Source organism: Nonlabens ponticola (genome assembly GCF_003966335.1).
Classification (GTDB): Bacteria; Bacteroidota; Bacteroidia; order Flavobacteriales; family Flavobacteriaceae; genus Nonlabens; species Nonlabens ponticola.
The window spans coordinates 2,341,690-2,399,360 of record NZ_CP034549.1; the positions used below are offsets into that span (position 1 = coordinate 2,341,690).

Annotated in this window: 45 protein-coding genes (1 of these 45 running past the window's edge); 5 read left to right on the top strand and 40 right to left on the bottom strand. The window is 39.1% G+C overall.

Annotated features, from left to right (window positions below):
- The 24 genes from EJ995_RS10685 to wecC all read right to left on the bottom strand — a co-directional run.
- Positions 1-410: the 5' portion of a polysaccharide biosynthesis/export family protein gene (locus tag EJ995_RS10685; RefSeq protein WP_164549905.1), read on the bottom strand. Its footprint begins 364 nt before the window's first position; the window shows 410 of its 774 coding nt (coding positions 1-410); the start codon lies at positions 408-410; its stop codon lies off the left edge, out of view.
- A 37-nt stretch (positions 411-447) separates the two neighbouring features.
- Positions 448-2,316, bottom strand: a complete 1,869-nt coding sequence (locus EJ995_RS10690; RefSeq protein WP_241234633.1) for a polysaccharide biosynthesis protein — start codon at positions 2,314-2,316, stop codon at positions 448-450.
- Positions 2,317-2,477: 161 nt separating this feature from the next.
- Entirely contained in the window at positions 2,478-2,657 is a 180-nt protein-coding gene (locus EJ995_RS10695) for a hypothetical protein (RefSeq protein WP_126448363.1), read from the bottom strand.
- Positions 2,658-2,662: 5 nt separating this feature from the next.
- The gene (locus tag EJ995_RS10700; RefSeq protein ID WP_126448365.1) at positions 2,663-5,980 is read right to left on the bottom strand and encodes a T9SS type A sorting domain-containing protein; all 3,318 of its coding nucleotides are present in this window, start codon (positions 5,978-5,980) and stop codon (positions 2,663-2,665) included.
- A gap of 143 nt (positions 5,981-6,123) precedes the next feature.
- Positions 6,124-7,233 carry a DegT/DnrJ/EryC1/StrS family aminotransferase gene (locus tag EJ995_RS10705; protein ID WP_126448367.1) on the bottom strand — a complete coding sequence of 370 codons (1,110 nt, stop codon included), beginning with the start codon at positions 7,231-7,233 and terminating at the stop codon, positions 6,124-6,126.
- 61 nt (positions 7,234-7,294) lie between these two features.
- A complete protein-coding gene (locus EJ995_RS10710; protein WP_126448369.1) occupies positions 7,295-7,843 on the bottom strand; it encodes a sugar transferase in 549 nt (182 codons plus the stop codon).
- Positions 7,836-8,486, bottom strand: a complete 651-nt coding sequence (locus EJ995_RS10715) for an acetyltransferase (protein ID WP_317126802.1) — start codon at positions 8,484-8,486, stop codon at positions 7,836-7,838. The genes EJ995_RS10710 and EJ995_RS10715 overlap by 8 nt, the downstream gene beginning before the upstream one ends.
- Complete coding sequence (locus EJ995_RS10720; protein ID WP_126448371.1) at positions 8,431-9,036, bottom strand: sugar transferase; 606 nt, start codon at positions 9,034-9,036, stop codon at positions 8,431-8,433. Before EJ995_RS10720 ends, EJ995_RS10715 begins: the two co-directional genes overlap by 56 nt.
- Positions 9,029-10,273, bottom strand: coding sequence for a glycosyltransferase family 4 protein (locus EJ995_RS10725; RefSeq protein WP_126448373.1), 1,245 nt, complete (start codon positions 10,271-10,273; stop codon positions 9,029-9,031). The genes EJ995_RS10720 and EJ995_RS10725 overlap by 8 nt, the downstream gene beginning before the upstream one ends.
- A complete protein-coding gene (locus EJ995_RS10730; RefSeq protein ID WP_126448375.1) occupies positions 10,270-12,153 on the bottom strand; it encodes an alginate lyase family protein in 1,884 nt (627 codons plus the stop codon). The genes EJ995_RS10725 and EJ995_RS10730 overlap by 4 nt, the downstream gene beginning before the upstream one ends.
- The gene (locus tag EJ995_RS10735; RefSeq protein ID WP_126448377.1) at positions 12,143-14,260 is read right to left on the bottom strand and encodes a bi-domain-containing oxidoreductase; all 2,118 of its coding nucleotides are present in this window, start codon (positions 14,258-14,260) and stop codon (positions 12,143-12,145) included. Before EJ995_RS10735 ends, EJ995_RS10730 begins: the two co-directional genes overlap by 11 nt.
- Entirely contained in the window at positions 14,257-15,306 is a 1,050-nt protein-coding gene (locus EJ995_RS10740; RefSeq protein ID WP_126448379.1) for a glycosyltransferase family protein, read from the bottom strand. Before EJ995_RS10740 ends, EJ995_RS10735 begins: the two co-directional genes overlap by 4 nt.
- Entirely contained in the window at positions 15,303-16,448 is a 1,146-nt protein-coding gene (locus EJ995_RS10745) for a glycosyltransferase family 4 protein (protein ID WP_164549906.1), read from the bottom strand. Before EJ995_RS10745 ends, EJ995_RS10740 begins: the two co-directional genes overlap by 4 nt.
- Before the next feature lie 9 nt (positions 16,449-16,457).
- Positions 16,458-17,681, bottom strand: a complete 1,224-nt coding sequence (locus tag EJ995_RS10750; protein WP_126448383.1) for an O-antigen ligase family protein — start codon at positions 17,679-17,681, stop codon at positions 16,458-16,460.
- Between the two features lie 180 nt (positions 17,682-17,861).
- On the bottom strand, positions 17,862-18,962 hold the full coding sequence (locus tag EJ995_RS10755) for a glycosyltransferase family protein (protein WP_126448385.1): 1,101 nt from the start codon (positions 18,960-18,962) through the stop codon (positions 17,862-17,864).
- Positions 18,959-19,897, bottom strand: a complete 939-nt coding sequence (locus tag EJ995_RS10760) for an SGNH/GDSL hydrolase family protein (RefSeq protein ID WP_126448387.1) — start codon at positions 19,895-19,897, stop codon at positions 18,959-18,961. The genes EJ995_RS10755 and EJ995_RS10760 overlap by 4 nt, the downstream gene beginning before the upstream one ends.
- Positions 19,897-21,342 carry an MBOAT family O-acyltransferase gene (locus EJ995_RS10765; protein ID WP_126448389.1) on the bottom strand — a complete coding sequence of 482 codons (1,446 nt, stop codon included), beginning with the start codon at positions 21,340-21,342 and terminating at the stop codon, positions 19,897-19,899. Before EJ995_RS10765 ends, EJ995_RS10760 begins: the two co-directional genes overlap by 1 nt.
- Positions 21,343-21,350: 8 nt before the next feature.
- On the bottom strand, positions 21,351-22,823 hold the full coding sequence (locus tag EJ995_RS10770; RefSeq protein WP_126448391.1) for a lipid II flippase MurJ: 1,473 nt from the start codon (positions 22,821-22,823) through the stop codon (positions 21,351-21,353).
- Between the two features lie 3 nt (positions 22,824-22,826).
- Entirely contained in the window at positions 22,827-23,900 is a 1,074-nt protein-coding gene (locus EJ995_RS10775; protein ID WP_126448392.1) for a polysaccharide pyruvyl transferase family protein, read from the bottom strand.
- A 17-nt stretch (positions 23,901-23,917) separates the two neighbouring features.
- Positions 23,918-25,198, bottom strand: coding sequence for a hypothetical protein (locus EJ995_RS10780; RefSeq protein ID WP_126448394.1), 1,281 nt, complete (start codon positions 25,196-25,198; stop codon positions 23,918-23,920).
- A complete protein-coding gene (locus EJ995_RS10785; protein ID WP_126448396.1) occupies positions 25,165-25,854 on the bottom strand; it encodes an acylneuraminate cytidylyltransferase family protein in 690 nt (229 codons plus the stop codon). The genes EJ995_RS10780 and EJ995_RS10785 overlap by 34 nt, the downstream gene beginning before the upstream one ends.
- Positions 25,854-27,011, bottom strand: coding sequence for a UDP-N-acetylglucosamine 2-epimerase (gene neuC, locus EJ995_RS10790; RefSeq protein WP_206482294.1), 1,158 nt, complete (start codon positions 27,009-27,011; stop codon positions 25,854-25,856). The genes EJ995_RS10785 and neuC overlap by 1 nt, the downstream gene beginning before the upstream one ends.
- Positions 27,005-28,009 (bottom strand): N-acetylneuraminate synthase family protein, encoded by a 1,005-nt coding sequence (locus EJ995_RS10795; RefSeq protein WP_126448400.1) that lies wholly within the window; start codon positions 28,007-28,009, stop codon positions 27,005-27,007. Before EJ995_RS10795 ends, neuC begins: the two co-directional genes overlap by 7 nt.
- A 96-nt stretch (positions 28,010-28,105) precedes the next feature.
- Positions 28,106-29,296, bottom strand: a complete 1,191-nt coding sequence (gene wecC / locus EJ995_RS10800) for a UDP-N-acetyl-D-mannosamine dehydrogenase (protein WP_126448930.1) — start codon at positions 29,294-29,296, stop codon at positions 28,106-28,108.
- A 125-nt stretch (positions 29,297-29,421) separates the two neighbouring features.
- On the opposite strand from wecC, the gene EJ995_RS10805 reads away from it, so the two are divergent.
- Entirely contained in the window at positions 29,422-30,108 is a 687-nt protein-coding gene (locus EJ995_RS10805) for a hypothetical protein (protein ID WP_126448402.1), read from the top strand.
- A gap of 18 nt (positions 30,109-30,126) precedes the next feature.
- Here the strand turns inward: EJ995_RS10805 and wecB are convergent, their stop codons facing one another.
- The 7 genes from wecB to EJ995_RS10840 form a co-directional block, all read right to left on the bottom strand.
- The gene (gene wecB / locus EJ995_RS10810; protein WP_126448405.1) at positions 30,127-31,242 is read right to left on the bottom strand and encodes a non-hydrolyzing UDP-N-acetylglucosamine 2-epimerase; all 1,116 of its coding nucleotides are present in this window, start codon (positions 31,240-31,242) and stop codon (positions 30,127-30,129) included.
- Between the two features lie 168 nt (positions 31,243-31,410).
- Entirely contained in the window at positions 31,411-32,685 is a 1,275-nt protein-coding gene (locus EJ995_RS10815) for a nucleotide sugar dehydrogenase (protein ID WP_126448407.1), read from the bottom strand.
- 89 nt (positions 32,686-32,774) lie between these two features.
- A complete protein-coding gene (locus EJ995_RS10820; protein WP_126448409.1) occupies positions 32,775-33,740 on the bottom strand; it encodes an SDR family oxidoreductase in 966 nt (321 codons plus the stop codon).
- 79 nt (positions 33,741-33,819) lie between these two features.
- The gene (gene rfbC / locus EJ995_RS10825) at positions 33,820-34,341 is read right to left on the bottom strand and encodes a dTDP-4-dehydrorhamnose 3,5-epimerase (RefSeq protein WP_126448411.1); all 522 of its coding nucleotides are present in this window, start codon (positions 34,339-34,341) and stop codon (positions 33,820-33,822) included.
- Positions 34,341-35,195 carry a glucose-1-phosphate thymidylyltransferase RfbA gene (rfbA, locus tag EJ995_RS10830; RefSeq protein ID WP_126448413.1) on the bottom strand — a complete coding sequence of 285 codons (855 nt, stop codon included), beginning with the start codon at positions 35,193-35,195 and terminating at the stop codon, positions 34,341-34,343. Before rfbA ends, rfbC begins: the two co-directional genes overlap by 1 nt.
- A gap of 51 nt (positions 35,196-35,246) precedes the next feature.
- On the bottom strand, positions 35,247-36,263 hold the full coding sequence (gene rfbB, locus EJ995_RS10835) for a dTDP-glucose 4,6-dehydratase (RefSeq protein WP_126448415.1): 1,017 nt from the start codon (positions 36,261-36,263) through the stop codon (positions 35,247-35,249).
- Positions 36,264-36,275: 12 nt separating this feature from the next.
- The gene (locus tag EJ995_RS10840; RefSeq protein WP_126448931.1) at positions 36,276-37,616 is read right to left on the bottom strand and encodes a nucleotide sugar dehydrogenase; all 1,341 of its coding nucleotides are present in this window, start codon (positions 37,614-37,616) and stop codon (positions 36,276-36,278) included.
- Positions 37,617-37,898: 282 nt separating this feature from the next.
- Here EJ995_RS10840 and EJ995_RS10845 point away from each other — a divergent pair, with 282 nt between their 5' ends.
- Complete coding sequence (locus tag EJ995_RS10845) at positions 37,899-39,200, top strand: OmpA family protein (RefSeq protein WP_126448417.1); 1,302 nt, start codon at positions 37,899-37,901, stop codon at positions 39,198-39,200.
- Between the two features lie 533 nt (positions 39,201-39,733).
- On the opposite strand, the gene EJ995_RS10850 is transcribed toward EJ995_RS10845, so the two are convergent.
- From EJ995_RS10850 to EJ995_RS10875, 6 genes are all read right to left on the bottom strand, one after another.
- Positions 39,734-41,767 carry a protein-disulfide reductase DsbD family protein gene (locus EJ995_RS10850; protein ID WP_126448419.1) on the bottom strand — a complete coding sequence of 678 codons (2,034 nt, stop codon included), beginning with the start codon at positions 41,765-41,767 and terminating at the stop codon, positions 39,734-39,736.
- On the bottom strand, positions 41,760-43,094 hold the full coding sequence (gene tilS / locus EJ995_RS10855; RefSeq protein ID WP_126448421.1) for a tRNA lysidine(34) synthetase TilS: 1,335 nt from the start codon (positions 43,092-43,094) through the stop codon (positions 41,760-41,762). Before tilS ends, EJ995_RS10850 begins: the two co-directional genes overlap by 8 nt.
- 6 nt (positions 43,095-43,100) lie before the next feature.
- Positions 43,101-44,414 (bottom strand): anthranilate synthase component I family protein, encoded by a 1,314-nt coding sequence (locus EJ995_RS10860; RefSeq protein WP_241234635.1) that lies wholly within the window; start codon positions 44,412-44,414, stop codon positions 43,101-43,103.
- Between the two features lie 107 nt (positions 44,415-44,521).
- Positions 44,522-46,771: a TonB-dependent receptor gene (locus EJ995_RS10865; protein WP_126448423.1), complete on the bottom strand. Its 2,250-nt coding sequence runs from the start codon at positions 46,769-46,771 to the stop codon at positions 44,522-44,524.
- Between the two features lie 136 nt (positions 46,772-46,907).
- Complete coding sequence (gene lpdA, locus EJ995_RS10870) at positions 46,908-48,308, bottom strand: dihydrolipoyl dehydrogenase (protein ID WP_126448425.1); 1,401 nt, start codon at positions 48,306-48,308, stop codon at positions 46,908-46,910.
- 67 nt (positions 48,309-48,375) lie between these two features.
- Positions 48,376-49,683, bottom strand: coding sequence for an NAD(P)/FAD-dependent oxidoreductase (locus tag EJ995_RS10875; protein WP_126448427.1), 1,308 nt, complete (start codon positions 49,681-49,683; stop codon positions 48,376-48,378).
- Positions 49,684-49,803: 120 nt separating this feature from the next.
- On the opposite strand from EJ995_RS10875, the gene EJ995_RS10880 reads away from it, so the two are divergent.
- Together EJ995_RS10880 and EJ995_RS10885 are read left to right on the top strand one after the other, a co-directional pair.
- Positions 49,804-50,298: an RNA polymerase sigma factor gene (locus EJ995_RS10880; protein WP_126448429.1), complete on the top strand. Its 495-nt coding sequence runs from the start codon at positions 49,804-49,806 to the stop codon at positions 50,296-50,298.
- 5 nt (positions 50,299-50,303) lie between these two features.
- Complete coding sequence (locus EJ995_RS10885) at positions 50,304-50,945, top strand: hypothetical protein (RefSeq protein ID WP_126448431.1); 642 nt, start codon at positions 50,304-50,306, stop codon at positions 50,943-50,945.
- Between the two features lie 171 nt (positions 50,946-51,116).
- Here EJ995_RS10885 and recG read toward each other — a convergent pair whose 3' ends face one another.
- Positions 51,117-53,222 carry an ATP-dependent DNA helicase RecG gene (gene recG, locus EJ995_RS10890; protein WP_126448433.1) on the bottom strand — a complete coding sequence of 702 codons (2,106 nt, stop codon included), beginning with the start codon at positions 53,220-53,222 and terminating at the stop codon, positions 51,117-51,119.
- 130 nt (positions 53,223-53,352) lie between these two features.
- Between recG and EJ995_RS10895 the strand changes: the two genes are divergently transcribed.
- Positions 53,353-55,449 (top strand): M1 family metallopeptidase, encoded by a 2,097-nt coding sequence (locus tag EJ995_RS10895; RefSeq protein ID WP_164549907.1) that lies wholly within the window; start codon positions 53,353-53,355, stop codon positions 55,447-55,449.
- Here the strand turns inward: EJ995_RS10895 and EJ995_RS10900 are convergent.
- Positions 55,441-55,959 (bottom strand): DUF7935 family protein, encoded by a 519-nt coding sequence (locus tag EJ995_RS10900; RefSeq protein ID WP_241234636.1) that lies wholly within the window; start codon positions 55,957-55,959, stop codon positions 55,441-55,443. The two genes, EJ995_RS10895 and EJ995_RS10900, sit on opposite strands and share 9 nt — an antisense overlap.
- Before the next feature lie 9 nt (positions 55,960-55,968).
- On the bottom strand, positions 55,969-57,522 hold the full coding sequence (locus tag EJ995_RS10905) for an FMN-binding glutamate synthase family protein (RefSeq protein ID WP_126448436.1): 1,554 nt from the start codon (positions 57,520-57,522) through the stop codon (positions 55,969-55,971).
- Positions 57,523-57,671: the final 149 nt, after the last annotated feature.

The following is a 57,671-nucleotide window of genomic DNA, read 5'->3' on the forward strand; positions in this document are numbered from 1 at the left end:
CTTATAGTAAGAACTGGATCTACGATGTATTTTTTGTATTCTTCCAGTAGCTCAGATTCTAATTGAAATCTTGTCTTACCGGCAACTTTCCACATACCTAATTCCGGCAAATTGATATAACCTTTATTATCCACCAAATAGTCCAGCAATTTAGGCTGTCCATTTATGCTTGACAGGTCTGAATCTTCAGCTGATGGTGCGATTCTATTATAACGGTTTGCCACACTCATGTCTGAACTTGTAACGATGATAGATAATCTATCATTGTATTTTATGATAGATTCATAAATCGGAGGTTCAAATTGCTTCTGCTCTGCAGCATCTTGAAAATAGAGGATTTTCTTTTTTGACGTACAGTTAGAGAATGTAATACTTATAAAAAATATCGTGATTAAGAATTTAAATCGCACACAGGATGTTTTAAGGAATTGCAAATATAGCAAATGATTATTCTGATTTTGCTGGTAAGTCGAGTACCTCGTAAATACTATTTTCACTAATGAATTCTGGCACTAATTTTTTGAGTTTTGATATCATAAAAATATCCTCGCCATTCTCTGCCGCGGCAGCTATTTCAATGATATGATTTAACACATCATCAAGCGCCATCGGTTGGTCTGTGGCGCGCATAATTTTTTTATGGTGAGTTGGCAGTGTCGTAGCCTTATCACTTAATAGCTCCTCGTAAAGCTTCTCACCTGGTCTAAGCCCAATGACTTTAATTTCAATATCCTCTCCAGGCTCATATCCTGATAATTTTATCATCTTGTGAGCTAGATCCATAATACGCACAGGATCACCCATATCAAATACAAAAACCTCACCACCTTGACCCATTATTCCTGCCTGCAATACTAGTTGACATGCCTCTGGAATTGTCATGAAATAGCGTATGATATTTTCATGAGTCACTGTTACGGGACCACCTTCTTCTATTTGCTTTTTGAAGTGCGGAATTACAGATCCATTAGAACCCAAAACGTTACCAAATCGGGTGGTGATAAATCGAGTATCTGTTGAAACATCATCAGCAAGTGCTCTAACATATATTTCTGCAGCACGCTTACTCGCACCCATAACGTTAGTGGGATTAACCGCTTTGTCTGTACTTACCATAACAAACCGATCAACCTTAAATTGGGACGATAAGTCTGCTAGGTTTACTGTTCCTAAAATATTCACCTGTATGGCTTCGGTAGGATTGCGTTCAATAAGAGGCACATGTTTATAAGCAGCGGCATGAAACACAACAGAGATCTTATGCTCTTCAAAAATGTTTACCAAGCGATTTTTTTTACGCACATCACCTAATAAAAACAAATAGTCAACATCAGGAAAATTCTTAAGCAATTCAAGCTCAAGCCAGTGAAGAGGTGATTCTGCCTGATCTAAAACAATAATTTTTTTAGGCTTGTACTGACTTACCTGCCTTACGATCTCACTTCCTATAGATCCAGCACCACCTGTTATCAGTATAGTCTCATTATTCAAATAACTATTGATCTGGGTATCATCAAGATTTATGGGATGACGATCAAGGAGATCCTCGATCTGGATTTGCTTAATATTTGATACAATATCTTTTTGATTGTCGTAAGTAGTGATGGCAGGTGCGTCATAAATACGCAAATCATGTTCCAATGCCTTATCCACTATCCTGTTCTTGTCATAATTTGACAACTTGTTAGAGACAAATATCAATGCATCAATGTCCTGTGGCAAGATGGTTTCAAAAAAAGTGCTATCGTATTTGAAGATGGGCGCACCCAAAATTTTTATTTTCTGGTATCGCTTTTTAAAGCTTACAAATCCAGCCAGTTCAAAGTTTTGATTGTCAGAAATGGATAGCGCCTCACCTACTGCAATTGTATCATCATCGACACCCATTAAGAGCACGCGCATTTTTGATTTTCCTAGATTAGTAAAATAGGCATAAATCGATTTGATGACTAGTCTAAACATCATCATTCCTACAAAAGTGAACAATGCATTTATCGCGATAAACGGAAAAAGAAAAATCTTATCGCCGAAGAAAAAATCATAGGAATAACTTACCGATAAAAGAATGAGCGAACTCATCGCACTTGAAAACGCGATTTTAAAAATATCGACAAACGTACTGTGTCTTATCAGCCCAGCATATGTTCCTATGATAAAAAAGGTAGATAGATAGACGAGTGTTACAAATAAGCACTCCTGTGGTGCAGTCAAAACATCGTAGAAAACGACATTCATTTCTGCAACAATGGAAAAGCTCACAATGAATGAAAGTACGACGATGCACAAGTCAATGGCAATGACTATCCATCGCGGCAAGTAACGTAAATTGCGAACGCGCAATTTGTTATCTCCATTCCAAAGGAGATGCTTGACACGCCTTTTAAAATAACTCCAAGTCAATTAGCGAATTTTATAGGAAATATAATACAAAAAGCACCGCTGATGCGATGCTTTTAAAAATAATATGATAAGTGAATCTACTTTTTCTTGTATAATCTAGCTACTCCTATCATCATACCAGCAGCCATCGCATAAGCGATTCCTGGGATAGGTGCCGCCTCTGTATCATTAACATCTTCTTCAAAAGAAGGTTGAGCCATCGCTGTCATTCCTACAAATAGTAAACAGGCAGTAATTGTCAGTTTAAGGGATTTCATAGTATTTATTCTAAAATTAATTTAAGAGTAGTTTGCTCATTTTCCTTTTGAAGGTTCAACAAATATAAACCTCTAGACAAATTTTGCAAATTTTTAAGAGTATCATTTTGATGAGAAATCTCACCTTTTCTCACTATCTGTCCCAAAGTATTCACTAATGTGTAATTATAGGCAGATCCTTGCTCAAGATTTGCAATCCTTACCACTCCATTGCTTGCAGGATTAGGGTAAAGTGATAACGCTTTCGCGAAAGCGGAATCATCATCAAAACTTAAGGTGGAAGACTCAAATTGTAACTCAAATCTATCATCACGACTAGCTGAATCATCAGTAGTCTCAAATTGCAAAGTATTGATATTATCAACTGATAAGGTTATCACCTCACTAGTAAAATTATCTACCAATAACACCTTGGTATTTTCAAGGCCTCGATAATCAATGGATAGCGTCAGTACCTCATCAGTCAAACTTGAAGTGGTCAGCGCAATACTTTCTCCGTTAACTGGTAGCGCTCTGCGTTCGATAGCATATGCTCTCTCGCTCAAAGTAGTCATGATCTGGTTTCTTGCTCCTTTTAACTTTGGAATATCAGTAAGAGAAACCTCATTTGTCTCGTTTACATCAAATATCAATGTTAGCTCATCAGCATTATCATCACCTTGTAAACCTAAGGAAACATTGATCACGCCTTGTGGCTCGCTGTATGTAGCTGTAGTCTGCGTATCTAGTGTCTTGTCGTCTTCCTCAAATGTAAGTTGAGAATCGATGACGCCATTAAAATCTGTATCAGCACGTAATAAAAAGAATGCCTGGCCTGGTTGCACCAAAGGCGTTACAGCGCCAGTGCCACCATTAAGTAAATCTACTTCCACATAATCTTGTGTCGATGGCAAGTAATAGTAATAAACGTTAGGATTGAGATCCTGGGCTGGAGATGCCGTTCCTGTTCCTAAAACCGTGCGCATGTCAACCTGTGCTTGATACGGGTTACCTACCAATACAAATGTTTCATCTTGACCGCCAGTTACTGATAGATCTGGAGACTGTGGTCCAGTTGCTAGTGTACCTGTGCTACTTAAGGTAGTGACAGTCGCAGATTGATTGGCAGCTGTTAGGTCAATTGTACGATCACCTCGTATCAAGACATTAAACGCATCTCCTGCGCTAGGTGATAAACTATTTGTTGCAAGACCGTTGTCAGAGTTTATGAATGTAAATTGTTCAGCATCTCTTGCATCACGCTGTGCCTCACTTGTAGCGCCGTCATAATTGTAATCGTTATTAAACAGATATGCGCTAGGATTATTTGAACCAGACTGGTCAAAGCCGTCTGCAGTGGTACCACCTGTGATCAATATTCCTGATTCTGCCTCAAAACCCTCATCGCCAGGAAGCAAACCACCTTGCTGCCAGTTTGAAAAGATTGTCCCATCCATATTCACCGGTGATGAGATGAATCTAAAGGCACGATTGGCTGGATAATACTGCTCAACCGTCACGTTTCCTGAGATGGATCCGTTTACTACTGGAGCCAGTATTGCGGACGATGTCGCATCACTCTTAAATGTGAAACTATCATTAGTGTCCAATGTACCATTTGTCAACGTTAAAACACCTTCTAGATTAATTGCCGCAGTAGCGTCAACACCTGTGGTGTTATTGATGATCAGGTTTTCTACCGTTAAGTCTGATCCTGAAAGTGTTTGCAAGGAAGACCCAGCGAAATTCAAGGTTCCTTCATTTGCAACAAGGTCTCCATTGTTGTCAAGATTACCATTGAGGTTAATGGTATTTGTTGCTATATCTAGTGTCGTACCTGACCTTGTGGTAATGTTGTTGATATCAACATCACCGCTAATCGCTGCGTTACCTGTAAGAATAACAATATTATCAGTGCTTACAGCTACACCTTCTGGAGTTTGTGGGCTCCATGCACCATTATCATAAGAAAACACATTTGCTGTTGTGGATCCTTCAACATTTCCTGGGGTGGCGTCTGCAGCATTTGCCGTGGCGATGGTCCACTGACTAGCATTCCATACTGTTGTAGGGTTGTTTAAAAGATCTGTGCGATAGGCTCTTGCGTTTTCATATTCCCAAGCCTCGCCGCTACCATCTACTCCTATCTCACCGTAAACGTCAAATAAGGTTCCAGATCCAGGAGTGCCAGCATATAGCCCAAAGGCGTCATTACCATTTACGTTTATAATACCGCTTGTATCGTTTGCAGAAAATCCATAAGTAGATAAAAAAGATACTTCACTTGAAGCAATTACATAATACGCACCTGCTCTCAAAACTCCATCTAGGACTACTACTTGCGAATCAGTATTACCATTGGCAAATCTTGCCAGATAAATTGGTGTCACCTCAAAATCTATATCCTCAACGCCGTTGTTGTAGATTTCTACAAATCTGGCCGAGGCATTGTCTGCTGGATCTGCTATCTCAGAAAGAATAAGTGTAGGTGCAGGAACTGGATCCATGACCCTGTAGTCGAATGTAGCACTTGTTGATTCTAGGGACTCTGCACTATCATCTGTAGCAACAATTCTATAGTTGACGGTAGATCCATCTGCCTGTACAGGAATCGCTGCGGCATAGCTGTCACCATCTGCTGTCATGATGATCGCTTGATCAAAAAAACCATTAAACGTATCGCCAGATGCAGTCACTGCATACTCGAGTACAACGCCGTTAGTAGCGATGCCATCTGCATCAGTAACATCTGCAGCTACTGTTACCTGTGTAGTTGAGAAAATATTAGCATTGCGTGCTGGAGATTGTAAGATGTCTGTAATGATAGGAGCCTGGTTAGACCCTGCCATACCACTAGCAGTTAATACTAAGTTGCGCAGACGCACGCCTCGCCCAACAACTCCTGCATTAGAAATTCTCACTACAACTTGTGAGGACACGTTTGATAAAACGATATCACCGCCATCTATGTAACTACTTCCGGATTGTGGTGTGTTAGTATTGTTAGCTTGGGTAAACGTAGTACCACCATCAAACGAGAATTCGATCAAAGCTGGATTTCTCTGAGAAGCACCGCCAAACGTGGCCACTCTCACATTAAAAGTCGCCGTTGCAAATGCAGAAAGATCAAAGCTAGAACTTGTAATTACATCAGATGGATTGCCCGCATCCACCAAGTAGTAGGAACTCCTATCTATTGAATTGCTGGTTTGATTATTTGTTCCTATCCAGCCTTGCGGCAAATCACCACCACCGGCAAGATTGAAGATCTCTGTTTGAGCACTAATCACCGTTGTTGACAAGCTAACGATCACCAACGATAAATAAAGTAATATTTTTTTCATGCCTAAAATTATTTTTCGGCAAAAATACTCTTTGGATAGGCTGGTAAAAGCCGGCTAATATTATCTCAAGGTTAAATGCGATATACTACATAATTAGCCTGTTTAAAGTCATGCTAGATAGCTGGCTGTTAAACAAATGACTACTAGCTATCAAACGTTTTTACCACTACCGCTTTTATACGTTCACGGTCGGCGTCTGTGAGGTTAGATCCTGACGGTAGGCATAGGCCTTTTTCAAATAGATCCTCGCAAGTACGGTCATCACCATAATAAGGATACTTCTCATAAAGTGGTTGCATGTGCATGGGCTTCCACAAGGGTCTGGACTCAATATTGTCTGCTTCAAAGGCTAGCCTAAGATCTTCGCGCGTGAGGCCGCCCGTTTTTTCTGGATCTACTAGAATAGCGCTGAGCCAATGGTTTGAGAAGTAATCGTCGTTTTGCTCTACCTGCACGGTCACTCCATCCACATTCTTGAATATATTTTGGTAAAATGTATTCATGGCGCGTCGCAATTCAATATGCTTGTCAAGAACTTGCATTTGCCCGCGACCTATGCCCGCACTTATATTGCTCATGCGATAATTAAAACCTACCTGACTGTGCTGATAATGCGGTGCCGCGTCTCTAGCTTGAGTGGCGAGAAATACCGTTCTGTCCTTGGCCTCTTTGGTATGGCATACCATCGCGCCACCACCACTGGTTGTTATGATTTTATTCCCATTAAAACTAAGGATCCCATAGTCTCCAAAGGTGCCACACTTGCGATTTTTATAAGTGCTTCCCAGCGCCTCGGCACTGTCCTCAATGACTTTTAGGTTGTTAGCTTTCGCGAAAGCGTGAACAGCATCAACTTTATAGGGCATACCGTAGAGATGGACTGCGAGCAAGGCCTTAGGAGTCTTGCCTTGCTTGACACGATCTTTATAGGCCTGCTCCAATGCGTCGGGACAAATATTCCAAGTATCAGGCTCACTATCAACCAGTATAGGCGTTGCGCCTAGGTATAAAATAGGATTAGAACTACCGCAGAAGGTGAAGCTTTGACACAGTACCTCATCGCCGGGACCAACTCCAGCCTGGATCAATGCTAAATGAATCGCTGCTGTACCACTGCTCAATGCGGCAACATGAGTAACTTGACCTTGATATGCTTCTAGATCTTTCTCAAACCCATTGACGTTGGGACCTAAGGGCGCTACCCAATTGGTATCAAAAGCCTCATTTACAAAATCTCTCTCTGTGCCTCCCATATGTGGTGAGGACAACCATATTTTATCGTTTGACACTGTGCTGTTTTAAATGTAAAGGTAATTACTTAATGACTGATAGTGCTGTAAGCCACAGGATTTTGACATCTAGCCAAAAGGATTGCTTTTCTAGATACTCTAGATTCATCCGTACTTTATCAGGAAAGAGTACTTTATCATTATACACTAACGGATCATCCTGCAGTGAGAGAATAAATTCTTCATCTCTATACTTTATCGCAGCCATACTCGTAATTCCAGGCTTGAGTTGTAACACCTTGCGGTCATCACCTTCTAATTTGTCATAATAACCAGGTACATCTGGTCGAGGTCCTACAAAACTCATATCACCCTTGAGAATATTGATAAGTTGCGGTAGCTCGTCTAGTTTTGATTTACGCAAGAAACTGCCTACACTGGTTACTTTACTATCTTTCATCGTTTGAAGTTTATAGATAGTAAACAGATCACCATGCTGCCCTACCCGTTCTTGAAGAAAAAAGGGATTGCCATCCGTTTTAAAAAAGAAAAGAAGAAAAGGAACTAAAAATAATGGAATGAGCGCTACAATTAGGAACAGCGCGAATACTATATCAAAAATGCGCTTAATCACCCTGCTTAATAATATGACCTGGGTTACCTACTACGGTAGTGCTATCTGGAACATCCTTAATAATGACACTTCCTGCGCCGATGGTACATCCCTTGCCTATGGATACACCTGGAATCACACTTGCGTTTATACCTATATGTGAACCTTCACCAACGGTGACATTACCTGCTAAAGTAGCGCCAGGAGATATGTGCACAAAATCTGCTATAATACAATCATGCTCTATGGTTGCGTTTGTATTGATTATACATCCTTTTCCTATGCGAGCTTGTGCATTTACAACAGCACCTGCCATTACCACCGTTTGAATACCAATAGCAGCAGTATCTGAAACGTTTGACTTGCTATGAGCAAAATGCTGATGAGCTACATACTCATGGTATTTGATAAAAAGTTTTTTCCTGGCTTCATTAGCACCAATCGCTAATACTATTCGATCGGTTTCCTCGATGGTATGTTTGACATTCTTTTCTAGCAAGCGATGTATTGAAATGTCCTGGTCAATAAAACCGTTTACATCAACAGCATTGCTTTTAAGAATTTCGGCGATGACTTTTCCATGACCACCAGCACCATATACATACAGATCACCCATTACCTTCAAATCTAGTTGTTGTTGCTTGATTTGCCTGGCTAATCCCATCAGATTTAAAAATTTTACTAATTGTCATGACCATAATTTTCCAGTCTAGACGGAATGATTGATTATCGACATACCATACATCTAGCTTGAACTTTTCTTGCCAGGTGATAGCATTGCGACCATTCACCTGTGCCCAACCCGTAATACCAGGTTTCACCTCATGTCGTCGCGATTGCTCATTACTATATAGATTAAGATATTCTGGCAGTAATGGTCTAGGACCTACTATACTCATATCACCTTTAAGGACGTTGATTAATTGTGGGATCTCATCTAGTGAGGTTTTACGTATCGTGCGGCCTATTTTTGTTATTCTCTTATCATCGCTAAGTAGATTACCAGCCTGATCCTTTTTATCATTCATGGTTTTAAACTTCATGATTTTAAATAACACACCATTCTTTCCTGGACGTAACTGGGTAAAAAACACTTTACCATCATTTTGTTTGAACAAGACAATTGTTACTATAATGAATATAGGGCTTAATATGAACAGCCAAAACACGGCCGCTGCAAAGTCTAAAGCTGGTTTGACGATGGATCTATACATCATTTACAATTTTCTCCATCAGCTTGATGTATTCATTTGCTAATATCGCTCTATCAAAATGAGCTAAAGCATACTCATAACCATTGCGTCCCATTTCAATCAATTGCTGCTCTTTGTCTAGAATAGATCTTATTCCATTTGCAATTTCCTGAGCATTTTCAGGCTCTACATAGATACCACAATTTGCCTTCTCAATAAGTTCACGACTCACGCCATCGATAGCCAGTAAGATTGGTTTTTTACACGACATGTAATCAAAAGTCTTGTTTGAATAAATTGTCTTAAATGTATCGACCTTTTTAAGCACAGATGCTCCCATATCAGAGCTCAAGATATATTTAAAAACCTCTGCCTTTGAAACTGGATCCCTAAATATTACATTATCCAGCTCTCGCTTTTCTTTTTGTACAATAAGCTCCTGTTTTTTCATACCTGAGCCTATCAATTGAAAAACAACGTTAGTATCTCTCAAAAGCTCTGCAGCATCTAGCAGTTGAATTAAATGATTAGCAACGCCATGTGCACCTACATACGTTATCACAAACTTGCCATCAAGTCCTATTTCACTTTTAAAACTTATGGAATCAAAATCACGTTGAACATCAAGCGCAAGAGAGAAATCTGCAGCGTTAGGAATAAAAGAAATTTTATCTTGAGGCACCTGCTTATCAATTAATTTCCTGCGGAAAGCTGGAGTCAACACGTTAATCAAAGAGGCCTTCTTATAAATAAAAGCTTCAAACCAGTATGCAAACTTGATAATCACTTTATTTTGTAATACTCTAGTGTCTATGGCGCTTTCAGGCCATAAATCACGCACTTCAAAAACAAATGGTAGCCTTTTAAATACTGATAAAAAATAGGCCGTGATGCCCACGAATAATGGTGGTGAAGTAACTAATATGAGATCGTGTTTTCCTTTTATTTTAAATAAGCCTGCATAAATACTGGAGAATACAAACGAAAAGTAAGCCCATAGTCGCCCTAAGAAACTAGAGTTGTAAGTCTCAGACACGTGACATCTTAAAACATCTACTCCAGGATAAAACTGTGATTCCATAAGAGTAAATTTACCTTTATATTTATTTGCTTTCTTTCCAGTGGCATAATGTACCATACCGGCAAGGACTGTTACCTCATGACCTTGAGATGCCCATAATTTGGTCATCTCATTAAAGCGAGAACCACCACCGTCGTCTTTTTCTAAAAAGTATTGATGTATAAGTAGAATTCTCATGAATGATTGATATTTATCGTGGTATCAAAAGCTCTACCAGTATGTGAAAAGATGATTTGAGTTGCTGGCTCCTTAACACCATAGTATGAAGAGTGCCAGCTGTTGGAATATTCAGGCTTTAGCTCTATACCATTTTCATCTCGTGATGTTATGGTAACCCGGTTTGAAACTTTTGGATTGATGTGCCAGTGTTGCCTTACCGTTCTACCTTGAGTATTCTCTATGAAATCTTGGATACTCCACTGTGTAGCTAGCTTCTTCTTTTTTACCGTTCTAGTCATCTTTATGCCACTTAATTGCCGGTATCCCATCATTGACGCAACTATGCCTAGTTTATTTTTATTTTCTTCAATAATAGCACTGGCCTTTTTTACCCAATAATACCATATAAAGCGACCGCCTTTGAGCATGTGGTTCTGCCTATTTATAGTCAACGTATTATGCCCTGCACTTCCCATGAAATGTTGGAGCATTTGCTGACTTGTATTATACTTATAACTACCATTATCCCAAAGATAATTAATGCCATCTACCCAAATATCGAGATGCAGATTATCTGCCTGTGCAGGTCGATCCTTGTAACTACCACACCTTAGAAAAGTTTTCAACTCGTTGTTTTCATTACAGATGTAATATCCTCCATCTTTAAAGCTAAACGTGCCAGAATTATCAGCTTCAATTAATTCATAATCATTGATACCGTACCACGCATAACTTTCTGAAACAGCGGTAGCCTTACCAGTAAGCACCACTCTCAAGTCATTGAGTTGACTGGTATAAACACGATAATCATCATCAGTAAACTTGAAGAATAAAGCCCCATCATTACTACCGTAGTTAGGTAGTTTCCCTGATTTATGATCTATACAAGCATCTAAGAAAGCAAGGGATCTAGAAGCTCTTTGATATACCACGTCCTTAAAGCGTTCTTGATTCAAATTTGCCAGACGTATAGCCCAAGTCAATAGTTGAACCACTACTCTATGATAATTCATGGAGTATTGAAGGAAGGTACCATCTTCATAAATTTGATATTCAATCTCTTGCTCAAACCATTTTTTACCTGACTTACTCCATTGTTTTGTCTCTGGAATGAATGGAAATAAGAGTCCAGAGAGATAGAGCATCAGCGTTTCTGTAATCGCATGATTATTGCGCACGGCAATCCTGCTGAAGTTGATATTCTTCCTGACGTGGTGCAATTGCCAGTAGATAGAATTCATGAGCTTCAAAAATCTATCTTCTGTAAGTGCTTTGCTGTTTTTGTAATAAAACAATGCATAAGTCCAGTTGAGCACTCGCAAACTGATTTCCTGGCTGCATTTGTATTGAGGCCCGAGGTTGATAGGATTTTTATCAATAAAATCCTCAATCTCTTTAAACACAAATTCTGCTTGATCTGTGTCACTGTGGTAATCGTATCTAATGATATCGTACAGGTAAGAGAACCGTGCTTTTTCCCAGACAAATTTTATATCTCCAGCTTCGGCCGACAAATCTGCGATCTTTGACCAATGCTGTTTTGAATCATACAAATAATCATTGCTGGGATTTACCTTCCATTGAGTTTCTTTGTCTAGTTGAAATTTTTGACTATTAAAAAAAGTGATGTTGTTTTTTACGCTTTCGCGAAAGCGTAACTCCAAATCATCATTGAGCTGCTTGGGTAAGTCTAATTCTTCCCTAGAAGAGATCAGGAAAGGGATATTTGCTGATCGCCACTGCTCTAAAGTCACAAACTTTCTAAATTCTGGATGCGCAGGAAATTTCTTTTGAAACAATCCTGACTTGACCTGAAAAAGATGCCACAGTCTGAAGAAGACATAGCGCCAGCCCATGTTCTTTACAAAATCAACAACGAGAAGTGCTTTATTGAACATCTATCCAAGTTCCTTTTTTCAAGCTCTCGATGGCTGCAAAGGAAGCGCGTGTGGTATTTACCAAAGAATCCATCTCTATTAACAGTGCGCCATCTGAATTGACACTCGCGACAAATTTTTCAAATTGTGCTTTATGCCCTTTATCCATTTTACTCTTTGCACTACTAAATCCTTTAAAACCAAATCCCTTAAGCTTTCTCCAATTGTCCAATGTCAATGTGCGCTCCTGGCTGTATGCTTCTACTCGCTCTTTAGAATATGCCTTGCTGCCATTTGAGAAGTAATTAATTACTCCTGTTGAGCCATTCTCATATTTAAGTAACAGCGTAGCATTATCAGTATTTTCTTCTGGATTTACACCCATCGCGTTCATGCATACTGATATTACTTTACTGTCCGCCAAGTAAGAAATAAGATCTATAAAATGACATGCCTCACCTATAATTCTACCGCCACCAACCTTGAGATCATGCACCCAAACATCAGAAGGTATGAATCCAGCGTTCATGGTCGCAATAACGTTTATTGGGTTATCTCCAGAACCTAATAGCTCTTTCATTTTTACCGCATGTGGAGCAAAACGCCTATTGAAACCTACCGTTATGCTTGCGTTTGAATTTTTGTAGGCATCAATTATCTTATCAAGCTCATCACCATTTAATGCCAGTGGTTTTTCAACAAAAACATTTTTATTTGCCTCAAGTGCCTTTATTACCATGGGCGCGTGAAGGTTGTGCCTAGTTGTAATCATGACCGATCCTACGGTATCATCGTGCAAGGCAGCCTCATAATCCGTAGTACTATTTTCAATGCCAAATTTCTTGGCAAGGGTGGTTCCAGACAAACCGCCGGAACTGATAATATATTTGAGGTTTGCTGTCAGACCCTTCATGGCAGGAAGCATGGTCATTTTTGTGAAGTTTCCTGCACCAACGATTGCAATTCCTGGATTTTTTTTATGTGGTTGATTGCTCTCAATAACCACATTATTGCTGTAATTTGAATTGCTATAATTGAGTATGGACGCGATGGCTTTTGATGATCCTATATCACCATATATTTTTAAGTAATCCTCTAACTCTACAACCTCAGTCACCATAGGTTTGACATCGATATAAGATTTAGATATGGAATTGAGTATGGTTTCAAAATTTCTCTTTTCTGTCCACCGTACAAATGGCAATGGATAATCCTGACCTCTACTTTCATAATCTTCATCATATCTACCTGGCCCGTAAGAACAGGATACTTGAAAGGTGAGTTCTTTTTGGTAGAATTCTGCACGGCTTATATCTAAGCCTATAACGCCCACAAGAATGATACGGCCGCGCTGTCTGGACATTTGTGCCGCTTGCGATATTACATCATTTGACTTTGTTGATGCGGTGATGATAACACCATCTGCACCTATACCATTAGTCATTTGCAGGACTGATTTTACAGGGTCTTGACCTTGTGAAGGATTGATTGTTTCAATTCCCCATTGTTTTGCCAGATCAAGCTTAGACTGGTCAAAATCAATACCGATCACGTTACATCCATTTGCCTTGAGCAATTGTGCGGTAATTAAACCTATCAATCCAAGACCAGTGACTACGATTGTCTCACCAATAGTAGGTTCACACAAACGAATACCTTGAAGGCCTATACTACCTATAACGGTAAAGGCTGCTTCTTCATCAGTGACATTATCTGGTATACTTGCCACCAGATTCTTAGGAACCGAAACAAACTCTGCATGACCACCGTTTGACGCCACACGATCACCTACTTTAAATTCTGAAACTCCTTCACCAATTGCGATTACCTCACCTACATTACAGTACCCTAGCGGCAGTGGTTCTCCTAATTTGTTGAATACTGTCTCTAGTGTAGGGATTAAGCCATCAGTCTTAATTTTATCCAGCACCATTTTGACTTTGTCTGGCTGTTGCCTAGCCTTTGAAATTAGGTTTGATTTTCCAAATTCCACTAACATACGCTCCGTACCTAATGAGACAAGGGACTTAGTGGTTTTAATAAGGACTTTACCACGGCTAACCTTTGGTGCAGGCAATTCTTCTAATATAGTTTCTCCTGTTTTGAAAGACTGGATAATTTGTTTCATTCTCGTGACTTAAAATTAAGGCCATGTGCCTTCAATAATTTGTAATTGATAGCTTCCCAAGAAAACTTTTTCTTTTCGATATTTTCAAATGTATAGGAATCCTTATTGTTTATGAGATCATTACCAAAAGTTTGATAGTCTATCTCATAGAAACTGGGTAATATGTATCCTAATTGTATTTTCTCTACGAAACCAGAAACCTTTACCTCTGAATTGATTATTACTGGAATTTCCAATTGAATCGCATCATAAATTTTATTGGGACTTGCATTGATGTTATTCATGTTTGATGGTTCATAACAGCACATGATATAATGACATTGCAAAGCAGCTAATTGCGCATCGTCTTGAGAGATAGTACCTAAAAAGTTTACGTTATTGTGAGTTACAAATTTTTTTGTCGCTTCATCTGCCAACCAGCCAGCGGCAGTTATTTTTATATTATCAAACCTTTTTATTAGCTTTTCTAAAATTAAGGTGCCTCTAGAACTACTTAAAGATCCACCATAGAATATTTGAAGGTAATCCGGCTTTTCTACCAGAGCGGTGTTGACACTATAAGGGTAATTTTCTAATACTTCAATCCTTGACTGAGTGAAGGCAGGCATGAGATTTTTACGATTATCATCTGTAACTATGATAACATCTATAGGTAAGTACACTAGGTATTTGAGCCAATTCCATTTTTTTCCTGTCAAGCCTTTTTTCAATAAGATAGAATCAAATATGTCAAGAACAGTGTGCTTAAAGAGTACTAATGGATAGTAAAACACCATAAGTTGCTCATTAATGATATGTATAGAGTTTATTTTGAGTCGCCATAAACAGCTGAAAACGCATAAGTATTGAAGAAGGAACGATTTAGGAGAGTTCCTTTTAGCATCTACAAGATGATATTCTGCACAGTACCTTTGTGCATAGGAGTTTTGAGTGGGTTTGCCTATACCTATAAAAATAACTTTTGAAACAGCGCTTAAGGTTTTAACTTCTTTGGTTATGCGCATATCAGAGCCATCATTGGTAGATATGTAAAGGATATTCTTCATGCCTCTTGTTTCTGAATAAGCAATTTCTTTAAATTATTTATCAGATTTTCAGAGCTGAATTTTTGAACATGTTGTAATCCATAATTAATTTTTTGAAGGCGTAACTCATCATTCTCTATGCATTCCTGTACCGCCATTGCAAGTTCTTGAGGATTATTAGTTTCTACCAACCAACCAGCTTTACCATCATCTAAAACTTCTGGAATACCACCAGTTCTTGTACTCACCACGGATACCGCGTTTGCCATAGCCTCAAGATTTGCAACACCTAGAGCCTCTTTAAGAGAAGGCACACAAAATATATCTGTTTGTGAGAGTAAATTTGCGATGGCTTTTGGCTCAATGATTCCAGTTAGATTAAAAGTGAAAGAATAGGGCTCTAACATATTAGTCACTGTTTCTAGATCACGTTGCGATGTTCCTACTACCGTGAGATGAAAGTTGTAGCTACCAGATAATAAATCCAATGACCTGGCTAGTGTGTGTAATCCACCTCGATGAAAATCATTTTTAACAAACAGAATGTTGACAGGATTTACAATAGAAGAAGATTTAAGTGGAGGTTGAGGATGTAACTCTACGCCTTTATACAACAACATTGTCTTATCAACATCTAACTCATAGTGTTTTTCGATTATTTTTTTGAGATACTTTGAGTTTACAATGACCTTATCTGCTTTTCTGGCAGTAGTTTTTTCAAGATAATACAACATGGCACTCTTCAAATATGACAATGAAAGACTAAAGCTTCTGCTTTTATGAGCTAGGCGATTGTCATCATTAATCATTACAAGTACCCTACTCTTACAAAAATAAGCACTGCACAATCCAGTAAAGGCATTGTTGTATAAAACGGCATCAAACTCCCATTGTTTGCGAATAGATTTTGATGTCTTGTAATATTTATAGATCCTTATTAACTGATAAATGAGTTTATTCCATTCGGTACGCTTTAATTGTATGCCATAGACCTTCGGTTGTTCCTTTGACGTATCAATGTCCTCTGTAAGAATTCTAAAGTCCAGCTCATCATTATGCTGTACATCGTCAATAAGAGATTTTTTTAAGATATTAGCAAAAAGGCCAGGTCCGTTTTCAACTTTTTGAAAGGAATTAGTGCAAAACAGAACTCTAAAGGGCATTTTTTTCATTTAAGTTAATTGTTTCCTGTTCTTTAATTTGACATCCTTAGCATTAAGAATGAGCATGTAACCAAACCATGGGAAAAAGAGAAATTGACCAGGCGTCAAATCACTTTCAAAAAAGGGAATTATAAGGAGTGGGAAAAATAGTAAGGAACTTGAATGGGCTACCTTCCAAAATACCCTAAATGGTCGCAGCACCATAAAGCTCAAAAACACACCAAATACAATTATACCTGCACCAAATAGTATCTCTAAATATGAATTATGATACTTACCAAGTATAGAATTACCGCGTTCTAAATATTCGGTATTGAACATTCCAATACCCGTCAAGTAATAGCCAGGATTATTATTGAATACCTCAAACATAATCTCTCCACTTTCTAATCTACCATCATCCTTTCCACCAAGCTGACTCTGACTCTTCTCAATGACAAAATTAATTGCAGAATCCTCTACGTCCTTCAAATTAAAAAAAATCACTAATGGTATTCCTACAATCAAAAACTTCACTATTGGCTTGACCTGGTTACTTTTAAAGAGAAGAAAAATAGTGGTCATACCAACGGCTAGAAGCCCAGACCTGCTAGCGCTTATAATTAATAGAAAAAACAATATGATTAGATAAGAAGACAATAAAAACTTAGTGAAAAGATTGAGCTTAAAGTTTTTTATGATATCTACGGCAGCTAATGCAACTAAGCTTGCGCTCCATCCATAATGGTTTGAGACAAAGGCTCCGTCCTCAGTTTCTCCATAGATATTTGTGTTTGTGAGGCTTCCGCCGAAAGCGAAATACGCTAATACTACAAAGGAGAAACAAAAAAATACACCTATTGAAAAGCTGCTAAGTAAATCTTCTAGACCATACCTCAATAAGTAATTGACACTCAATAGAATATAAAGAAACCCTAATAACAGATTCAACAAATTATATAGAACACCGTCTGTGCCAAAATAGAAGGCTGAAGAAACCACAAGGACGATCATGAAAAAGGTAAATTTTCCGCTACGCCTTAATCGATTGAACTTTAATCCATTCTTGTGAAGTACCCAAAAAAATCCTGCTATCAGGGTTACGATCCTCAGTCCTTTTACCGCAGCAAAAAATCCAGAACCCAAAATGCTGATCACACCATAACCTGCAATTACCAGAAACATATTGGCAATCAACAGTATGAAAATACTATCTATTAGGATAGTCTTGATCTGAGCTGAGCTATTTGTCATAGAAGAGTTCTGTAAGCGAACAGAAACCTATTATTTACAGGCTGCGAAGGTAACAAAGATAGGTGATAAATACCCGGCTACTTAGTTATGATACATCAGGAGACTACGCTAGCCTCGCCACATTAAAACATTTCAATGAAGATCTTTAAGACTACAACATTACTACTACTGGTCGCCAAATTATTCTCTGTGATCCATTATTGAATTGACAACTACGGAAGCATATTTATCATAATCTGCATTGAGCTGGCAAAACTTTGAGCACATGCGTTGGGCGAGATCAATATTCTGGTATATTGATGTGATTGTATCAGCCATATCTTTTTCTCTATTTGCATCAACGGTATTAATTGCATAAGGGAACTCTTTTGCAAATGCCTTAAACCCAGGATAGTCTGGCAAGATAACAGGAGTTCCCATCATAGTAAATTCATACAATCTATTGGGGGCTGCATAAACGTTGTTTAATGAAGTTGCAGAATAGAGACCTATACCGATGTCCACTGTGCCGATGGTATCTAGATGAAATGGTGGCGTTCTGCTTTCCAGAATAAAAACCCTATTGGATAAAGCTCTTTTTTCTATTTCAAGTTTGAAAAGACTAAAGTCATCACGGACGCGGACAGTAGATGGTATGATAACTAGACAGTATGCAGGTGGCAGTAATTCAATAGCTCCTAGCAAAGCAAAAAGATTACGTTTTTGAATATCAATCAGACCGGAGTAAAGTACTAACACCTTACCTTCCTTTTTGAACTCGAGTAATTCTTCATCCTGAGTGAAAGTATAACTGTTGTAATTCGGGATATTTGGGAGCAGAAGTGGCTTTCTTTGCATTTTTCCTAAAAAGTACAATATCCAGGCTCTGTTCTCTTCTGGAACTATGACATAATCAAATTTGCCAGCATTTTTGACACTTCTTTCTTCTAGCTCATGTGCTTGATAAACCTTGATTACATTTTTATAAAAAAAGTGCATTCCTATCACGTCCAGTGCTCCGAACCATAAGGAATGAATGTTTTCCTTATTTTTTCGATAATAATTGAAGAAGAGCCAATTGAACTTAATTTTTGCCAATATCCTAGAAATTAAATCTGAAGGGTATGGATCGTTTGATACTGTTATCGTCTTAATAGAATTATCGAAGGCTGAACCAGAAGAATAATAAGTGAAAAAAACAACCTCATAACCTTTTTTACCTAAATATTCTATCAAGGAAATTGTTGGTGGTATAGTTTTAACTTCTCTTAAGAGTGGAAATACGATTTTTTTTTGCCTCATTTCTCGTCAGTGAATTTATTCTCAACTAGAATTTCCTTTATCAAAGAGCTAACCTTTTGAGCACCTTGTTGTGATAAATGGTCATCGTCAAAGAAGTCTGCCTTGTCGTCAAGTAAAAGCATTTGATCCATATCGTAATAGTACTGATGCATTTGCATAAGTTCATCGTACTCTTTGGGAACTAGATTCCTCTCCTTTAAAATGTTTGTAACAGGCGTTTTTACTAAAACTAGCTCAATTCCTTTTAATCTTATCAGTTTGACATTTTCCATGAATGCTTTTAACTGATCCGGACGAATATTATACTTACTTTCTTGAAAGGAGTTTCCATCGAATTGCTCTACCGCTCGTTCTACATAACCACCTTTTATATAAGTGTCCTTATCATTCAAAGCTACTTCCTCAAACTTATCTTTTACTCCAGAAAGCTCGTTGATCAGGCTGTATAGCATGGTATTATAAACGGTTGCATTATTTATATCTACTGCCATCTCAAACATTTCAACATTGAAATGATCGTTAGAGATAATATCCAACGCAGATTCTACCCCATCCAAATCAAAAATGCGAGGGTACACCTCGTAAACAATTACCGAAGGATTTAAATTATCTAAATATCTTTCTAAGATATACTTTGTTTGAATATGAGTTTGACCACTCGAACCGAAATTAAAAGCGCTCAATCCATTCTGTTCAAAAATCCTTGTATCAAAAGTTCGATAAGAGTGAGAGCTACCTAAAAATAAAATATCAATATTTTGAAATTGCTTTGAGTCCTTAATTCTAGTGTTCATGAATCCGTAGGATCCTTGTTCAAAAGATAAATTACCTCTAAGCTTTTTATGAGGTATATGAACCCAAACACAAAGCATTATTGTATAAATGATACTTGCGATAACGGTATACACAATTAAATTAAGTAGAAATTTCTTCATTAAAATTGAAAATATATAAAGGTTGACTCATTTGTATACATGTACATACCTATCAAAAAAATCAGAATAGAATAGCATGTCCACCGTAAAGCTCTTGACCGCTCTGAGAGAATAAAATTTAAAGCTAAATCACTACTTCTACCTTTCCATTCTACGATAATCATTATAAGTACCATCACAGTGATCTTACCTAAATCACGTCTTGAAATCAAATTAGGCAGGGCAAAATCCCAATTCCCATAGATGCTTTGCAAAAAATAAAATGACTGAGCCATCGACTGTGATCTGAAAAATAAGAAGGTAAATGCAAAAAGAAGAAATACTCCTATGATTTTGTGCAAGTCTCTGTATCCTGGTAACCGCGCTTGCTCTTCTTTAATCTTTTCTCTAGTTGATGAGATAAGGATTCCAGGTGCCATTAATATAGCATTTACTAGACCCCAAAAAACAAAAGTCCATGCAGCTCCATGCCATAAGCCGCTTATTAAAAAAACAATGAATACGTTTGAAAGTGTTCGCCATTTTCCATTACGGCTACCGCCTAAAGGAATAAATACGTAATCACGAAACCACGTACTCAGCGAGATATGCCACCTGTTCCACACCTCACCTATACTGCGAGAGAAAAAGGGATATCTAAAATTAGTCATTAAGTCAAAACCAAATAGCTTTGCCGTACCTATAGCGATATCTGAATAAGCGCTAAAATCACAATAAATTTGAATAGTGAATAATAAAATGCCTACGATTAGCGACATACTATTCATTTGCTGATAATTATCAAAAACTTGACCGACTATTACAGCACTGTTGTCGGCAATAACCATTTTTTTGAAAAAACCCCACAATATTTGCTGCATTCCAGCAACCGCTGTTTGATAAGAAAACTGTCTTTGACTACTGAACTGTGGTAGAAATCTCGAGGCTCTTTCAATAGGGCCAGCTACAAGCTGCGGGAAAAAACTTATGTAAGCACAAAAACTCAATAGATTTTTTTCAGGTTTAATATGCCCACGGTATATGTCAATGGCATAACCCATCGTCTGAAACGTGTAGAAGCTGATTCCTACTGGTAGGATGATGTTGATTGCACTAAATTTTGAAGATGCATAATTCAGGGAAAAGGCATCGTAAAAACTCTCTATGAAAAAATTAGCATATTTGAAATATGCCAAAAGTCCAAGATTGAAGAATAAACTTATCGCAAGTAAGAATTTTTTTCTTGAAATGTTATCTGTTTTGAAAATTGCAATACCCAATGAAAAATCAAGCAGAGTACTAAACATGATCAAGAATAAAAATTCTGGATTCCACCAACCATAGAATATATAACTAGCTGCAAGAAGTATGAGATTTTGATAATGAATACGGCTACCGCCGACACTCCAATAAGCAGCAAAACTTATTACCAAAAGCACTAGAAACTCTATCGAATTAAATAACATATCTTAGATCAACCGCCTTTTTTAATTTGATAAAGTCGATATAAAGTGAATAAAGGATAAGCTGCCAAAACTAGAAATGCTAGAACACTTAAAACAAAGTGCTGCGAGGTGAAGGTTTGCATTTCAAACATAAAGAAAGAGTAAATACTTATACCTATAACTAGGTACAAGCCTGCATTTGAAAAGCTAAAATAGTCAATACGCAAAGTCGAAGAAAGTCTATTAAAAACCACCAAAGTACCAGTAAGTAAAAGCACACCGTTTAACGGTATAATAAATTTAAGACCTTCTACTCCAAAGGAATAGATTAAATAATAAGTCAGTACTCCACACAATAGCTGACCAAAAGTCCAAGCAATATATAACTGAGAACTTACACCCATCGAGACACAATATTTACGATAAACCTGATTTATACCACTTATAGCTATAGCAAAAGAATTGAATCCTAAAAATATAAACGCAAGATTAAGGTCTGAATCTGAAAATTTTGATCCACCCCATATTATATCTAGCGTCCAATATCCGAATAGTACGATGTATAGAATCGTGAGTGTAGAGATACTTAAAATACTACGGAGACACTTTTCAAAAATCTTACTTACTGGCCGTCTATTAGCAATCTGGTCGCTAATATCTGTGAAGAATATTGTTATAAATGGTTGTACAACAAGGCCTTGAGCCTTTTTTGCAAGATTCTGAACATGTTTAAATACTGCATAAGTACCATCAGGCAGGAATGAAGTCCCAGCAGTTAATACAAAGATGTAACCTTGCGTTGAGACTGTATAAAGCAGTGTAGATTTTAAGGCATTAAGAAAATGTCTTGAGTCAAACGCATCCATCGCTTTGATGATTTGCGGTCTATAACCTAAATCAAACAAGTTTTTCAAGTAAAAAGCGGTTTGTAGGACTTTAGCTATGATTAGTGATAAAACAAGACTCCAAATACCCAGCAGCTCATAAAAAAGAAATAGTATTAAAATATTAAGACCACTATTTACCGCACTCAAAAATTCTGCCCTCCCGAATTTTCTTTCGCCATTGAGTACAACAACAAAAAAGTTACCCGCAATCTCCAAGACGATCAAAGGGACCAAGACCCTAAAAACATCTACCGCTGTTTCTCTATCCGCATCACTAAAACCTGGTATGAGCAACTCTATTATGTATGGGGCCAGTATGAATGCGATAACTATGAAAAATGCTCCAAAGAATAATATTTTAGTAAGCACGTAGTTCAATGCATCAAAATGAAGCTGTCCACTTAAAAGTTTGAGCTTGTGATAAACAGGAAGAAAAACTTCGGCCAATTGGCCAGTCTGTGTTAAAGAAGTTATTACATAAACTAAACTTTGAGCAGCAAAGAAAATTTCTATACTTCTACTTGATCCAAAATAATACACCTGTAGAATCGAATAGCCTATCCCCAAAAGAGCAGATAGAAACTTAAAAGAAAATAATCGTAGTATTATCTTCATTTTTTATCTAAAAACCCAATCATACACTTTTTCATAAGCATCCTTCAATACCGTACGCTCTAATTTGATATCGCTCTCTGTTTTTTCTAGTTCTTGTAAACGACTAATACAAGCATAATAATCTTCAACAGAAGCTTCAGGCTCAATTATAAGAGGTTTCTTATAAAAAAGTTGAGAGGCAAATGTCAGTTTTTGATGGACATTAATGGCAATAAAAGGAGCACCAACAATGCCTGCAACATATATACTGTGCATCCTACTGGAAATAACGGCGTGTGATTGCTCAAAAAAGCCTATAAAATCATTAATACCCATAGACTCTGGGTCCCATACTATCAACTTGTCGCTTTCTGGAACAAACCCATAAATATCTGCTTTTTCTTCTTGCAGGAACAACCATTTGACCTCGTGCCCATCTCCATTCAAGCGTTGAGACAACTCTCTTAAATTCACTAGATGTTTCTCGTATTTTTCTTCATGCTTATAGCTGCGTGGACAAAATATGAATGACTTCTTGTCCATTTGATTCTTACTGTCTAATGAAGCATGTTGTTCTAGCAGTAAACTTAAATCGTTGGTCAATAATGGGTCAACAGCTGCTATTTCTCGCACTAATTTGACCGACGTTCTATCTCGCACGCCCAGGATATCAAAATTATCAAGTATATCCCCATGAATCTTTTTTGCCCTATGCGAGTGATAAGGACCTACACCTATACCTAATCCCGCAAAACGAGTTCCAGACATTCTAGCAAAATTGAAGCGTAACTTATTGGACAACTTATTTTTTAAATACACCTTTAGACTAATTTCTTCCCTGTAGTCGAAGAATATACCACCGCCAATAAAAAACACCTTATCAAATTGCTTGTAAAAAAATAAAGGAATATTTCCAGAGTATCTATGTATGGTAGCAGCTGGTAAAAAGATGTCTAGATAAGCATCGCCCGATGAAGAAGTGCTAATAACATGCAAATCAACACCATCAAGTTTGAGCATTTGCTCATAAGCAATGTAAAGAAGCAGGTCATCCCCAAAATTCTTATGACCAATATATCCCGTAAGTAATAATTTCACCCTTGCCAGTATTCAAGTTAATTAGTAATCCATTTTTTTAGCTGATGGCTAAATGTCATTTCTCTTTTTGAAATTAGCTCTTGAAATTCATTCGGGTTAGGCCCTGGAAAATGTAGAGTACGATCTAGAGTCAGAACGTATTCTGATAGATGGTATGTTTTACAAAATTCGTCAAAACCTAAGTATTTTCCTTCATCCAAAACTAATTGTATTATAGGTTTATCCACAAGACTAGCCTCTAGAGCAAACGTTGTTCCAGCATTAATGACTGTATGAACAGTATTGAGAAGAGCATATCTAAACATATGATACTCTTCATCAAGCATATCAGATGCATTAGGACTACTGGAGTCTATCCCAACAATAACATTTGGGTGTTTTTCAAATATGGCGTAGTCTCCACTTGGAGCATTAGGCTTTGGTTTAATATATAATTGATAGGAACTATTAATTAAAATTTCTGCTAACTCTTCAATCAGCTTCATTTCACCTTCATGATTCAAACCAGCAGATGATGTTGTTGAAGGGTAAAGTACGATTTTCTTGTCTCTTAATTTGCTTAATTCACTACTATAAGCCTTGTTACTTATCGTACTAATTATCATATCAACATTCATGTCACTGTACTTATTGATATAATGAAACTTTAGAGGCTCAATCTTTCTAACTCTATCAATACTCTGCACTCTACGTGTTTCATTAGCTAGGTCCGTATTCCACGTGAGATTAAAACTAGGTTTTAAATAATACGGGAACTTCATAGGATGATCCCAGCTTTCCATAATACTGATATGCGGCAAAGTATCTGGTGATGGTATCAGGTGTGAATAATACACTTTGGTAAAACTGATCAATAAATCCAGGTGAAAGTGACTGTTGATATTTTTTGAACCAAATAATAATTTGTTACACCTGACAAATAGACGATTTACTTTTTCTCCAGATAACTTTAGAAAAAAAAGTTTCCTAACCAGGCTTTCCCATTTGCTATCTCTACCAACATGGTAATTCTTATAGACATATGAAAAATCAACAGGAACTAGCGCCAATTCAAAAAACTTTTTAAACAACACAGCAGGCTTATAAACAAAAGGTTCAATCGCTTGAACCTTTAAATTGCTTACATTAAACCTCAGTCTTATCTCCGCTACATTCTGCTTTTTGGTGAATAAAATTACTTTATTCTTTGGAGTGTATTTCTCAATCAAGGGTATCGCACTATATACCTGAAAATTGTGTTCACACCATATTCCTATCGTACGACTCATTGAACCAGCATATTTTCCGCCACTTTCCAATCCTTCATGGTATCAAGATTAACCTCTAATTCAAATTTGTTTTCTACGTAAGCTATACTTTGACCGAAGAGAGATTTCTGTTCTAAAATCACGCTTACCTTAGTTAAGTAAACAGAGCCATCACGGTAAAATGCCTCTGGTAACTCTTGCCTACGGGTTATTAAATGCTTATCACCCGTTGCAATTTTTAAATTCCCTTGTATGTTCCTTTCAAATGTCCAGTGTGGATTGAAGTGATCAGGAACTTTCCGTACACTTACGAGACTATCAGCGTTTGAGTTTTTAAACTGCTCAACAGCTTTTGAAACCTCTTTAAGATCTCTAAATGGTGTCGTGCACTGTAATAAACAAATAGCGTCATAGCTTTCTCTGGCAATCATCTCATTTTGAAGGAGGTCTACAAGAACGTCGATTGTGGGTGCTGTGTCATTCGCGAGCTCTTTCCTGCGCAAAAAAGGTACCTTTGCTCCATATTCGCTTGCGACAGCAGCTATTTCATCATCTTCTGTACTTACGATAATATCGTCGAATAATTGAGATTCGAGGGCTACATCGATGGAATATGCTATCAAAGGTTTACTACCTAACATTTTTATGTTCTTGCGTGGTATGCCCTTAGAACCACCTCTAGCTGGTATGACCGCGAGAATCTTCATTAATACACCAGCGTTTTATGAAACCTCAATGGTAGATCTGCTAGTAGATTTGCAATCTTCAAGCCGCTATTACCACCGCCATAAACATTAGAAGAGCCAGGTCTTTCCTGAACAGCGATTTTTTCAAGGGCAGATACAATTTCTTCTTTATTATAATCAGCGTCAATAACATTGTTACCACGTTCCCTGCGATTTTGTCGTGTACCAATATTTACCACAGGAACACCTAGAAAGGCGCATTCTCTTATCCCAACGCTGCTATTTCCAATAAGAGCGTTGCAATTATTTAGGAGTTTTAGAAAATCGTGTGGCTCCATATTTTTAAAGAAATGGAATCTTTGAGCAGGAAATTTCTCTCTAAAGGATCGAATACCTTTGGATGTCCCATCAGAACCAGCATCTACATTAGGCCAAAACCATAAAACTGGTTTTTCAGTCTCTTGCATAGCATAGAGCGTTTCTTCTATTTGCTTTCGCGAAAGCGCATACTCAGAAGATACTGGGTGCTGCATCACGACATAGTACCCGTTATCTAGATCTTGGATCTCTCCTACTCCACCATACTTGGCAAAAGGATCAAAGTCAAGTTTACCATCGTCCTTTACATCAATAGCAAGATCAATAGATGGACATCCTGTATTATGAACCATTGATGCTTCTTCTCCTAGTTTTATGACTCTTTCTCGTGCACCATCAGAAGCTACGAAGTGATAATCTGCAAGTTTTGTGATAGCGTGTCTAACTTTCTCATCGATATTTCCAGTCACCTCACCACCTTGTATATGTGCTAGTGGAATATTCATATAACTCGCAGCAATTGCCGTGGCCATGGTTTCATAACGGTCTGCTATGGTGACCACAACATCGGGCTGTAAGTTTTCGAAAACGGTTGAAAGTTCTAGAATACCTATCCCTGTAGTTTTTGCCGCCGCAGTTAAGTTTTGTCCTTCAAGGACATTGAATACTTTGGCAGTAATGGTAAATCCATCACTCTCAATATTCTTTATGGCATTACCATATCTATCCAACAAAGCAGAGGCTGCAACGACTAGTTGCAATTCTAGATTAGGATGGTCAACTATTGCCTGTAACGCTGTTTTAATACGACTGTAGGATGGTCTTGCCGTTACTACAACACAAATTTTTCTTTTCATAATCCTTTTACATGTTCTTGCTTGAGAAAGTCCCATTGCTTCAAGTTACTAGTAAGGGTTTTTCCCAATACTTGTTCAAAAGCATTAGCATTTATCCCTTGTTTAGCTGGTTTTTTTGCTTCCAGGTCTTCTAGTTTGATGACATCGCCTATCGACATGTCTTTGTTAACTGCAAGGGTTTTTTCAAAAATTTTTTTCACCTCTTTAAATCTAGAGAAGTCTTCCTTATAATCGACGGCACAGGCAAGATCGTGATGTATTTGCTTTACGCCGTTAACCATCTTCTTGATTTCCTCGATGGTAAGTGAAGCTTGCGCATCTGGACCAAACATGGTTTTATCAAAAACTGCATGAAACTCGAGCATTTCAGCACCCAACGATGTTGCAGCAAGACAGGCATAAATGTCACCACTATGGTCAGAAAAGCCTACTGGCAAACTATATCGCTTTTTTAATTCAGGAATTAAATGTAAACCCCATTCACCTGCTGGGCATGGATATGACGTTGTACATTGAAATAATGAAAGATCTACATTTGCCTTTTTAAGAAAATCTACGGTCTTGTCTAATTCTTCATAACTACTCATACCAGAGGACACGAGCATAGGTTTATTAGTTTGTGCAATTTTATCCAGCATCAATAGATTTGTAATCTCACCGCTACCTATCTTATATCGTTTAACACCTAGACGCTCCAGTAATTCTACCGCAGCTATACTGAAGGGTGATGACAAGAACTCTATACTTACGTCATCGCAATGCTTTTTAAGTCCTATCCACTGCTCCTCTGTAAATTGCATACGCTTCCAGTAATCATATCTAGTAGCATCCTCGTATGAAAAATTAACTCTAAAAGGCTCTGCATGAGAGCTTTCAGCCTCGGCGATATGAGTTTGAAATTTTATCGCGGTAATACCTGTATCTGCCAGCGCATCTATGTAAGAATGTGCAATGCCTAGGCTACCATCATGTGCCTGGGCAATTTCTGCTATTAAATCCATAATAGTCTATTGTTAAAATGCTTTAAAAATTTCATGGATATACACCTTTATTTCAAAGAGCTTAATTGTACTACTCTTACAGATTTACTGATGGATTTACTTTACGACACCTGCAAAATCAAGCACCACCTTGTCAGCATCTTTAGGTAAATCGTAAAATTCTTTATGTGCTACTAGGTAGACTATAATGTCCGCTTTCGCGAAAGCGGTATTATAATCAGTCAATTTAAACACCTTATGATCTTCAATATTAGGCTCAACGATATAGTATTCCTCATCGTTTGAATCTTGAAGAACTTTTTGTGCAATGTACTTAGCTGGAGACTCTCTAAGATCATCAATATTGGGTTTGAATGCAAGCCCCATTAAAGCAATTTTAGGTAATCTACCATGGTCTAGTCTAAATTGTAATTTAGCATTCTTTACCTGCTCTGCACACCAGAATGATTTGTAATTATTGATTTCTCTAGCCTTACCAATAATCTGTGATTCCATCGGGAAATCAGCAACTATAAAATACGGGTCGACGGCAATACAATGACCACCTACACCACAACCCGGTTGTAAGATATTGACTCGTGGATGCTTATTGGCAAGTTTGATTAGTTCCCAGACGTTGATATCAGCTTTGGCGCAGATCAACGATAGTTCATTAGCAAACGCTATTTGAACGTCTCTAGAGCTATTCTCAACAAGTTTACACATCTCTGCAGTGCGAGCGTTAGTAGCATGCAGTTCACCATTGACATGTTGTTTGTAAAATTGCAATGCCGCTTGTGTACTTTTCTCATTGACACCACCTATCACTCGATCGTTATTGACCAGCTCATGCATGACGTTACCAGGCAGCACACGCTCTGGACAATATGCTATATTTACTTTGCCCTCAAGCTCTGGTCGCTCATTGTAAATGAGTTCCATCATCTTCTCCGTTGTACCAATAGGTGATGTTGATTCTATAATATAAAGATCACCATCCTTAAGTAGAGGAATTATGCCACGTGTTGCTGCCTCGACAAAGGAAATGTCCGGTTCATTTTTATCCTTAAAGGGTGTAGGGACAACAATTAAGTAGGTATTTGCTTTTACTGCCTGAGTAGCTGCTTTCAAGTAACCGTCACTCACGGCCGCCGCAACTGCAGTACCTAGGTCTGGCTCAACAATATGAATCTCTCCTCTATTGATTATTTCAACAACCTCTGGATTGATATCGACCCCATGCACATAGACCTGGTTAGAGGCTATTAAGGCTGCTGTAGGCAGACCGATGTAACCCAAACCTATCATCACTACTTCTGGTTCTTTACTCACTCTTTATTTTTTTAATGAAATCAAAATTAAGAATTGTAGAATAGTTAATAGTGTTATTTGAAATAATACTTACTTTTCCCGGTTTTTAATTCATAAGCAATATGCTCAAAACCATCAAGGTTTACTATAAGGAACTTCTATCCCAAACTCTATTTCTATTATTGTTGTTTGTCGGGATTGATGCCCTGTATGCGGTCTTACACGTCGCGCATATGGCAGGATATGTATTTCTAGATGAATTCCTAGTTAATACTGAAAGAGGATATGCAGAGGTTTATCAGTACACAAAAGAATTTTTTTGTGCTTATCTGTTGCTATACGGTGCTATTCAATATAAGTCTATTCAACGTCTAGCTTGGGGCTTATTATTTTTATACTTTTTCTTTGATGACTCTGTGCAAATTCATGAAAATACAGACAAATGGTTTGGAGAATTTATAAACATCCCAGCGGTAGGTTCACTGCCTAAAGAAGGTGTATGGCAATTATTGACTGGATTTTTCCTATTGGGCGTTGCTAGTCTAATGATATGGCTATCTACCAAGTATAAGGAATCTAGGAGTTTTAAACCACAATCGATGGCCTTGATCCTATGCGTTCTAGGCTTGGGTGGTTTTGCGGTCGTGTTTGATGCTATTCATGCACTGTTCAAAGGTGATGGGCAACTTGATTCTCTACTAGCGCTTATTGAAGACGCAGGTGAGATGGCGTGCGTGTCATTGAGTTTATGGGTGATATTCACTGACATCATCGAGCAACGATTTGGAATAATTAAAAAAGCTCCCTGATATAGGAAGCTTTTTTAATTAGACATTCATAATGAACTTTGCAACTCGTTCACATGCTTTTCCGTCTCCATAGGGATTATGAAGTTCACTCATTCTATTAAATCTATCTTGATTATTTAATAAGTCTAAGGTTTCCGAGACTATTAACTCTTTATCTGTTCCTACCAGCACCACGGTTCCTGCATCGACAGCCTCTGGTCTCTCAGTGGTATCTCTCATTACCAGAACTGGTTTACCTAAACTTGGTGCTTCTTCTTGTACACCACCACTATCTGTGATGATTAGCTTTGATCGATTCATAAGCCATATAAAATCTTGATATGCTAGAGGATCGATAAGCAAAATGTTTTTTACATCACTTAAAATACGGTTTACAGGCTCTTGTACTTTTGGATTGAGATGAACGGGATAAATGATTTTATGATCAGGCTTGCTTACTGCTATTTCCTTAAGCGCCTCACAAATACGTTCAAAACCAGCTCCATGATTTTCCCTGCGATGTCCTGTCACTAGGATTACCTCTTCATCACCTATGAGTTTGTCAAGATTTACGACAATATCACTAGGGTTTTCCTCAATTTTTTTCACACTTTCTAAAAGTGCGTCAATAACAGTATTTCCTGTGACTAGAATGGTATCATCCTTAATTCCTTCCTTAAGCAGATTGTCACGTGAGGTTGTCGTAGGAGCAAAATGATAGTCAGCTATTCTACCTGTTACTTGACGATTTATTTCTTCTGGAAATGGCGACCACTTGTCATTGGTTCTCAAACCTGCTTCTATATGACAAACCTTTGATTGATTATAAAAAGAAGCAATACTAGTAGACATAGTTGTACTGGTATCACCATGAACACAGACAAAATCTGGATTAAAATCTTCTAGAACATCTTTGAGACCTAAAATAATCGCGGCTGTAAGACCATATAAATTTTGACCGGGTTTCATAAGGTCGAGGTCATAGTGTGGTTCAACTTCAAAAAAGTCCAATACTTGATCCAGCATTTCCCTATGCTGTGCAGTTACACAGACCCTTGTTTCAAATACATCAGGGTATTCTTCAAATTTTTTCACCAGCGGTGACATTTTTATTGCCTCAGGTCTCGTTCCAAAAACGACTAATATTTTTTTCAACATAAAGGGATTATCAAATTAGCATGATGTATTTTAGGGATTATGACAATTAATTTGTCAATGATCGTGCAAAACTAAGCTATTGTAGGTTAATACTCTACCTACATAATTGTGTTGACTGCTATCGCATGATTAAGTGACTATTCAGATCTTATAACTACGCTAAAATTATAAAGTGGCGTCAACTCTTGATTTTATAGACCCCTTAATATCGTATATTATGCACTCGTCTTTTTGGAAATTGGACAGCTTAAGTTCTTCAAATGAATCATGAGCGACGGCACCAACAATGGCATCATATTTATTTGTCGGTTTTGATTGACGCGAAATCAAGTTATATTCTGCCTTGACTATCTCTGGAACTGCCCATGGATCATAGATATCTACATTTGCGCCATATTGCTGTAATTCCTCTATCAGGTCAACAACTTTAGTATTGCGCACATCGGGACAATTCTCTTTAAAAGTGATGCCCAGCACCAGAATGCTAGATCCCTTTACATTGATATTACTTTGCAGCATGAGCTTAATAATTTCACTAGCCACATACTTACCCATTCCATCATTCATTCTTCTACCAGCAAGTATGATCTCTGGACTATAACCTAATTCTTGGGCTTTTTGAGCTAAGTAATAAGGATCCACTCCTATGCAGTGACCGCCCACAAGACCCGGCTTAAAGGGAAGAAAATTCCATTTTGTACCGGCGGCCTCAAGGACATCATGAGTATTGATATTCATTTTATTAAAAATCTTCGCCAGCTCGTTGACAAAAGCGATATTGATATCTCTTTGCGAGTTTTCAATGACTTTGGCCGCCTCCGCAACTTTTATCGTTGGAGCAAGATGCGTCCCTGCGGTAATGACGCTTTTGTATAGTTCATCTACCTTTGAGCCAATTTCTGGTGTACTTCCAGAAGTTACTTTGAGAATCTTTTCTACCGTATGTGTTTTATCGCCTGGATTGATACGCTCTGGAGAGTATCCTACATGAAAATCAGTATTAAAAGATAGACCACTATGCTTTTCTAGGATAGGAACGCACACCTCTTCGGTAGCTCCAGGAAATACGGTAGATTCATAAATAACTAAGTCTCCTTTTTTCAAGATAGAGCCGATAGTTCTACTAGCTTCTATCAAAGGTGTGAGAACGGGCCTGTTATTCTTATCTACGGGAGTAGGAACGGTTACAATGAAAACATCAGAGTCTAATATATCTTGAACATTGTAGGTGCAGTAAAGCCCGTGACCAGAATCTGGAGTGACCTTGAGCACCGATTGTAAGTCAGTATCTTCAATCTCAAGTGTGCTATCATGACCGGCAAAAAGTTCTTTTACTCTTGATTGATTGATATCAAACCCTACAACATCGTATTTAGTCGCAAAAAGTCTGGCTAACGGCAGCCCTACATATCCCAAACCAATAATTGCAATTTTATTCATTTTTAAATGCTTTTGTAATAGCTGTTCCTTCTTATTTTGTGCAGTAAGTTTTCTTCGACTGCTATGAATGGTGTCAAAAAAGCGAAATTCTACAAATTATCTTTGTACCATTTAACCGCCTCATCAATTCCTGACCTCAAATCAAATTGTGGATCGTAACCTAAATGCAAACGAGCCTTATCAATAGATGCTAGCGAGTGAGGAACATCACCTGATCTAGGTGCACCATAAATTACTGGAACATCATTTACATCAACATCATATCTGGATAATGAGCTTTTTAATAAGGACACTAATTGGTTGAGATCTGTCCTTTCACCATAGGCGATATTGTAAATTTCATTGACAGCTAGCGTATTTTGAGTAAGCATGGCCTTTTCATTTGCCTCAATCACATTATCAATATAGGTGAAATCTCGTGAGTAACTGCCATCGCCATTAATAACTGGTGATTGCTTATTCATCAATTGTTTTGTAAAAAGAGGTATAACCGCTGCATAGGCACCATTAGGATCTTGTCGACGGCCAAAAACATTAAAATACCTCAATCCTATCGTATTGAGACCGTAAGTCTTATTAAAAATATCAGCATATAGCTCATTCACGTATTTTGTGATTGCATATGGCGACAAAGGTTTTCCTATTTCATCCTCAACTTTTGGCAATGCTTTTGAATCTCCATAGGTTGATGAGCTAGCAGCATATACCATTTTCTTAACACCTGCTTCTCTACAAGCTACTAACATATTTAAAAAACCATTTACATTTACCGCGTTTGAGGTTATCGGGTCTTTTATAGATCTAGGCACACTTCCCAGGGCGGCTTGATGCAATACAAAAGAACAGTCTTTTACAGCATTGTGACACACATTTATATCTCGTATATCTCCTTCAACAAACTCAAAATTTTCGTAATCATTCAAGTGTTCTAAATTATGAAGGTGACCTGTTGATAGATTATCCAGTGCCTTGACATGGTAATCCTTTTTTACAAAATATTCTGATAGGTTACTACCTATAAAGCCGGCCGCTCCTGTAATAAGAATGGTAATCATAAAAAGACTGAGGTATTTTGCAGGAACATTAGAATATCTGAATTTTGAAAAAATACTGAAGGAACATCACAACTACATGCTATAACTTAATGTCTTTATCTGAAACCAGCACCTTAGATGCGTCCAATTGCCAATCTATATTCAATCTAGGGTCATCATACCTTAAACCACCTTCACTACCCTTGTTGTAGAAGTTATCGCATTTATAAGCAAATAAAGCCTCTTCTGATAATACGCTATAACCATGTGCAAATCCACGAGGAACGTATAACTGTTTTTTATTCTCGCCACTCAATTCTACTGCGACGTATTGCATATATGTCTTTGATTCTTTCCTCAAGTCTACCGCTACATCAAGAATGGTTCCCTTAATACAACGCACTAGTTTTGCTTGTGCATGCTTACCTTGTTGCAAATGCAATCCTCTTATAACCCCATAATTACTGTACGATTCATTATCCTGTACAAATGGTGTATCTATTCCTGTAAGCTCTTTAAATTTCGCGGCATTAAATGTTTCCATGAAATAACCACGCCCATCTTTAAAGACAGCAGGCTCAATAACAAAACAACCATCAATGGCAGTAGGAATTATTTTCATTAAAGATCTTTTAGATTAATACCATAACCGCTTTTAAGCAATGGTTGTACCAGTTTTTGCAACTGCTCCTTATCAATGAATCCCATTTCAAAGGCTGTCGCCTCTATGGATCCTATTTTCATTCCTTGCCTATTCTCAATAACTTCTACAAATTGGGATGCCTGCATAAGTGACTCAAAAGTACCCGTGTCTAACCACGCTGTTCCTTTATCTAGAATGCTTACCTGCAGCTTATTTAGTTCGAGATATTTTTTATTAACATCGGTAATTTCGAGCTCGCCGCGTGGACTAGGCGCCAATTCTTTTGCAATATCAAGCACCTGATTATCATAGAAGTATATACCTGGAACGGCATAAGATGATTTGGGGCTCTCTGGCTTCTCCTCAATACTGACCGCACGTCCATCATTATCAAAGTCTACCACGCCATAGCGTTGCGGGTCATGAACGTGATATGCATATATGATACCACCATCAGGCTGCGTATTGGATTGCAATAGCTGTGCTAATCCTGTACCGTAAAAAATATTGTCACCTAAAATAAGGGCTACATTATCATCACCAACAAATTCTCGTCCAATAATAAAAGCTTCAGCAAGTCCATTAGGTGCATCCTGGATCGCATATTGGAAATCGCAGCCGTAATTCTCACCGTTACCCAACAAGGATTTAAAGGCTTCTTGATCCTGTGGCGTCGTGATGATAAGTATTTCTCTTATCCCAGCCGACATAAGCGTACTGAGTGGATAATAAATCATTGGCTTGTCGTAAACTGGCAACAGCTGCTTGGACACCACTTTGGTTAACGGGTGCAGTCTAGTTCCTGATCCACCTGCGAGGATGATTCCTTTCATAGTGTTTGTTGTTTGTTACGCTTTCGCGAAAGCATAATACCATAAATACATTTAACCATTAGTTTTTTCCAGCCACTGTGGATTTTCCAGATACCAATCTATGGTCTGTTGCAATCCAACTTGAAAATCACGGCTAGGTTTCCAACCCAATTCTCGCTGAAGTTTACTGCTATCAATCGCATAGCGCAAATCGTGTCCAGGTCGATCCTTTACATATGTGATCAACTTACGTGAGCTGCCAATAGGCCTATCCAGTTTTTGATCCATTTGATCACAAAGCAATTGTACAAGATCGATATTCTTCCATTCATTATGCCCGCCTACATTATAGGTCTCGCCATTCTTGCCTTCATGAAAAATTAAATCAATAGCAGTAGCGTGATCCTCTACATATAACCAGTCGCGTGTATAATTACCATCACCGTAAACTGGTAATGGTTTATTATTTAGGATGCGATTTATAAATAGCGGAATCAGCTTTTCTGGGTAGTGATTAGGCCCATAATTGTTGGAGCAATTTGAAATAACGTGAGATATATTATAAGTCTCTCCATATGCTCTTACAAAATGATCGCTACTGGCTTTAGAGGCGCTGTAAGGCGAGTTGGGGTCATACGGTGTGTTCTCTGTAAACAATCCAGTCGCGCCCAGCGATCCATAGACCTCATCAGTGCTTACATGGTAGAAGGTATGCGCTTCTCTTGGTGACCATTTTTTACGTGCTGCTTCTAATAAATTGACTGTACCCATAACATTGGTGCGCACGAACTGCAATGGATCTTCAATTGAGCGATCTACGTGACTTTCCGCCGCTAGATGAATAACGTCTGTAATTCCATGCTTGTCAAAAAGCTGTCGCAATAAATCCAGATCTGTAATATCACCGTGTATAAATGTATAGTTAGGCTTATTTGAAATATCCTCGACATTCTCGAGATTACCTGCATAGGTAAGCGCATCAAGATTGAAAATATGATAATCAGGATACTTGATGACAAATAGGCGCACTACATGCGAGCCTATGAATCCAGCACCACCAGTAATGAGAATATGCTTTTTATTGTCCATAACAATGCTTGATCAACCTTTTCCTATAGCAAAAGCATTCATTCCTATCTCCTCAAGCTGCTGAATATCTAAGATACCACGACCGTCAAAAACAAATGATGGCTTGAGCATTTGCTCATGGATTTGCTTCCAATCATATTCCCTGAACTCATCCCATTCAGTCATTACAGCGACCGCATGAGCATCCTTGAAAATGTCTTCGGTAGTTTGCGCTACATTTACAAGTCTCTGATTTTCTTCTTCTGACCTTGTGTTTAGATAATCAAGGTCTGCATAGATTTGTTGTGAGGTAACCTTAGGGTCGTATACAACGACTTGAGCCTGCTCGCTCAATAGATAATCTGCCACATAAATAGCCGCAGACTCTCTAGTATCGTTGGTATCTTTTTTGAATGCCCATCCTAATAAAACAATTTTCTTACCATTAACTGTATTATATAAGGACTGGATAATCTTTTCTGCAAATCTTCTTTTCTGGTAATCATTCATTTTAATTACCTGATGCCAATATTCTGCCACCTCATCTAGTCCATAGGTTTTACTTAAATAAACGAGGTTCAAAATATCTTTTTGAAAGCAGGATCCTCCAAAGCCTACACTAGACTTCAAAAACTTAGGTCCTATTCGGGAATCTTGTCCTATGGCTCGGGCTACCTCATCAACATCAGCCTCAGTCGCCTCACAAAGCGCGCTCAAACTATTAATACTTGATACACGCTGCGCTAGAAATGCGTTTGCTGTAAGCTTAGAAAGCTCTGACGACCACACATTTGTAGTAAGAATACGATCACTAGGTACCCAATGTGCATATACATCATGTAATGCTTGAATCGCTGCAGCACCTTCTGGAGTGCGTTCACCACCTATTAAGACGCGATCTGGGTTTAGTAGATCTTGTACAGCTGTTCCTTCTGCTAAAAACTCTGGATTTGAAAGTACTTGAAAGTTGACGTCGCTACCTGTGCTTGATAGAATATCCTGTAATGCTTCAGCTGTCCTTACGGGCAAGGTAGACTTTTCAACAATTATTTTATCGTTAGTAGCTACCCTTGCAATCTGACGTGCGCAAAGTTCTATGTACTTTAGGTCTGCGGCCATTCCTTTACCTACACCATAGGTCTTAGTAGGTGTATTGACAGAAATAAAAATCATGTCTGATTCATCAATGGCTTCATCCACATTAGTGCTAAAAAATAGGTTGCGACCTCTTGCTTCTTTAACTATATCTGAAAGGCCAGGCTCATATATAGGTAAGTTATCCAGATCATCATCATTCCATGCCGCGATACGATCTGCATTTAGATCAACAACATGCACTTTGATTCCAGGACATTTCGCCGCTATGACTGACATGGTAGGGCCACCCACATAACCAGCACCAATACAACATATATTTTTAATGGAGTTCTTCAATTTGATAGCAATTACTTAATTATTTATTATGCAAATCTAGTGTAAATGACTGACACTTGTATTCGTGAACGCCCGTGGTAGATGCCTGTAAAACATATAGTATTTAGGATTTGCACCCATTTCAAACTTAAATTATCGTTAAACAATTGAAATAAAAGGCTGTAAAATTTTTTGTAGTCACGATAATTATATATTTGCCCTCTGAAAGCTTAAAACTTTATCATGAAAAAAATTTTATTATCAGCGTTCTTGCTAGCAAGTGTGACTGCATTTGCACAAGACACTATGAACGATGACAACGATCAAAGAGATCGTGAAGAGATTCCTTACAATCAGTGGTCTTTAGACTTCGGAATTGGAGCACATCACCCACACAACCTTACCGCTCCAGGATTTTTTGTAAACAACCCATCTTTCTTCTCAGGAGATTTAGGTGTTCGTTATATGATTAACGACAAATTCGGTATCAATTTAGATTTAGGTTTAAATTACTTTGAAAATGCTGATAAAGAAGAAGATCAAAGTGGTGAATTTCAAACTAACGCTTACCGTGCTGGTCTTGAAGGTGTAGTAAATGTTGGTACAATCCTAGGCTTTAGAGAGTGGACTGATACTTTTAATGTATTGGGTCATGGTGGTATCGGTATGACAGCAATAAGATTTGATGAGGATATTAACGATGAAACTGACTGGACTGGTCATTTTATTGTAGGTATAACTCCACAAATTAAACTATCTGATAATTTTGCCTTGAACCTAGACGCAAGCATAGTTGGATATCTGTCAACTGACGCATCTCTCGATGGTACTCGTGAACAAGCCCGTACTGATTTTGATGGTTTTGTATCTAACTATACAATCGGTTTAAATTGGTACCTAGGAAATAAAGAAGTTCATGCAGACTGGTATAATGGATCAGAAAGCGCGCGCATCAGCGAACTTGAAGAAAGAGTAGCTACTCTAGAAACTAACAATGCGGATGATGATCAAGATGGTGTACCTAATTACCTAGACCGTGACAACACTACTGAAAGTGGTGTACGGGTAGACAATAAAGGTCGTGCTCTTGACGTAAACAAGAACGGTATTCCTGATGATATGGAAAGCGCTCTTGACAGCCGTTATGCTAAAAAAGGTGCTATTGCTTCTGGCGCTAATGGAGTAGATGGTGATGGCTTGATCAAGCAATTGATCAACGATGGTTATGTGAATGTTTACTTTGAGTTTAACAGCACAAAGCCAACCCAATACTCTCTATCTTCTATCAATTTCCTAGCAACGTACTTGAGAGACAATCCTGAAGTTTCTGCTACGCTAACAGGTTATGCTGATGAGATTGGTTCTGAGGATTACAACAAAAACTTATCTGAGCGTAGAGCTAAGATGGTTAACGATATCCTAGTAGCAACTGGTGTTGATGCAAGTCGTTTATCTTACAATGGTGAAGGCGAAGATGATAGCGTAGAGAAATCAAGCTCACAAGCTAGACAACTGGTACGCAGAGTGAAGTTCCAAGTGAATTAATTCACATCAACAAATAATTTTAAAGGGTCGCGATAGCGACCCTTTTTTTATGCTCCAGATTTAAATCCTTACACTCAATTGAAAATTATTTACGGCTTAAAATGCAAGTTCTATTTGAGTTTGTAGAACTCTAAAAGTCTAATGACGAGTAGGAAATATTAGTATTGAATGTACACGCTTCCGCGAAAGCTATATAAACAAAAACATACTAACAACATCCATTGATTACTGTAATCTACCTTGAGCTGCTATACTGCCAGAACCTAAATAGTAGTCTCATTGCAAACAAGAAAGAGATATATTATTTAAGATTGAATATTTATAGCAATAGCTGTTGTTTATGATACCTAACGCTTGATAAGAACGTACAGCTGCTAGAAAATGTCAAAATATGATAATATTCCTTAAAAGAAAGATCACTACCAATAAACACTTCACTTGTTGAATTATTCTTGAAGTGTCAACCTCTCTTGAATCATAGTCAACACGACGAAAAAAGATATTTATAAGAGCTCTTTGCTTATCAATCTATGCTATTCAATTGCTTTAAGCAACCAGTCACGATATTCAACAGCATCTGGCGTGTAGCCAATAGGATCTGTGAGATTACCACCATTAGAATCTACAATTACATAAAACGGCTGTGCGTTCACCTGATATTTTTCTATCTGCAAATCGCTCCATCTATTTCCAACGGTTCTGATCTTCTTACCTGTTGTTTGTGATTCGTATTGATCTTCTTTAGCCAGTTTTTTTTGCTCATCAACATAAAGTGAAATTAATACTACCTCGTTTTTGAGTATTTGAAGAACTTCATCATTTGACCACACGCGCTCTTCCATCTTGCGGCAATTCACACACGCCCAGCCGGTGAAATCAATCAAGGCAGGTTTACTGACTTTTGATGCATAAGCCAGACCTGCTTCATAATCATCAAAGGCTATTAAGTTGTGAACTGTAAAATGGGCTCCTTCAGGTAATTCAATTTCTGCAGTATTTGATGACACGCCTAGTCCATACGGCGATTCACTATAAGTCATCGGTGGTGGGAAACCACTGATGAGTTTTAAAGGTGCACCCCATAATCCTGGAATTAGATATAAAGTAAAGCACAGAGCCAGTATTCCTAATAACAGTCTACCTACTGATATGAAACTGTCTTTATCGTCGTGCGGCAACCTGATCTTACCCAAAAGATAAAATGCCATCACTCCAAAAATCGCAATCCAGATGGCGATAAAGACTTCGCGCTCTAACAAACCAGCCTGCCATACTAAATCTGCATTAGAAAGAAATTTAAATGCAAAAGCCAATTCTAAAAACCCTAGAAACACTTTGACCGTGTTGAGCCAGCCTCCAGACTTAGGTAGCTTATTCAAGTAACTCGGGAAAATGGCAAAAAACGCAAATGGTATTCCCAACCCGATACCAAATCCAGCCAGACCAACACTCAAAGCTGTCGCGCCACCATCAGAAGTCAAAACGCTTCCTAAAACCGCACCAATCACAGGTCCAGTGCATGAAAATGACACCAGCACCAGCGTCAACGCCATAAAGAATACACCTATAACACCACCAATATTAGAAGCTCCATCAACTTTGTTGACCCACGAATTAGGAACCGTAATTTCAAAAGCTCCAAAAAAGCTTATGGCAAAAACCACAAAAATCAAGAAGAAGAAAATATTTACATAAGGGTTAGTGCTAAACTCATTAAAAACATCGGGCGAGACTGATTCAAATAAATGGAATGGTAAACTACAGGCAACATAAATCAATAGGATAAATACACCGTACATCAATCCAGACAACTTGCCTTTACTACTATTCTCAGACTGTTTAGTAAAGAATGAAACAGTCATCGGTATCATGGGATACACACATGGTGTGAGTAGAGCGCCAAACCCAGCTAGCAAACACAGAATAAAAATGGTCGCTAGACCGTCATCATCTTTAATATCAGTTTGAGAAACATTTGAGGTATCCTCGTCTTGCTCTTTCTTGCTAATAGTTTCCTCAAGGGTTGGAATCTGGGCAATGGTCGGTGAAAGATCGTTATCATAATACGTATCAATGATGAGACTTGCATCTTCACCAACTACGACATTTGGTTTCAACTTGAAAATCAGAACCTCTGGTGAGGCTGGCAGGCATCGCTCATCATCACATACCATAAATTCAACCTCGGCAATGATATAATCTAGCTGTTCATTTATAAGTTCGATATTTTGAGTAAAAACAGCTTTGTTATCAAATTGATAAACATCTGCACCCCAAATGTCTGAGTACTCCGCATAGGTGCCACTCTCATTCGTTGGCCCGACTAGGCTGTAGTTATCAGGCTGATCATAATATTTAAACTGTGTAGGTATGGGACTTGGGAACGCATCAACAGGAATTTGAGAGTACATGTGCCATCCATCTTCCAGTATGGCTGTGCTCTTTAAAGAATATTCCTTATCGCTAATTTTCTCAACCGTAGTCGTCCATTCTGTAGGATCACTTAATTGAGCGCCAGCATAGCTAGATATCAATAAAAAAACTAATGCTGTTACCAGTCTAATCATTCAATGAAATTTTGAGTATTCGTCGTGTCCTATCGGTAATGGAACCGTGCATAGCAGACCTCAAACCTACTAGCCATAAAATTGTATCGCCTTGTTTGAGAACCATGCTTCTGCGTTTGTCCACCTGCGAGACTTTAATATCGATAAGTAAGTCACTTATCAATTTTGAACCTTTCATACCATAGGGTTTCATGCGATCACCTTGCTCCCAAATTTTTAAAGTTAATGGAAATTCTAGCTGATCCAGATCAAGAAGTAATTGATTTTTATCCAGACCATTATCAAGTAAATCTGTTGCCAATTCTTTACCCAATTCCTCGATCTCCATTGTACCGTGTGATGTCGCGATAACTGTGTCGTTCTCATTAATGGTATAAACTGCATTCACCGCATTATCAACTGCTGATAGTATTAAATGTTCCCGATCCTTGAGTAGCTCGTGAGTTTCGCTAATCAATCGTTTACCACTTTGCGCGTCTAGTAATTCAAGTAAAGCCTCGCTATCATTAAATCCATACCTATTCAATAGGTGATAGAGCAATTCACCAGCTTGTTCATGAAGCTTTATTGCCTCAATATCTAATAATAATTCAGCGTTTTTTTGGGTAGTTACGCTTTCGCGAAAGCGTAACACGGCACCTTCCACAATACTCATCGCAGCATCTAGATAGAACAAGCTTTTTGCAAAGTTGCCTCTCAATTGCGGCAAAGCCTGATGTAATGCTGGCAACACCTCATTGCGCAGACTGTTGCGCATGTACTTGTTGGATCGATTGCTTGAATCTTCTCGACATTTAATAGCATTAGCCTTTGCGTACTCCTGAATTTGTTGTCTACTGAAAGTCAATAGCGGTCTGTAAACGAGATCAGTCACGGCAGGAATTCCTGTGAGGCCTTTCAAGCCAGTTCCGCGATTAAGGTTTATGAGAAACGTCTCTAATTGATCATCCAGATGATGAGCGGTGACCACCTTATCATAATTATGCTGCTTGCAAATTTCTTGAAACCATTCATATCTCAAATCGCGAGCGGCCATTTGGGTCGATATACCACGCTGGCTGGCTATTTTTAAAGTATCAAAGTCAGTTTTATGAAATTTGACACCTAGCTGATGAGCTAGATTCTCGACAAACCATGCATCATTATCGCTCTCATCACCACGCAACTTAAAATTGCAATGTGCCACGGCAAAATCTACGTTGATTCTCTTGAGCAAATGAGCCAATACCACACTATCCAGTCCACCACTTACAGCAAGCAAGATCTTTTGCTTTAAAAGCTTTGGAAAGTGTTGATCAATATGTAATGAAAAGTCTTCTACCATCATTCAAAACTAATCAATCTCAACACCTTGTGATTTAAGTACCTGGATCAATGCATTAGCCTTTAAAAAGCACTCGTTATATTCTTTTTCTGGAATGGCTTCTATGGTGATCGCGCTGCCCACGCTAATGGTTGCTATTTTTTCTTGAGCATTATAAAGTATGGTACGTATCACGACATTGAAATCAAAATCTGCATCGGGTGTAAAGTAGCCCACCGCGCCGCTGTAAACGCCACGTTTAAAACTTTCCTGCTCTTCAACAATTTTCATCGCGCTGATCTTAGGCGCACCAGTCATGCTTCCCATGGGAAATGTGGCCTTAATCGCATCGATAGCATTATGTTGTGGTTTCAGTCTCGCTTGAACAGTACTTATCATATGATGCACTTGTTCAAAGGTGTGAATGCCATATAGCTCACTTACCTCAACACTGCCTCTTGTGGCAACTCTTGATAAATCGTTACGCACTAGATCAACAATCATCACATTTTCAGACCGCTCTTTCTGGTTTTGAAGCAATTGGTTCTTTAGTTTCTCGTCCTCGGCCGTATCGGCTGATCTTGCCGCGGTTCCTTTAATAGGTTGAGACACGAGTAGATTTCCTTCTTTTTTCAAGTAGCGTTCTGGGCTGGCGCTAATGATGTAATGCTCTTCAAATCTTGCGTAAGCCGCAAATGGTGGTTTACTACTTTTATTCAGTTCCTGATAAGCCTGAATGGAATCGAGTACTACATCTTGAGCTACAAACTGAGTGCACAAATTAGCCTCATAGATATCACCTCGCTGGATGTGTTCTAGAAATTGGTAAGCCTTAGCGAGGTATTCTTCTTTTGTATCAATGGGAACCAACCTGCCTTGAGTCCTAGTACTCTTCTCTTCATTAAGATTACTAGACGATATATCGCTCAGCAGATTTGCATGATCTGATCTCTCATCATTAAACGAGTGAAAAATGATGGATTGACCATTTAGTTCAATGACCAATTCTGGAATAAAGAATTGCAAATCTGGAAATTTGAGGACATCAATATTGTTACTATGCAATGGCTCCAGCTCGTTCTTGAGGTCATAACCTAAGTACCCAAACATCCAATCTTCATGTGAGGCTTGAAAGGATTCTGCTTTCGCGAAAGCGGAACCAACATCACACCTTAAAACATCTATCGCGCCGATGGCCACAAGACAATTATAGCTGGACTTGAAAGCATGGTTACTATCCAGCAACATGAAGTATTCCTGAGAGGAATAAAATGACAGCAATTGCTGCTTGAATTGAGCAGTCTCTGGCAATTCAAATGTATGTGAGTAACGCTGATTGTGCACGCTGCAAAGGTACTCGCGATTGATGAGATTATAAGAGTCTCAAATGGAAAACCCGATGCAGCAAGTCAGCAATATCGGGCTATGAGTTCAGTTGATTTTTTATGCTTTTAGAAACGATATTGTAGGGATCCTCGAATAAAGAACGGTGTTCCTGGCGTGAAGTGAATTTCTTCTACAGATTCGGCTTCGGTGCTTAGTCGTGATTCTGTGGCAAATTGGGTCTCGTTCCATTCAATATCAAATAGATTTTGAACAGCGACGCCCAATCTCAAGTTATTGGTGAGGTCATAATTTACATTGAGGTCTGAGACGAAATAACCTTCGGCAACGATGCTGTTGTCTTCATTTGCAGCACGGTCTGCGATATATCTGTATCTAAATCCTGCATTAAAGCCTTTATAATCGCGCAGACTCAAACCACCAGTCGCAGTCCATTCTGGAGCAAGCGGTATGAAATCCTCGCCGTCTGGCTCATTGATCGCTCTTGCGTGTGCATAGTTTAAATTGCTATCAAGAAATAGATGATCTGTCATTTGATAACGCACACCTAGATCGAATCCATAACGTTGTGTCTCGCCGCTAGGCTCAACAATACCAGCATCACCTACATAAACAAATTCTTGTTCTAGGAACAAATACCACAAAGCGGTATTCACGATGAGCCGATCTACTGGTTTCCACACGGCACCTAGATCTGAACCATAGGAAAGTGGCAGTATATCATCTGCAGTTTGTTGCAAGACCACTCTGGTATCGTTGCTATGAAATCCTATACCATTTTTAAAATAAAGCTGTAAATCGTCGCTCACTTTGTAATTAAAATTAAGCTTGGGCAACAGGGCGCTCTCACTTTGATCTTGAGTGTCATACTGAGCGGTCAATGCGTCCTTATATGTGAATTTGAAACGCTCAAAACGTAATCCAGCATCAATTAAAAAATCATTGAGATACCAGGTAGCACCGATAAAGGCAGATGTATTAGTCTCATTGATATCACCCAACTGTATATTCTCTAGCGTTGACCTGCGATTGAGTGTTCTAGAAAGCTCACTACCTTCTGTGCGATCGTTTCTTAACCGCACGCCTGCTGTGAGATCAAGCTGGTGATCCGATAAATTTGTAGTATACGTATATGCTGCATCAACGCCTGCTAGATCTCTTGACTCTTGTTGTCTTATCTGATCACCATTAATAGGATCTTCTAGGAAAAATGTGAAGTTTGAAAAGAGCAAAAAGTTATAGCGCGAATAGTAAGCATGTGTACTGAGTTTCTCGTTATCGCTAAGTGACGTCTCATAATTCAAATTGACATCAGTGCGTGATGTCTCACCACCTTCTGTATCATCGATAGCGCCAAATCGTCCTATCAGACCACGATCTACGGCTCGTTGTGGTATCTGGCCGCTGGCGTCCCATTCACTATCAAATCGGGAAACACTTACCGACAATTCATCTCCATTGTCAGCAATGTGATTGAGTTTACCGAATAAATTAATGCGATCAAAATTTTGCGGACTATCAAATGGCCCATCAAAGGTCAAATACTCTGTCGCGAGATAGGCGCTGGTATTTTGATTGTCCAACACTTGGACTAAGCCTACAAATCTCTGGTAGTTAAAATCGCCAATCTCTGCACTGATGATATTTTCTCGCACAAAGTCCTTAGTACGAAAATCTACATGGCCAGCCGTCGCAAAATTACCTACTGACTTGTCATAGCTACCTTTACCGTAAGAAATATTCTCGATGGTTTCTGGAATAACGAAGTGCAAATCTGCGTAACCTTGACCGTGAGCGTGCGAGACCATGTTTGCTGGCATTCCATCTACACTTATCGCTACATCAGTACCATGATCAATGTCAAAACCTCTCAAGAACAACTGTTCTGCCTTACCGCCACCAGCGTGTTGACCTATGAATAGTCCAGGAACGGCTCGCAGTACTTCTTGCGAAGATGTTACGGGATTGATCTCAAGATCGGCTTCTGTAATCGTATTCAATATATCGACCTCGTTGGTAATATTCACCGCGTCAAGATCTACTGATGATCTTGACAAGACAATTTGTAGCACTTCAGATTCATCGGTCACCGCTTTCGCGAAAGCGGAATAACCCAATCTCGTAAACATCAATTCATCACCTTCTTCTACATCATCAATTTTGAAAAAACCCTTGTTGTTAGTATGTGTGTGCGAACCTGATGGCTCATGATACACGTAAACATCCTTAATAGGTCTCCCATTCTCGTCCATTACATAACCAGTAATAGTGTGGGCTAAAGCTAATTGAGTAAAGAATAGAAAAGCGAAAAACAAAAAAGCAGATTTCTTTTTCAATAGGTAGGTTGGTGACTGCATTAGATAATAATTGTTAGGTCAAAGTACGTTCCTAAAAAGGTTGTGGTTTGAATTCTATGGTTAAGAAACGATTAAATGACGCACATAAAAAAACAGCCAGTCTCTCGACTGGCTGAGTAAAATATTTCAAAAAAGTCTATACGTGTAAGGCTCGATCTTCAGTTGCCGCGAGTGCAGCTTCCTTGACAGCCTCGGCATAGGTTGGGTGTGCGTGTGACATGCGTGCGATATCCTCTGCGCTGGCCCTATATTCCATGGCGGTAACAGCCTCGGTAATTAAGTCTGCGACGCGTGCTCCTATCATATGAACTCCTAGGACTTCATCGGTAGTTTTATCAGCAAGGATTTTAACCAATCCATCTGTATCTCCTGATGCTCTTGATCTACCTAGCGCTCGCATAGGGAAAGAACCTGCCTTGTACTCTACTCCAGCTTCTTTGAGTTCTTCCTCGGTTTTACCTACGCTGGCAACTTCTGGCCAGGTGTAAATGACATTAGGAATCAAGTTGTAGTTTATGTGTGGTTTTTGACCAGCAATGGTCTCTGCCACAAATACGCCTTCTTCTTCTGCCTTGTGTGCTAACATGATACCACGCACCACATCACCTATGGCATAGATATTCTTTACATTGGTTTGTAAATGGTCATTTACCTCAACCTGACCTTTTTCATTGACTTTAATTCCTGCAGCGGTTGCGTTCAATTTGTCAGTATATGGTCTACGACCTACTGATACGAGTACGTAATCACCTTTGAACTCTACTTCTTCGCCTTTCTTATTCTTGGCAGTAACGGTAACTTCATCGCCGTTGCGCTCCACCTTGTTGACAGCGTGCGACAAGTGGAACTTGACACCTTGCTTTTTCATGACTTTCATCAACTCCTTAGACAATGCCTTGTCCATCGCTGGTGTGATGCGATCCATGTATTCAATGACAGTAACCTCTGCACCTAATCTTCTATAAACCTGACCTAGCTCTAGTCCTATCACGCCACCACCTATCACGATCATGTGATTAGGAATTTCCTTGAGTGTCAAAGCCTCGGTAGAAGTAATGACTCTTTCTTTATCTAGTTCAATAAACGGCAGATTTGCTGGCTTTGAACCTGTAGCGATGATGGTATGTTTAGCTTCTATTGTTTGTGATTTCTCACCATCAATTTTGATGTGTGTCGCATCCTCAAAAGATCCCATACCTGTAAACACGTCGATCTCATTTTTCTTCATGAGGTAAGCTACGCCATCACAAGTCTGGCTCACAACGCTCGCCTTACGGGCGATCATCTTTTCAAAATTGATCTTGATATCGCCTGGAATCTCGATACCATGCTCTTCAAAATGCTTTACCGCATCCTCATAATGGTGTGATGAATCCAGCAATGCTTTTGACGGGATACAGCCTACATTGAGACAGGTACCACCTAGTGTATCGTATTTTTCAATAATGGCCGTTTTCATGCCTAATTGTGCACAGCGTATGGCGGCTACATAGCCACCTGGTCCAGAACCTATTACTGCAACATCATATGTGCTCATAAATCAATTTTATGTTCTTGTTAATTCAGCTAGCAAAGATACAAAATGGTCAAGCGACTGGATAGAATCAGTCTGTAATTTCACTCACGGCTTGTGCTGTTGTCTCCTTCTTATAGGGACGTATGATCAATCGCGCCGCACGATCAAAGTTGAAGTAGTTGTAGATCCAGTTGAGGAATACGACAATACGATTGCGCACGCCTACTAGAAAGTACAAGTGAACGCCTAACCAGGCAAACCAGGCCCAGAAACCGCCTAGTGTGAACCCTTTTATATCTGCGACTGCACGATTGCGTCCTACGGTTGCCATACTGCCCTTATCAAAATAAGAGAATGGTTTTGGTTCTTTGCCTTTAGAAATTCTTGCAAAATTTGAAGCAACATTTTGTGCTTGCTGTATCGCTGGTTGTGCGACTTGTGGATGGCCGTCTGGATAATCATCAGTCTTCATGAGAGCTATGTCGCCTACCGCATACACGTTGTCTGTACCTTTTACTTTATTAAATAAATCTACCAGCAATCTGCCGCCTTTTTCTGATAATTGATCATCACTGAAACCGTCTGGCGCATTGCCAGTAACACCTGCGCTCCATATAAATGTTGCCGTATCAATCTCTTTACCGCTTTTGGTACTAACCACATCATCTTCATAATCGATGACCATTTCGTCCAGCATGACAGTGACGCCCAATTCCTTGAGGTATTTTTCTGCCTTTTTTGAGGCTTTCTCGCTCATGCTTGACAGCACTCGATCTGATCCATCGAGCAAAATGATTTCCATCCAGTCTGGATTGAGATCTGGATAATCACTGCTTAATATCCCTTTTTTGAACTCTGCAAAGGCGCCCGAAAGTTCTACTCCAGTAGGACCAGCGCCGCTCATGACGATGCGCATCAATTTGCGCTGCTCTTTCTCATTATCTGTTATCGTAGCTTTCTCAAGATTTTGCAACATGAGACTACGTATGTCCAACGACTCTGGTACTGATTTCATGGAAAGCGCATTGCGCTCGATCTTTTCATTGCCAAAAAAATTGGTTTTGGTACCTGTTGCCAGTATCAAATGATCGTAGTGAATCGCGCCTATGCTCGTACTTATGGTGTTTGACTTTTGATCCACGGCTTCAACTTCTGCCATTCGGAAGATGTAATGATCATTCTCGTCTGGCACACTGCGCAACGGGAAAGCGATGGAATCTGGCTCCAAACCACTGGTCGCCACCTGATACAACAGTGGTTGAAAAGTGTGATAATTGTGCCTATCTATAAGTACTACTTGATATTTGTGTTGTGTTAGCTTTCGCGAAAGCGTAACACCACCAAAACCACCACCTACTATTACAATCCTGGGATAATCACTGGCTGGTATGTGCATGCTGGCTTTTTTTATAAAATTACTGTACGGTCGTTGATAGAGACTAGTGGTTAACAATCTTTTCTTAACCTTGTAACAATTGAAAGTCAAGTAATACTAACCAGTAACCAAACCAACCAAGTGAGTACAACTCTTGAAAAAGAATTTGTTGAACAGCTAGAGACTAATCAAAATATCGTCCACAAGATTTGTAGGCTTTATACGGATAATCAGGATGCCCATAACGACCTGTTTCAAGAGGTAACGATCCAGTTGTGGAGAGCCTACCCAAAATTTAGGGGTGATTCAAAGTTCTCTACATGGATGTATCGTGTTGCCCTGAATACGGCCATCACGCTGTATCGCAAGTCAAAGCGTCGTGTAAACACGCAGCGCTTTGACACAGTCGAATTCAAGATTGAAGACACGACTGAAGATGATGAAACCATGGAGCAATTGACCTTGTTATACGGCGCCGTCAAACAATTAAATGATATAGAAAAAGCTCTGGTTTTTCTATATCTGGAAGATAAAAATTACCGTGATATTGCGGAAACCCTAGGAATAAGTGAGGTCAATGCACGAGTGAAGATGAACAGGATCAAGACCAAGCTAACTAAAATCATAAATCCATAAAACCCATGGATCAATTAGATATACTTAAATCAAAATGGCAGGCGCAGTCCACTGACTATCCTACCTACTCAAGAGAGCAGTTGACGCCCTTGCTGGCAAGCAAATCCAGCAGTATCGTCAAGTGGCTTTTTTATATTGCCATTGGGGAATTTATATTTTTCGTTTTATTGAACATCTTGCTTTCTGATAGCGAGTCTACCGAGATGAGCATTAGTATCATGGGCGAATTCTTGTTTTATGGCTCCTATGTACTACATTATGTAGCTATTGGAATATTTATTTATTTATTCTGGAAAAATTATAAGAATATCTCAGCGAGCCAACCCACGCGCAGTCTCATGAAGAACATTTTGAAGACTAGAAAAACCATGAAATGGTATATCTGGTACAATTTGATTTACATCATGCTGTTTGGTGTTATTGCTACTTTATTGATTGTAACAAATGACCTTGAGTTTGCAAAATTGATGAATCAACCGAATTTTGCTGAACACAAACAAACATTAGTTATAGGATATATAGTTTCTATGTTTGTGATACTGACCGTTATCTGTGCTGTTCTTTATGGTTTTTACAGCTTGATTTACGGTATTCTACTAAGACGCTTGAAGAGAAATTATCAGGAATTGAAGAAGATGGAGGTTTGATGTTTGAATGATTGCTTTTTAAAATTAACGAGCTACACCCATCTAGATCTTCCCTCAAGGGAAGACTTTTTTATAACGATTGAAAAGTTTTCCCTTGAGGGAAATGTCTCGGTTTGACCGAGACAAAGGGTGTTGCGCATGAGTAGACTACAATCTGCCTACTGAAAACCATCAACTAATATACTTCCACAAACCTTTCTTGTTTTGCAAATGGTTCATGACGCGACGTACAGATTGATGCTTGTCTAGTCCTATCGATGGATCTTCATTCAGAAATTTGATCGCTGCGTTTCTTGCTTGTGCTAGTAACTCGTTATCCTTTACAATATCTGCGATGCGCAGCTCCATCACGCCGCTTTGTCGGGTTCCCATGATATCGCCTGGACCTCGTAGTTTGAGGTCCACCTCAGCAATTTCAAAACCATCTGTCGTTCTTACCATGGTTTCCAGTCTGGTTTTAGCCTCAGCACTCAACTTGTGACTAGTCATTAAAATACAGTAACTCTGGTCTGCGCCGCGTCCTACTCTGCCGCGCAGTTGGTGCAGTTGTGATAGCCCAAAACGCTCAGCGCTCTCGATAATCATTACACTGGCATTGGGCACATTAACACCAACTTCAATGACCGTTGTAGCGACCATGATCTGCGTTTCACCCTTAACAAATCGTTGCATCTCATAATCCTTGTCATCGGGCTTCATCTGGCCATGAACGATACTCACCTGATACTGCGGATTAGGAAACTCGCGCACGATACTTTCATAGCCATCCATCAAATCCTTATAATCTAGCGTTTCAGATTCCTGAATTAACGGATATACGATATAGACTTGTCGGCCTTTAGCAATCTCATCCTTGATAAATTTGAATACGCGCAGTCGGTCTTTATCATACCTGTGAACGGTTTGTATCTCCTTGCGACCTGGCGGTAATTCGTCAATGATAGATATATCGAGATCACCGTATAGACTCATAGCCAAGGTACGCGGTATAGGTGTTGCCGTCATCACCAACACATGTGGTGGAAAATCGTTTTTCTTCCACAGCTTTGCGCGTTGAGCGACGCCAAATCGATGCTGCTCATCAACAATCGCCACACCTAAATTTTGAAACTTGACTTTATCTTCTATCAGCGCGTGAGTTCCTATTAAAATATTTAAACTGCCATCTTCCAATTCTTCATGAATTACTCGTCTGTCTTTTGTCTTTACAGATCCAGTAAGCAACGAGACATTCAAACCCGTAGGTGCTAATAATTCTGAAACGCCAGCATAGTGTTGCTGGGCAAGAATCTCAGTAGGTGCCATGATGCAGGCTTGGAATCCATTATCAATAGCTAGCAAACAAGTTAAGACTGCAACAATGGTTTTACCAGAACCTACATCACCTTGCAGCAAGCGGTTCATGTGCGATCCATTTGCCATGTCTGCCCTTATTTCTTTTACCACGCGTTTTTGGGCGCCCGTAAGCTCAAAAGGCAAATTATAATTGTAGAAATTATGAAAATGGTCGCCTACGGTTTCAAATGCATAGCTTTTGATTTTGGTTTTTCTGATTCTGTTTTGCAACAGCAATTCCATTTGAATAAAGAATAATTCTTCAAACTTCAGGCGCTTCATGGCTTGCTGCAACGCCTTATTACTTGATGGGAAATGTATCTGATGCATTGCCTCATTCTTGCTCATGAGCTGCTGGTCACGCATCAAATCGTCAGGTAGCGTCTCAAAAAACGCACTTTTGATTTCGGAATATAATTGACGCATCAATCGTACAAAGTATTGATTGGTCAACTTACGTTTGACCAATTGCTCAGTCGATGGATAGATAGGCGTCATGGCTGTGTGCTGCCTACCCTTAAATTCCTTGAGCAGTTCTATATCTGGATGTGCGATGCTGTACATGGATCCGTAGCGAGAAACCTTGCCGTACACTACATAAACCTCATTGGTCTTTAAACTGTCTTTAAAGAACTTCTGACCTTTAAACCACACGAGTTCCATGCGACCAGAGTCATCTGCAAGAGTAGCAACGAGTCGTGTGGCTTTTCCTGCGCCAGCCGTTCCTATGGAAATTAATCTACCTATTACCTGAACTTGTGCTGCTTCAGGAACGAGCTGTCCTATTTTGTGAAACTTGGTGCGATCCACATACCTATTGGGAAAAAAGTTGGCTAGATCGCCGTAGTTTGTGATGCCTAATTCCTTGCGCAACAAATCTGCACGAGCTGGTCCTACACCATTTAGGTAATCGATAGGCGTGGTAAGAAAGTTGATAGGCATGCTCGCAATCTATACTCAAAGGTAGCATTGTACCTGCAAACAATCAACGCATGGTTAAACCTTGATCATACAAAACAGTCACATGCATGGATCCTCAAATAGAGGTATGACTTTTGTATTTTGCCAGTCCATGAGATATTTTTTTATTGCCCTTTTATTTTCTTTTTCCACCATCCTAGACGCTCAAGGAATCGAGCAGCCCAAGGTAGATTTTATTACTGCTACCGCGCAGGTTGAAGTCGATACAAGCATCACGTATATTAAGGGATCGGTTTCGTTTGAAATTCAGATTTTGGAAGATGTTGATACGCTCAAAATCGATGCAAGGAACTTAGATGATTTTCAAGTTACGTCTAGCACACATCCTGATCTTGCAAGCAGTAAGAATGATGCAGAAATTGTTGTGGTATCATGCTTTCGCGAAAGCAAAACAGCCCAAATCACTATCAACTACACAGCGACACCAACGCAGGCTCTATACTTTATTGACAAGGATGCTGACGGAAATTGGGACCAAGCGTGGACGCAAGGTCAAGGTAAATACACGAGTAACTGGATGCCAAGTATTGATGATGTGAACGAGAAAATGATTTGGGATATTTCGGTCATCGCACCCAACGGTCTCACGGCAATCGCCAATGGAAAACTCCTATCCAAAACCAGCGATCAAGATGCCACGACATGGAATTATGACATGACTAGACCCATGTCTAGTTATCTGCTCGCTTTGGCCATAGGCGATTATGCATCGCAATCCAAAAAATCAGAACGCGGCACACCACTTCAATTTTACTATTATCCAGAAGATAAATCTAAATTATGGTCCACCTACCAGCAGTCTGTTGAGATATTTAATTTTCTTGAAAAGGAAATAGGGATTGCTTACCCATGGCAAAACTACAAGCAAGTACCTGTCAAGGATTTTTTATATGCTGGTATGGAAAATACTGGAACTACCTTTTTTGACGACCAGTTTGTCCAAGACGCTGCTGGCGCGATAGATCGCAGCTATGTAAATGTCAATGCGCACGAGCTGTCACATCAATGGTTTGGAAATCTTGTGACTGCTCAATCAGGTGAACATCACTGGCTGCAAGAAGGATTTGCAACGTACTATGCACTATTAGCAGAGAAAGAACTTTACGGCAACCAGCATTTTATGGTCAAGCTCTATGAAAACGCTGAGGCTCTTGCAGACCAAACAAGAACTGGAAAAAGCATTGCCCTACTCGATCCCAAGGCTAGCTCACTCACTTTTTATCAGCATGGCGCCTGGGCAGCACACGCCTTGAGAGAATTGGTTGGTGATGCTGCTTTCAAGAAAAGTATCAAGGAGTTTTTACAGGAGTACTCTTTCAAGAGTGCGAGCACAGATGATTTGCTCAATATTATGACGGCAAACTCTGGCAAGGATCTTTCCTATTACAAGAAGACCTGGCTACTGTCTGAGCAATTCCCATCACAAGAAGCCTTGAGATTGTTGCGCGCAGATAAATTTATGGAAGAGTACTTGCAGTTACTGGCTAGACGTATTTCACCATTTGAAGATGCTTACAATAGTTATAAGGAAACCCTGAAATATCCTGTGAGCAAGGAAATGGTATTGGAAATGATCGCACAGCTTAATCTGCATGACGATTACCGCAAGTACAGTCTACAATCAACTGCTGCGTCTATCAATAATGCAGAAATTAGACAGTTGATCGCACTTACTACCAGAGAAGTCACGCCTGATAATCAAAACCTAGTCGCCGAATTGCTATTGGACAAATCCTACCTGACGCGAGAAAGCGCGATGTACCTGCTGTGGAATGCGGCGATCAACAAAGAGAAAATGCTGCGTACCGCATGGTCTGCATGGGATACCACAAATGAATCGCTAGAGATGGCATGGCTGGTATTAGCGATTAATACCGATGGCTTTATCGATCAAGAAAAATTGAGTTTTACCACTAGACTGCAGCAATTTACAGCTGCTAGTTTTGGCATTGAAACTAGAATGGCGGCTTTTGATTATCTAAAGGCTCTGGACTTTTTTGCGGAAAGTAATTATATTGATCTGCTGAACTCGGCAGCGCATCATAACTGGCGTTACTATACTTATGCTCGCAATTTGATAAAAGAATTACAAAAAGATCCTAAACACGCAGCTGCGCTAAAAGCTGCGATGGATCAGGTGAACGATAAAGCGAAAACAAAACTGGAACAAGTCCTAGACCTAGAGTAACTCCATTACTTCTTTACGAACCACGCTCAGCGCGGTTTCACTAGGCACACGACCGTCCATAAATTCATTGATGATAAGATTGCGCAACTCATCTGCGGTTTGCGTTTTATCACTCAAGGCGATTTGTCTTATTTTTTGAATGGTTGAGTTCTTTGCAGCTCGCACCACGTTCCAGCAATCATCAGTCACATAAATCTGTTGCGCGATGTTATGATCGTATTCCTGTTCAATACTAGCAACGAGCATGTTTTCATATTGAGCTTTACTCACATTTTCTGGCGAGGTGCGCACCAACAGACTGTTTGGCTTGATGCGTTCTAGAAACAAAGTAAGCCGTTCATAGGCAGCAAGTCTAGTTGGTAAAGCCTGCGCTTTTGTTTCCTTGAGAATATGATATTTCCTACGGTTTTCTTCATTTCCTAAGAATGACGAAATCAAGAAATAAGCTACAACGCCTACAATGATAGCAGGAACGATAGCAATGAGTAATTGGGCTGTAGTGATTGTCAAAATTTGAAATTATTTAGATCCACCTAGATGCACGCAATCCTTGAGATGCTGCATGCTTTGAAAAGCGACAGGTGATTTTTGATATTTGTATGTGTATTCCAGCGTTTGGGTCATGTTGTTGTCACCTATACTCACATCTACATCACGCATATCAAATTGGCATGGATGCTCATAACCGGCAGCATGTGTAATTTCCAACACTTCTTTATTGAATTTCTTAAAATAGCTAGCAAGTCGATCTGCTTTTTCTGGAACGACGATTCCTCGCTGCAACCACTTGTTTTGAGTAGCAACACCAGTAGGACAGGTATTATTATGACAAGCCTTTGCCTGAATACAGCCTATGGAAATCATCGCCTCGCGAGCTACATTGATACAATCGGCACCCATAGAAAATGCCATCGCGGCTTTGGCAGGAAAACCTAATTTACCACTAGCTACAAAGACAATATCATCAGTCATATCTCTAGCTTGAAATACTTGATATAAGCTGGAAAAACCGTAGACCCATGGTAGCGAGACGTGATCTGCAAAACTAGGTGGAGCCGCACCAGTGCCGCCTTCACCACCATCTATAGTTATAAAATCCGGGCCTTTACCTGTCACTTTCATGATATCTGCCAGTTCTTCCCATTGTTCTAGCTTGCCTATCGCCGCTTTAATTCCTACGGGCAATCCTGTTTCTTGCGCTATGCTTTCTACAAACTCAACCAGACCATCGATGCCTTCAAAAGCTGTGTGCGATGGTGGTGATAGCACATCTTTACCCATAGGTACATTGCGTATCTCACTAATTTCTTTGGTTATTTTAGAACCTGGCAGTACGCCACCTTTTCCAGGTTTGGCACCTTGCGATAATTTTACCTCAATCGCACGCACTTGTGGATGATCTTTTACTAGCTGCTTGAGTTTTTCCATGGAAAAGTTTCCATCGTCATCTCGCACGCCAAAGTAACCCGTACCAAAATGAAAAACCACATCTGCACCGCGCTTATGGTATGGTGACAAACCACCTTCACCAGTGTTGTGGTAAGCATGTACTTTTTTGGCACCATGATTCATCGCATCAATAGCCTTGGCGCTCAAACTACCGTAACTCATGGCACTAATATTAATGATGCTGGCAGGACGGTATGGTCTTTTTCTGTTTTTGGCCGCGCCCATGACCTTGGCACAAGGAACAAAATCTGGCTCTTTATCTACCTGACTTCCTTTCTCAACCTTAAAAGGCACCATGGCGTTATTGATAAAAATGTATTGGTGCGAGTAAATATCCCGATCAGTTCCAAAGCCCTCGTAGTTATTCTCATCCTTGGCACTTGCATAAATCCAACCACGCTCAATTCTATTAAATGGTAATTCCTCGCGATTATTTGCTACAATATATTGGCGTAATTCTGGGCCAATGCTCTCCAGCCAGTAACGCGCATGACCTACCACAGGAAAATTGCGCAGAATGATATGATTCTTCTGGAAAATATCTCGGATTGCTACTAGAACAATAAAAAACAACAGATACCAATACCACGCGATACTACCCAAAAACTCTAATACAGATTCCATTTAAATTTTAATAGAGCCTAAAAGTACGATATGCCTGTGGGTTTTTCATAATCGTCTATCGATGCAATAAGGCTTGTTTTGATTACGCTTTCGCGAAAGCATAATCACCCGAATCGAACTAACAAAAAACAAGAATCATCGTGGATAAA

What these genes read in the sequence shown, in the direction of transcription:
- EJ995_RS10895 (WP_164549907.1), top strand. Translation starts at nt 53,353, where the DNA reads ATGAGATATTTTTTTATTGCCCTTTTATTTTCTTTTTCCACCATCCTA.
- EJ995_RS10755 (WP_126448385.1), bottom strand. Translation starts at nt 18,962, where the DNA reads ATGAGGCAAAAAAAAATCGTATTTCCACTCTTAAGAGAAGTTAAAACT.
- EJ995_RS10745 (WP_164549906.1), bottom strand. Translation starts at nt 16,448, where the DNA reads ATGCCCTTTAGAGTTCTGTTTTGCACTAATTCCTTTCAAAAAGTTGAA.
- EJ995_RS10905 (WP_126448436.1), bottom strand. Translation starts at nt 57,522, where the DNA reads ATGGAATCTGTATTAGAGTTTTTGGGTAGTATCGCGTGGTATTGGTAT.
- EJ995_RS10720 (WP_126448371.1), bottom strand. Translation starts at nt 9,036, where the DNA reads ATGTATAGATCCATCGTCAAACCAGCTTTAGACTTTGCAGCGGCCGTG.
- EJ995_RS10795 (WP_126448400.1), bottom strand. Translation starts at nt 28,009, where the DNA reads ATGGATTTAATAGCAGAAATTGCCCAGGCACATGATGGTAGCCTAGGC.
- EJ995_RS10875 (WP_126448427.1), bottom strand. Translation starts at nt 49,683, where the DNA reads ATGCACATACCAGCCAGTGATTATCCCAGGATTGTAATAGTAGGTGGT.
- EJ995_RS10750 (WP_126448383.1), bottom strand. Translation starts at nt 17,681, where the DNA reads ATGACAAATAGCTCAGCTCAGATCAAGACTATCCTAATAGATAGTATT.
- tilS (WP_126448421.1), bottom strand. Translation starts at nt 43,094, where the DNA reads ATGATGGTAGAAGACTTTTCATTACATATTGATCAACACTTTCCAAAG.
- EJ995_RS10805 (WP_126448402.1), top strand. Translation starts at nt 29,422, where the DNA reads ATGCTCAAAACCATCAAGGTTTACTATAAGGAACTTCTATCCCAAACT.
- EJ995_RS10885 (WP_126448431.1), top strand. Translation starts at nt 50,304, where the DNA reads ATGGATCAATTAGATATACTTAAATCAAAATGGCAGGCGCAGTCCACT.
- recG (WP_126448433.1), bottom strand. Translation starts at nt 53,222, where the DNA reads ATGCCTATCAACTTTCTTACCACGCCTATCGATTACCTAAATGGTGTA.
- EJ995_RS10715 (WP_317126802.1), bottom strand. Translation starts at nt 8,486, where the DNA reads ATGGGATTAGCCAGGCAAATCAAGCAACAACAACTAGATTTGAAGGTA.
- EJ995_RS10820 (WP_126448409.1), bottom strand. Translation starts at nt 33,740, where the DNA reads ATGATTACCATTCTTATTACAGGAGCGGCCGGCTTTATAGGTAGTAAC.
- EJ995_RS10705 (WP_126448367.1), bottom strand. Translation starts at nt 7,233, where the DNA reads ATGGGAGGCACAGAGAGAGATTTTGTAAATGAGGCTTTTGATACCAAT.
- rfbB (WP_126448415.1), bottom strand. Translation starts at nt 36,263, where the DNA reads ATGGACAATAAAAAGCATATTCTCATTACTGGTGGTGCTGGATTCATA.
- EJ995_RS10845 (WP_126448417.1), top strand. Translation starts at nt 37,899, where the DNA reads ATGAAAAAAATTTTATTATCAGCGTTCTTGCTAGCAAGTGTGACTGCA.
- rfbC (WP_126448411.1), bottom strand. Translation starts at nt 34,341, where the DNA reads ATGAAAATAATTCCTACTGCCATTGATGGTTGTTTTGTTATTGAGCCT.
- EJ995_RS10740 (WP_126448379.1), bottom strand. Translation starts at nt 15,306, where the DNA reads ATGAAGAATATCCTTTACATATCTACCAATGATGGCTCTGATATGCGC.
- EJ995_RS10815 (WP_126448407.1), bottom strand. Translation starts at nt 32,685, where the DNA reads ATGAATAAAATTGCAATTATTGGTTTGGGATATGTAGGGCTGCCGTTA.
- EJ995_RS10700 (WP_126448365.1), bottom strand. Translation starts at nt 5,980, where the DNA reads ATGAAAAAAATATTACTTTATTTATCGTTGGTGATCGTTAGCTTGTCA.
- EJ995_RS10765 (WP_126448389.1), bottom strand. Translation starts at nt 21,342, where the DNA reads ATGTTATTTAATTCGATAGAGTTTCTAGTGCTTTTGGTAATAAGTTTT.
- EJ995_RS10730 (WP_126448375.1), bottom strand. Translation starts at nt 12,153, where the DNA reads ATGTTCAATAAAGCACTTCTCGTTGTTGATTTTGTAAAGAACATGGGC.
- wecC (WP_126448930.1), bottom strand. Translation starts at nt 29,296, where the DNA reads ATGATAGGTTTGGGTTACATCGGTCTGCCTACAGCAGCCTTAATAGCC.
- EJ995_RS10865 (WP_126448423.1), bottom strand. Translation starts at nt 46,771, where the DNA reads ATGCAGTCACCAACCTACCTATTGAAAAAGAAATCTGCTTTTTTGTTT.
- EJ995_RS10770 (WP_126448391.1), bottom strand. Translation starts at nt 22,823, where the DNA reads ATGAAGATAATACTACGATTATTTTCTTTTAAGTTTCTATCTGCTCTT.
- lpdA (WP_126448425.1), bottom strand. Translation starts at nt 48,308, where the DNA reads ATGAGCACATATGATGTTGCAGTAATAGGTTCTGGACCAGGTGGCTAT.
- rfbA (WP_126448413.1), bottom strand. Translation starts at nt 35,195, where the DNA reads ATGAAAGGAATCATCCTCGCAGGTGGATCAGGAACTAGACTGCACCCG.
- EJ995_RS10760 (WP_126448387.1), bottom strand. Translation starts at nt 19,897, where the DNA reads ATGAAGAAATTTCTACTTAATTTAATTGTGTATACCGTTATCGCAAGT.
- EJ995_RS10735 (WP_126448377.1), bottom strand. Translation starts at nt 14,260, where the DNA reads ATGAAACAAATTATCCAGTCTTTCAAAACAGGAGAAACTATATTAGAA.
- EJ995_RS10850 (WP_126448419.1), bottom strand. Translation starts at nt 41,767, where the DNA reads ATGATTAGACTGGTAACAGCATTAGTTTTTTTATTGATATCTAGCTAT.
- EJ995_RS10785 (WP_126448396.1), bottom strand. Translation starts at nt 25,854, where the DNA reads ATGAAGATTCTCGCGGTCATACCAGCTAGAGGTGGTTCTAAGGGCATA.
- EJ995_RS10725 (WP_126448373.1), bottom strand. Translation starts at nt 10,273, where the DNA reads ATGAGAATTCTACTTATACATCAATACTTTTTAGAAAAAGACGACGGT.
- EJ995_RS10695 (WP_126448363.1), bottom strand. Translation starts at nt 2,657, where the DNA reads ATGAAATCCCTTAAACTGACAATTACTGCCTGTTTACTATTTGTAGGA.
- EJ995_RS10840 (WP_126448931.1), bottom strand. Translation starts at nt 37,616, where the DNA reads ATGTCAGTCATAGCGGCGAAATGTCCTGGAATCAAAGTGCATGTTGTT.